Here is a 54,579-nt window from a genome sequence, read left to right as displayed (position 1 = left end):
GCCGACGCTTTCGCGGACGGCCATGACCTCGGCCTTCGTCGCTTCCCAGGCGTTGGAACGTTTGAAGCTGGGCGTCTCATAGCGCGGCTCGCCGGGCAGCGCGAAGTAGTTGACGACCTCGAGCCCGTACTGCTGGCCCCAGACCGCGCCCATCTGATCGAAGATGTCGTACATCGGCGTGGTGCGGAAGGGACGGGCCGCGGGGCGTTCCTCGTTCGGGTAGGAGACCGAGAAGCGCATCTGGTAGTTCTCGATCACCTTCGGGACGGTGTAACCAGGCGTCGTCCACTTGCCGAAACGCGCCACGTCGAAGCCACGCGGGTCGCAGTCGGTCTCGCCGTGGATCATCCATTCGGCAAGGCTCTTGCCCATGCCGCCGCCCTGGGAGAAGCCCGCCATGACGGCACAGGCGGACCAGTAGTTCCTGAGGCCGGGGACGGGGCCAATAAGCGGGTTGCCGTCGGGGGCGAAGGTGAAGGGCCCGTGGATCACGCTTTTCACGCCCGAACATTCGAGGACGGGGAAGCGGCGATAGGCGAAGTTGACGCTGTCTTCGATCTTGTCGAGATTGTCGGGCAGAAGCTCGTGTCCGAAAGTCCAGGGAGTGCCGTCGAGCGACCAGCCCTCGCAAGGCTTCTCGTAGAAGCCAATGCAGAGCCCACGGCCTTCTTGGCGCAGATAGCTTTCGCCGCCGGGGTCCATGACGTGGGGGAATTCGCGGCCAGAGTCCCGGATCGCCACGATCTCAGGGATGTCGTCGGTGACGAGGTATTGGTGCGCCATCGGCAGGAGCGGCAGATAGACGCCAGCCATCGCACCCACTTCGCGCGCCCAGAGACCGCCGGCATTCACGATATGCTCTGCGTGCACCGTGCCCTTCTCCGTCACCACGTCCCAGGTTCCGTCGGCGCGATGATTGGTTTCCAGCACGCGGTTGTGCTCGACGATCTCGGCGCCGCCCATCTTGGCGGCGCGGGCATAGGCGTGAGTCGTGCCGGAGGGGTCGAGATGGCCGTCGAGCGGATCGTAGAGCGCACCAATGATGCCATCTGTGTTGACGAGTCCGTCGGTGAATTTCGCGATCTCGGCGGGGCCGAGGATCTCGGTATGGAGGCCCATGTAGCGGTGCTTGGCGCGCTCCGCCTTCAGCATGTCAAAGCGTTCGAGCGTATCGGCGAGCGTGATGCCGCCGACATGATGCAGCCCGCAGGACATGCCGGTGATCTTCTCGAGCTCCTTGTAGAGCCCGATCGTATAGCCTTGCAGCGCCGCCATGTTGGTGTCGCCGTTCAGCGTGTGAAACCCGCCCGCCGCGTGCCAGGTCGAACCGGAGGTGAGCGTCGAACGCTCGATCAGCATCACGTCGCTCCAGCCGTATTTCGTCAGGTGATAGAGTACCGAGCATCCGACGACGCCGCCGCCGATGACCACGACCTGTGCCTGGGTCTTCATGTCCGCCTCCCCGAGGATTTGCGCCCAATCAACGGGGGAAGGCGGTGCGCGGCATGTCGATCAGCGACAATTCATGTCGCTTGGCGCGAATGCGTCCAACGGAATAGGCGTAGCTGGGGGAGCGCGGCGCTCGCGGCTCGCCACTTGGGCGACACGGAAGCCGAGGTTACTTCTCGGGAATCAGCCCGCGCGGACTGAAGCGCAGGACCAACAGCAACACGACCCCCATGGTCAGGAGCCGCATATGCGCGGCGCTGTCCTGGAGGTGACTTTTCAGAGCACCGTCAGCCATACCGGAAGTGATCAGGTCCATGAGCTGATTGCCCCACGGCTCCACCTTGATCCAGAGGAACCAGATCAGGAATCCGCCCAGCACGGCGCCCCAGTTGTTGCCCGAGCCGCCTACGATCACCATCACCCAGATGAGGAAGGTGAAGCGCAGGGGATTGTAGGTGCCGGGCGTGAGCTGGCTGTCGAGCGTGACGATCATCGCCCCGGCAAGCCCGCAGACGGCCGAGCCGAGAATGAAGATCTGAAGATGCCGGCGCGTCACGTCCTTGCCCATCGCCTCGGCCGCCGTCTCGTTGTCGCGGATCGCGCGCATCATCCGGCCCCAGGGCGAGTTGAGCGCCTTCTGCGACGCCCAGAGCAGCACAAGCAGGATGGCCAGGAACAGGAGCGCGTAGAGAAGCTTCACGACGACAGTCGAGGCTGTCACGGGATCGGAGCCGAAGCTCGCCGCCCATTCGACGAAGCCGGAACTGCGCTGCAGGTCGACCTCGTAGGGCACCGGGCGGGGGATCGAGATCACGTTCTTCACGCCGCGCGCCAGCCAATCCTCGTTCTTCATGATCGCGATGATGATCTCGCCGATGCCCAAGGTCGCGATGGCGAGGTAGTCTGAGCGCAGGCCAAGGGCGGTCTTGCCGATGATCCAGGCGGCACCTGCGGCCAGAACCCCGCCCACAGGCCAGGCGAGCAGCACCGGCAGGCCGAGGCCGCCGAGGTTCGAGTAGGTCGCCGGCCGGAACGCCTCGACGACCTCGACGGCGGGGTCGAACACTGCGCGGTAGAGGAAGAAGCCGCCGATGAGCACCACAAGAAGTGCGAGGATGCGCGCCCGGCCCCCGAGCCTGTGGTTCAGCATGATGGCGAGCGCAATCACCGCAGCGCCGAGAACGAGCGCGAGGAGGAGCCGGAAACCACCATTCGCGGTCCAGACCTCAGTCACGGGCGGCGTCGCGACAAGGACCGGGGCGAGGCCGCCGAGCGCGACAAAGCCCACGACGCCGACATTGAAAAGCCCGGCATAGCCCCATTGCATGTTCACGCCCAAAGCGAGGATTGCCGAGATCAGCCCCATGTTCAGGATGCCGAGCGCGGTGTTCCAGCTGGCCGTCATGCCTTCGCCGATGATGAGGGCCGCGACGAAGGCAAAAAGGAGAATATTGCGCATGTTCATACCGCTTTCCCCTTGAAGAGGCCCGTGGGCTTGAAGAGGAGGACGACGATCAGGATCGCGAAGGAGACCGCGAACTTGTAGTCGGTGGACAGAAGCTGCGCGAGCCCGTCGGGCGCGAGGCTTTCGGGCAGGACATAGGTCGCCACCTTCTTCCAGGCATAGGTGAAACCGACCTCTGAGAACGCGATCAGGAAGCCGCCGGCGATCGCGCCGAGCGGGCTGCCGAGGCCACCGACGATCGCCGAGGCGAAGATCGGCAGGAGAAGCTGGAAGTAGTTGAAGGCCTTGAACGACTTGTCCAGACCGTAAAGCGTGCCCGCGATGGTCGCGAGCCCGGCTGCAATGATCCAGGTGACGGCCACGACCCGTTCGGGATTGATGCCCGACAGAAGCGCCAGATCCTCGTTGTCGGAATAGGCGCGCATCGACTTGCCGGTGCGCGTCCGGTTCAGGAACCAGAAGAGCGCGGCCACCACGATCACGGCGGTGACGATGGTCAGCGCCTGCGTGGACTTGAACGCGAGCCCCTCGGCAAGCCCGGTCGAGCGCTTGAACTCGCCCGCATTGATCAGGAACCGGCCGCCATCGGCGAACCGGATTTCGTCGACTCCGATGACGAAGCGGGTGATTCCGTTCATGACGAACATCACCCCCATCGAGACGATGACGAGGATCACCGGGGCAGCCTTCTGCCGGCGGTAGAATTGGTAGACGGCCCTGTCGGTCGCGAGCACCAAAGCCGCCGTGGCCGCGATCCCGAAGGGAAGGGCAAGAAGCGCGGTCGGCAGAACGCCGAAGCTGATCCCCATGCCCTGAAACAACCAGGTGAAGAGGATCACCATCGCGGTGCCGAACGCCATCGTGTCGCCATGAGCGAAGTTCGAGAACCTGAGGATGCCGTAGATCAGCGTGACACCGAGAGCCCCTAGCGCGAGTTGAGCGCCATAGGACGTGGCGGGGATGATCACGAAGTTCAGAAGTGCCACGATTGCGTTGAGAAGGTCCATCCCTCAGCCTCCCAGGAACGAGCGCCGGACTTCCGGGTCGGCCAGAAGCGCCTCTCCGGTGTCCGTGTAGCGGTTGGCGCCCTGAACGAGGACGTAACCCATATCGGCGATCGCCAGCGCCTGACGGGCATTCTGCTCGACCATGAGGATCGAGATGCCGGTCCGCGCGACCTCGATGATGCGGTCGAATAGCTCGTCCATGACGATGGGCGAGACCCCCGCCGTGGGTTCGTCCAGCATCAGGAGCTTCGGCTTGGTCATGAGCGCGCGGCCGACCGCGACCTGTTGGCGCTGTCCGCCCGACAGCTCGCCCGCTGCCTGACGACGCTTTTCCTTCAGGATCGGAAAGAGGTCGAAGACCTGCTCCATCGTGCGCCTGAAGTCGTCGCGCCGGATGAAGGCGCCCATCTCGAGATTTTCCTCGACGCTCATCGAGGGAAAGACGTTGTTGACCTGCGGCACGAAGCCCATGCCTTTCGCCACCCGATCCTGCGGCGAGAGGTCCGTGATGTCCTCGCCGTCGAGTCTCACCTTGCCCTTGCGCAGATTCAGCATGCCGAAGACCGCCTTCATCGCGGTCGACTTGCCCGCGCCGTTCGGGCCGACGATGACCGCGATCTGGCCCTTCTCGACGGTCAGCGTGCAGTCGAGCAGGATATCGGCTGCGCCGTAGCCGCCAGTCATGTTCTCTGCGGCGAGGAATGGGCCGCCGGGGGCGGGGCGGGAAACTCCGCGCGTCTTCGGAAGTTCCAGTTCGCCGCCGCCGGCCTTCGTGATCGAGCGGTCCTTGTTGCCGCGGTCGTCCTTGTAGGGGTTAGGTGACCTGGTCATGCCCCGGCCTCCGCCTTGATCTTGTTTTTGAGACCGCGCCCCAGATAGGCCTCGATAACCGCCTCGTTCTCCATGATGTGTTCGGCCGGCCCCTCGGCCAGAACCTTGCCCTCGGCCATCACGATGACGGGGTCGCAGAGCTTGCCGATGAAATCCATGTCGTGTTCGATCACGCAGAACGTGTAGCCGCGTTCCTTGTTAAGCCGGATGATCGCGTCGCCGATCGTGTTCAGGAGCGTTCGGTTCACGCCCGCGCCGACTTCGTCGAGAAAGACGACCTTGGCGTCGACCATCATCGTGCGGCCAAGCTCCAGAAGCTTTTTCTGCCCGCCAGAGAGGTTTCCGGCGCGTTCGTCGGCAAGATGTGAAATCGTCAGAAAGTCAAGAACTTCGTCGGCTTTCCTCGCAAGCTCCAGCTCCTCGTTGCGGATTCTGCCGCGATGGAACCACGCATTCCAAAGAGTTTCGCCCGACTGGCGCGCCGGCACCATCATAAGGTTTTCGCGCACAGTCATCGACGAGAATTCATGCGCGATCTGGAAGGTGCGCAATAGACCCTTATGAAAGAGGTCATGCGGCGGCAGGCCGGTGATGTCCTCGCCGTCCATCAGGACGCGACCGGAGGTCGGCTGATAGACGCCCGCGATGACGTTGAAGAGGGTCGACTTACCCGCGCCGTTAGGCCCGATCAACCCGGTGATCGACCCCGTGGCGATTTTCATGGATGCGCCGTCGACGGCCCGGAACCCGCCGAAATGCTTGTGCAGATCCTCGACCGTGATCATGCATCCCCCCAAAGCTTCGATTTCGACACGAAGAGAAGAGTATCGTAGAAGCGTTTGTATTTATACGAAAAGGCAGCCCGGATTGCCGGGCTGCCCCTCACATTTTCGCGGATCAGTGGAACTTGACCGTTTCGTACTTGCCGTCCACGAACTCGATCTCGCGGTAGTTGCCGGCCGATTCACCCGGTCCGATCAGTTCCACCGCCGAGGCGCCGACATAGTCGATGTCCTCGCCGGCCGCGAGCAGTTCGAGACCCTTGGCAAGTTCGCCCGGATAGATCTCGGTGCCCGGTGCGTTGGCGACATCCATGACCTTGCCCGCGAGATCGCCAGAGGCGGAGGAGCCGGCCGCCTGCATTGCCAGCATGATCAGCGCAGCTGCGTCATAGCTTTCGGGCGCGAAGGCTCCGGTGCCGTCGAAGCCCGCCGCCGTGGCCAGTTCCTGGAACTTCGCCGCGCCAGGGCTGTCGGTGCCCGGAAGCGCGCCGTAAGAGCCGTTGATCTCGGCGCCAAAGTTTTCATTCAGCTTCTCGCCGACCATCCCGTCGGGGAAGTAGAAGGTCGAGAACGCCCCGGTGTCGAGCGCGTTCCGGACGATCCCCGAACCGCCCTGGTCGATATAGCCCGCGACAACGAGAACGTCGCCGCCGGCCGAGGCGAGCGAGCCGACTTCGGCCGAGTAGTCCGCCTTGCCGTCTTCATGTGCGGCGGAGATGGTCACCGTGCCCCCCGCTTCCTCGAAGTTCCGCTGGATCGATTCTGCAAGGCCCTTGCCGTAGTCGTTGTTGGTGTAGGTCAGCGCGATCGAAGTGATGCCGCGCTCTTTCAGGATGTCGCGGACGATTTCGCCCTGACGCGCATCCGACGGGGCGGTGCGGAAGAAGAGCCCGTTGTCTTCGGCGGTCGAGAGCGCCGGCGACGTCGCCGAAGGCGAGACCATCACGATGCCGTTGGGCACAGCGACGTTGGCGAGGATCGCGCCGGTAACGCCCGAACAGTCCGCGCCCATGATGGCGTTGACCTGGTCGGTGGTCACGAGGCGTTCGGCCGCTGCGGTCGCGGCGGCGGCGTCGACACAAGTGGAATCGCCGCGCACGGAGGTCACGGTCGATCCGTCCAGCAGCTTGCCGGAGTCGGTGACTTCCTGCATCGCCAGTTCGGCGCCCTGGCCCATCGCGGGGGTGATCGATTCAAGTGGGCCAGTGAAGCCGAGAATTACGCCGATCTTGATGTCTTCGGCACCGGCAGCGCCGGCCATGAGTGCGACGGCCGCAGTGGCGGTTAGTAGTCTTTTCATAATGCTACTCCCTGATTGGAACGTTGTCCTGAGCGCAAACTAGAGCGGCTCTGATGAAAAGGAAAGCGCTGGCTTCATAGGCGAATTGTCCCTATGTGCCGGTACTGTGACTGGACCCCGCGCCGGGCGGCCCTATGCTGAATGCATTGTTTTGAAGGGCGGAACCATGCGGATTCCCGGCGCATTTCTCATACTGCTTTGCTATCTCGCCGGCCCCGGCGCATCCGAGACTCTCCAGACCAGTGCGGGCACGGTCCGAATCGACCCGGTTGCCAGCGGCCTTACAGAGCCGTGGTCTCTGGCCTTTCTGCCCGATGGCGGATACCTCGTGACCGAAAGGGCCGGCCGGCTCTGGCGGTTCGGAAAGGCCGGTGGGGTCGAAGAGGTGTCGGGCCTGCCCGAGGTGCGGACGGGCGGGCAGGCGGGGCTTTTCGACGTTCTCGTGCCGCGCGACTTTGCCGAGACCGGGGAGGTTCTCTTGAGTTTCGCGCGCACGCAGCGGTTGGGAACCGGGACAGCTCTCGCCTCGGGGCGGCTCGACGGCGCGCGCCTCAGCGACGTCAAGGTGATCTGGGAAATGCCCGGGGGATCGTCCGGGGGTCGTCATTTCGGCGGACGCCTGGCCGAAGCGCCAGACGGGTCGATCTTTCTCACGCTCGGCGAGCGTGGAGCCTTCGATCCTGCTCAGGACCTCGATCTCCTGCATGGCAAGATCGTGCGGCTGACGCGGGACGGGACCGCCGCGCCCGGCAACCCCTTTCCCGACCGCGCGGGCGGCGAGATCTGGAGCTACGGCCATCGCAATCCGCAAGGCCTGGCGTTCGACGCGGAGGGTCAACTCTGGGCGTCCGAACACGGCGCGCGGGGCGGCGACGAGGTGAACCTGATCCGCGCAGGCGCGAATTACGGCTGGCCGATCATCGCCTATGGCCGCCACTACAACGGGAGTAAGATCGGTGTCGGCACCGAGGCGCCCGACATGGAGCAGCCCGTCCACTACTGGGACCCGTCGATCGCGCCCTCGGGCCACATGGTCTATTCGGGCAAACTGTGGCCTGACTGGACGGGCGATCATTTCGTGGGCAGCCTGAAATTCGACTACATCGCGCGGCTCGACCCCGAGGACGGCTGGGCCGAGGAGGAGGTGCGCTCGGGCGAAACGGGCCGCGTCCGCGACGTCCGCGAGGCGCCGGACGGCTCCATCTGGTTCCTGTCAGTGGATCGCGGCGCGCTTTTCCGTATCCGGCCGGAGTAGCGCCGCCTTGGCGGCTCAGATCGAAAGGCGCGGCGCCTGGATCGCGGCGGCGCCGTGGCTACCGCGCTCACGGTAGGGCGTTGTCTTGTAGTGCGCCCGGTAGCATTTGGAGAAATGCGACGGGCTCGCGAAGCCGCAGGCGAGCGCCACGTTGATTACGCTCATATCGGTCTGCATGAGGAGATTGCGCGCCTTCTGGAGCCTGAGCTCCATGTAGTAGCGCTTGGGGCTGCGGTTCAGATACCGGCGAAACAGCCGTTCGAGCTGGCGCGTTGACATGCCGACATCGGCGGCGAGGTCGGCCGGGCTGATCGGATCCTCGATGTTCTGCTCCATCATCTGGATGACCTGGGACAGTTTCGGATGGCGCACACCGATCCGGGTCGGAATCGACAGCCGCTGCGTATCCTGGTCGGTGCGGATGGAGGAATAGATGAGCTGGTCGGCCACGGTATTGGCGATGTCCTCGCCGTGGTCCTGGGCGATGATCTTCAGCATCATGTCGATCGAGGCCGTGCCGCCTGCGGTCGACATGCGGTTTCCGTCGACCACGAAGACGGATTTCGTGAGCTTCACGTCCTCGAATTCCTCGAGGAAGCTGTCCTGGTTCTCCCAGTGGATGGTCGCGCGCTTGCCGTCGAGAAGGCCGGCCTTGGCGACGGTGTAGGCCCCGGTGCAGAGCCCGCCGATCGCGACTCCGCGCCGCGCCTCGCGCCTGAGCCAGTTGAGGATCGGCCGCGTGGTTGCGGCCTGAACGTCGATACCGCCACAAACGAACACTGTATCCTCGCGCTCGATCTCGGCGAGACCGATGTCCAGCCTGAACGACGCGCCGTTCGAACAGGTCACTTCCGCCCCGTTCTCGCCCGCAAGTACCCAGCTATAGGCGGGGCGTCCGATCACCCGGTTCGCGATGCGCAAGGGTTCGATCGCGCCTGCGAAGGACAGCATGGTGAACTTGTCGAGAAGAAGAAAGACGAAGCGCCGCTGACGATGCGCACCGCCGGCTTCCTTTGTGCGAGTGCCAGGTGCGATGACCATTTCGCGACCCAATCCTGTCGTTTAGCGTCCAGATTAGCGAGAGAAGCACTTTTTTGCGAGCAGCCGCAAGCGAGATTTCAGGGCAATTCGGTTTGCAACACGCCGCTGTCGTGGCCTATAAGCCGCCTGTTGTCGCGAAGGCCTTCAGGAGAGAACAGATGACAATGGGCTGGACCAAATCAGACTGGCGCGCGAAGCCCCGGGTGCAAATGCCCGACTATCCCGACCCGGCTGTCCTGCGGTCGGTAGAAGCGCAGCTAGCGAAAATGCCGCCTCTCGTGTTCGCGGGCGAGGCGCGCAAGCTCAAGCGTGCGCTCGGCGAAGTGGCCGAAGGGCGCGCGTTCCTTCTACAGGGGGGCGACTGCGCCGAAAGCTTCTCGGAGTTCTCCGCCGACAACATTCGCGACACGTTCAAGGTGCTGTTGCAGATGGCGATCGTGCTGACCTGGGGCGCGAAACTGCCGGTCGTCAAGATCGGCCGCGTGGCCGGGCAGTTCGCCAAGCCGCGCTCGGCCCCGACCGAGGCGGTGGGCGGAGTGGAGCTTCCGTCCTATCGCGGCGACATCATCAACGGGTTCGACTTCACATCCGAGTCCCGGGTGCCTGATCCGACGCGGATGCTGCAGGCCTACACGCAGGCCGCAGCCTCGCTGAACCTGCTCCGTGCGTTCTCGACCGGCGGCTTCGCCGACATGCATCGGGTGCAGAGCTGGATCGCCGGCTTCACGGGCGAGGCGGACGCCAAGCGTTACCGCGAGATCGCCGGCCGCATCCAGGACGCCATGGAGTTCATGACAGCGGCCGGGGTCACGTCGGACAAGGTTCATGCAATGGCGGCGGTGGACTTCTACACCAGCCACGAGGCGCTGCTCCTCGAATACGAAGAGGCGCTCTGCCGCATCGATTCGACGAGCGGATTGCCGGTTGCGGGGTCGGGCCACATGATCTGGATCGGCGACCGGACGCGGCAGCCAAACGGCGCGCATGTGGATTTCGCGCGCGGCGTTCAGAACCCGATCGGGCTGAAATGCGGACCTTCCTTGACCACCGACGACCTGAAGGTGCTTCTCGAACGGCTCAACCCGGAGAACGAGGCCGGCCGGGTGACGCTGATCGCGCGGTTCGGGGCGGGCAAGGTCGGCGACCATCTGCCACGCCTGATCCGCGCGGTAGAGGAAGAGGGCGCCAAGGTGGTCTGGTCCTGCGACCCGATGCACGGCAACACGATCAAGTCGGCCTCCGGCTACAAGACCCGGCCATTCGACAGCGTCCTGCGCGAGGTGAAGGAGTTCTTCGCGGTCCACAAGGCGGAAGGCACGATCCCGGGCGGCGTCCATTTCGAGATGACGGGCCAGGATGTGACCGAATGCACCGGGGGCGTGCGCGCGGTGACGGACGAGGATCTGTCGGACCGCTACCACACGGCGTGCGATCCGCGACTCAACGCGTCGCAGTCGCTGGAACTGGCCTTCCTTGTCGCCGAAGAACTTCTGGACCGGCGCGCCATGCAAAAGGCGGCAGGCATGTAGCCTGCCGCCGTCACTCATTACCTGCACTAACGGAAACGACGCGAGGACGGGGGAGAGGCACTTGCGGCCTAGCTGTCAGACTTGACCAGTCTGAGATGTCCGCGGCTGCGGATCGCGGGCGGCTGCGCAAGCGCGAACTCGGCCGGAGATTCGGCGAAACCATTCGGCATCGGGGTACGCGGCGCGCGCGCCGGGCCAGGCACAACCGCAGAGATCGGCCTAACCGTGGCAGACACGACGTCGAAGCGGCGCGGCGTACGGCCGATCGGCCCTTCGGCCGTCAGGCAACCGAGTGCTCGGGTCATGTCGCCGAGGTCGCTGCGCAGCGGCAGGATAAGAAGCCGCGCCTCGAGCGCGGGCCGGCCGAGGCCGGGTTCCGCCCTGAGCGATAGCTCCGCCGTATTGGGACCCGAAAACACCGCCTCGAGCGCCGCCGAAGCCTCGGCGCGCGCCTCGGGGGTGAAGAACGCAGTCACGGGCATGCCACGCACTTCCATGCCCATCAGGTCGGTCAGGTGCATCCCGGCCAAGCGGAACCGCGCCACCTGCGGTGCGATCCGTTCCAGTACGAAGGCGTATTCCAGCGCTCGTTCGATCCCGCGCGGATCGACTTCGGACCGGAAAGGGGCCGCGCGCCCATCACGAAGTGCCTCCCAATAGGCCCTGACGTCGGAAATGCACTGAAATCTCATGGTCTTGTGGTTTCCCGTCAGCGGGACCACCTTGCCCCGGTTCTCGATGAATACGTTCATGTCACACTCACTGCCGCGCCCGCATTCTTCGGTCCGCTCGCGTTGTCGCGGCAGTCAGGTTTTGTTAACCCTAGGACCGGAATGCTTACCCAAGTGTTAATATACGCGGTCTCGCGCCGGACGGGGGGACAAAAGTCTTAAATGGTAAACGCTGCACTGGTCTCGATGACGGGATTCGCGGCCCGTCGCGGGCAGGGGGCGGGCTATGCCTGGGCGTGGGAGATTCGCTCGGTCAACGGCAAGGGACTTGACCTGCGCCTCAGGCTGCCCGACTGGATCGAGGGACTTGAGCCCGCTGCGCGCACCGCCGTCGCCAAGGTCGCGGCGCGGGGCAACGTCACCCTGAGCCTGAAGCTTCAGCGCGAAGAAGGGGCCGACGCACTACGCGTGAACCCCGCGGGGCTCGATGCCGCGCTTTCGGCGTTGCTGCTGGTAAAGGCACGGGCACATGCGCAGGGGCTGGCTGTAACCGATCCGGGAATGGCCGACATCCTCGGCCTGCGCGGCGTCACGGATCTGGGCGGCGAGACGGAGGATTCGAAGCCGCTTCTCGACGCGATTCTGGCGGATCTCGACCCGCTCCTGGCCGACTTCGCCGGAATGCGGGTGGCGGAGGGCAGCGCGCTCGCCAGCGTCATCGCGGGTCAGATCGACCGCATCGCCGCGCTGACCGAGGAGGCGCGCGCCGCCGCCGACGCCCGCCGGCCAGAGATGGAGGCGACGCTGAACGCCAACCTGACCCGTGTCCTCGCCGGGACGGCGGATGCGGACCCCCAGCGGGTCGCGCAGGAACTCGCGCTCATCATCGTCAAGGCGGACGTGAGCGAAGAGATCGACCGGCTTGCCGCCCATGTCGGCGCGGCGCGGGCGCTTCTGGCCGAGCCCGGCGCGGTCGGGCGCAAGTTTGACTTCCTCATGCAGGAATTCATGCGCGAGGCGAACACGCTCTGCTCCAAGTCCGGCAACGCGGCGCTGACCCGCATCGGGCTTGACCTCAAGACCGTGATCGACCAGATGCGCGAGCAGGTTCAGAACGTGGAATGACGATGAAGCGCAAGGGGTTGCTGATCATTCTGTCCTCGCCTTCGGGGGCGGGCAAGTCGACGCTGGCGCAGCGACTGATGGCCTGGGACAAGACAATGCGCTTTTCGATCTCGGCCACCACCCGTCCGCCACGGCCGGGTGAGGAGGAAGGGCGCGAGTACTACTTCCGGAGCCGTGAGGAATTCGAGGCGATGGTCACGAACGGCGAGATGCTCGAACATGCCGAGGTCTTCGGCAATCTGTACGGCAGTCCGCGCGGACCGGTCGAGGCCGCGATGGCCGAGGGCCGCGACACGATATTCGACATCGACTGGCAGGGCGGTCAGCAAATCAAGCAAGCGATGAGACAGGACGTCGTGTCGATCTTCATCCTGCCGCCGTCGATCGCCGAATTGGAGCGGCGGCTGAGGTCTCGCGGCCAGGACAGCGACGCGGTTATCGACGGCCGGATGGCCAAATCGGAAGCGGAGATCAGCCACTGGGCGGAATATGATTATGTCCTGATCAACGACGACATCGACCGCGCCGAGGCGGATCTGAAGACAATCCTCGCCGCCGAGCGGATGCGGCGCGACCGCCAGCCGGGCCTGTCGGATTTCGTGCGCGGCCTCAACAGGGAGTTTCAGTCGCGATGATTTACGAACTCGATGGAGTCGCGCCGCAGATCGGCGCGGAGTGCTGGGTGGCGCCGGACGCCAACCTGATCGGCAAGGTGGTGCTGGAGGACGGCGCGAGTGTCTGGTTCGGCTGCACGCTCAGGGGCGACAACGAAGAGATCCGCGTCGGGCGCGGCGCGAACCTGCAGGAGAACGTCGTCTGCCACACCGACCCGGGGTTTCCGTTGACGATCGGGCCCGACTGCACCGTCGGCCACAAGGCCATGCTGCATGGCTGCACGATCGGCGAGGGCGCGCTGATCGGCATGGGCGCGACGGTTCTGAACGGCGCGAAGATTGGCAGGGGCTGTCTGATCGGGGCAGGGGCGCTCATTACAGAGGGCAAGGAGATTCCGGACAGCAGCCTTGTGGTCGGTTCGCCCGGCAAGGTGGTGCGCATGCTGGACGAAGAGGCGCGGGCTGCACTACTTGAAACGGCCGCGCGCTACCGGAAGAACGCAGCGCGCTACACCAAAGGTCTTCGCGCGATCTGAGGCCCGGCAATCAGTCCGGCGTCTGCTCGTCGAGCACAATGAGCGAAAACACGACCCCCTCGCAGTGGCTCGTCACCTCGCGGCGCACGGCGTCGGGATCGGGCAGCGGCGGCGTGACCGCGTGGAGCGCGCCGCGATAGCCCATTTCGGACAGCCGGTCGGCAAGATCGAGAATGTCGAATCCCTGCCCGAGAAGCGGCGCAAGGACGATGTCGGGCATCACCTGCGCCAGAAGCTGGACGTCGAGGGCTGGAAACTGCGCAATGACAAAGGACGCGCCGGTCGTTTCGCGCACCCGCTCAAGAAGTGCGGGCGCGATGCCGAGCGACAGGATGCGCAGGGTGTTCGGCGCCCGGTCATCGCCGGCGCCCTCGGGCTCGGTCTCGTCGGCGTGGGGTTGCGACATTGGTCGGTTCGCTAATGTGAATTGTCAATGCGTCCTCTCGTGCCGGGCCTGCCGACCGATACAACAACGCATGCAGATCGTTTTCCGCCGTGCAATGTAACCTTCAGGGCCGCGTCGCAAAGGGAGAGGAGCGACAGATTTACATTCGCGAGCGACTGAAGCAGGGTCGCGCGCGATCGGAACGGGCGCGAAGTGCATCCGTGACGGCGGGAGATGCGATGTGACGCGGATGGCGGATGTTCTCGCGGCGGTACCGATGGCGTTGATCTTCGTCGGCCGCGACCAGCGAGTCATTGCAGCCAATGCCGGCGCACGGGCGCTGTTCGGCGACGCGCTCGAAGGTCGGTACTGCAACGCGATCCTGCGCCATCCCGATTTCCTGGAAACGCTCGAATCGAGCATCCGCGACGGTCAGGTCGGGTCCGTCCGGATCAGCCTGTCCGGGGCGGCTTCCGAGACGCATCTGGCCGTCACCGTGACGCCGATGATAGACGAGGGCGGCGCGATGGTGGCTTTCGACGATCAGACCGCGTTCAAACGGGCGGGGGCGATGCGGCGCGACTTCGTGGCCAATGTCAGCCACGAGCTGCGCACGCCACTGACCGCGCTCATCGGGTTCATCGAGACGCTGAGAGGGGCCGCACGGGACGACCGGGCGGCGCGCGAGCGGTTCCTCACGATCATGGAGCGCGAGAGCGGGCGGATGATCCGGCTCGTGAACGATCTTCTTTCGCTAAGTCGGGTCGAGGCCGAAGAACGTCGCCGACCGGCGACCGAGGTCGATGTCCTCGGCCTCTTGCGCGGGGCCATGAACACCCATCGCGACGCCGCCGAGGCGGCGGGCGTGGCGTTGCGGCTGGACGCGGGCCCCGATCCGATGCGCCTGAAGGCCGACCCCGACCAGATCACGCAGGTCTTTCACAACCTCATCGAGAACGGCCTGAAATACGGCGGCGCGGGCGGGGAGCTGGTGCTGCGCGTCACGCGGCTTGAACGCGAGCCCGTTCTTCGCGGACCGGCGGTGCAGATCGAGGTCATCGACAAAGGCGAGGGAATCGATCCCCTCCACCTGCCGCGACTGACCGAGCGATTCTACAGGGTCGATACGCATCGGTCGCGCGAGAAAGGTGGGACGGGTTTGGGCCTGGCGATCGTAAAGCACATAGTGAACCGCCATCGCGGCCGGTTCCGTATCGAAAGCGAACTGGGAAAAGGCAGCAACTTCATCGTCATTCTGCCGGACTCCTGACTCGAGGTCATGCGGGCGCGGCGCGTGTGTCATAAATTCGTTACGCAACTGTCACAAAAGAATTGCTGCGCAGGCCTAGTGGATCGACCGGGGTCGCCACTGGGGTGACCGCTACCAAGAAGTGCAGGAGAGTATCATGAAATCCGCGAAGTTCACCGTCTCGGCCCTTGCGCTGGCCGCTGCTGCGACCGCTGCCGATGCCCGCGACGAAATCCGCATCGTAGGCTCGTCCACGGTGTTCCCCTACACGCAGGCCGTTGCGGAGCAGTTTGCCAACAATACCGGCTCGCCCTCTCCGATCGTCGAATCGACCGGCACCGGCGGCGGCATGAAAATTTTCTGCGGCGGCGTGGGCGAGGCCCATCCCGACATCACCGGCGCGTCGCGCGCCATGAAACTCTCCGAATACGAGCTTTGCCAGGCAAACGGCGTGACCGACATCTCCGAGGCGCTGATCGGCTTTGACGGCCTGTCGATCGCCGTCTCGCGCGCCAACGAAAACGATTGGGATCTGAGCCTCCAGGACATCTATCTGGCGCTCGCCGCTCGGGTGCCGGTCGACGGCGAATGGGCCGACAACCCTTACAAGACCTGGGACGAGATCAACCCGGACCTGCCGGCGGTCGAGATCCTCGCCTACGGCCCGCCGCCGACGTCGGGCACCCGTGACGCCTTCGTCGAACTGGCCATGCATGCCGGTTGCGAAGAGCTCGACTACGTCAAGAGCGGTGGCTTCGACGGCGACTGGGTCGAGGAAAACTGCTCGCGCATGCGCCAGGACGGCCAGTTCGTCGAGGCCGGCGAGAACGACAACCTGATCGTCCAGCGGCTCGAAGCCGACCCGAACGCGATGGGCATCTTCGGATACTCGTTCCTCTTCGAGAACCTCGACAAGCTGAAGCCGGTCATGATCGATGGCGTCGAACCGAACAGCGACACGATCGCCGACAAGTCCTACCCGGTGTCGCGCCCGCTCTACTTCTACGTCAAGAACGCGCATCGCGGCGTGATCCCAAATCTCGACGAGTTCATCGAAGAGTACATGTCGGACGAAGCGCTTAAAGCCGACGGCTACCTCTCGGAGCGCGGTCTCGTCGCGCTGTCCGACGAACGCCGGATCGAGCTTCAGGACTCGGTGCTGAACGCTGACGCGATGGCCGTGCCGACGAACTGATTGGCCAAGGCTAACAAAACCTGCCCGAGCCCGTAACAGGCTCGGGCGCAACAGAAAATGAGTGCTGCCATGACGACCCTGGCCTTCGCGACGCTGCTTGCCGCAAGCCTCATCGGCTATGCGCTCAACCGACAGGCCGCGAGCTCGATCCGCAGTGGCGGTGCGCGGCTCCATTCGCTTTCAGGCTATCACGGGCTCTACTCGCTTCTGAGCATCGGCGTGCCCGTTCTCGTCCTGATCCTCGTCTGGCTTGCGCTTCAGGGGCCGGCGATCGACCGGCTGACGATGGCGTCGCTGCCCGCCGGCACGCTCGACGGTCTCGACGGCGGAGCCACCCAGCTTATCCTCGCTGAGATCAGGTCGATCGCGCAGGGCCGCGTCTTCGGAACGCCCGAGGAGTGGAAGTTGGCGGCCGCCGAAGCGCACGCGGGCAGGCATCTCATCGCGGGCTGGCTCTTGCTCGGCTGCGTCGCCGCACTTGCGCTCGGCCTGATGGTGTTCGCCCGCCTCCGCGTTTCGGCGAGCTTCCGCGCCCGCCAGGGCGTGGAGCGCATCATCTCGGGGCTGATGATCTTCTGCTCCGTCGTCGCAATATTCACGACGGTCGGAATCGTCGCCGCACTTCTGTTCGAGACCGCGCGGTTCTTGGACAAGGTGTCGATCTGGGAATTCCTCTTCGGCCTCAACTGGGAGCCGCAGATCCCGATCCGCGAAGGCCAGGTGGCCGCGGAGGGGGCTTTCGGCTGGGTGCCGGTGATGCTCGGCACGCTGGTGATCACGGCCGTGGCTCTGTTTCTCGCGGTGCCGGTCGGTCTCTTGTCGGCGATCTACCTCAATGAATTCGCGCCCCAGCGCCTGCGGGCGGTGGCCAAGCCCATGCTCGAGATCCTCGCGGGCGTGCCAACGGTCGTGTACGGGTTCTTCGCGATCCTCGTCGTGGCGCCCGCGATGCGCAGCTTCGGCGCCTCGCTAGGCATTCCGGTGGCGCCCAACACCGCGCTCGCGGCCGGCAGCGTGATGGGCGTCATGCTCATTCCGTTCATCTCGTCCTTCGCCGACGACGCGCTGTCGGCGGTACCGCGCGCGCTTCGCGACGGGGCGCTCGCGCTCGGCGCGACGCGGGCTGAGACAATGCTGAACGTCCTCTTCCCGGCGGCGATTCCGGGGATCGTGGGCGGTATCTTGCTCGCGGTGAGCCGGGCGATCGGCGAGACGATGATCGTTGTGATGGCCGCGGGGCTCATCGCGAAGCTCACCATTAACCCCCTGGAAAGCGTTACCACCGTGACGGTCCAGATCGTGACGCTTCTGATCGGCGACACGTCGTTCGACAATCCCAAGACACTCGCGGCATTCGCGCTTGGGATGATGCTGTTCCTCGTCACCCTCATCATCAACATCTTCGCGCTGCGCATCGTGCGCAAATACCGCGAAGCCTACGACTAGGCCGGCCCATGACCGAGACCACTCCAGAAAACTTCGAGCGCCCGCCTCACAATACGACGGAGGCGATACGCGCGGGCCTCGGGCGCCGACACCGCAAGCAGGCGGTACTTCAGGGCCTTGGCCTCGGCGCGATTCTCTTCGCCTTCCTGATGCTCTTCATCCTGATCGCGTCACTCGTATCGACCGGCTACCAGGCGTTCATGCAAACGCATGTGACGCTGGACGTCTTCATCGACCCTGAGGAGGTCAAGGCCGAACGCCTGCCGCGCGGCGGCTTCGACGACGTCATCGAGGCGTCGCTCTTGCAGTTGCTGCCGGGGGTCGATCCCGACAACCGTGCCGCAACGAAGAAAGTCGCCGGCATCCTGTCCAACGGGGCACAGTTCGAGCTGAGGGACATGGTGGTCGCAGACCCTGACCTGATCGGGCAAACCGTGAAAGTCACGGTGCCGGTCTCGGACCCCTACGATCAGCTCAACAAGGGGTTGATCGACCGCGAGACCCCCGAGGTGAACCGCCGGCTCAAGGACGACGAGATCGCCTATTTCGACATGCTGAAGGACCAGGGTGTCGTGTCGAAGCCGCTCAATACCGGGCTCATCACGAACGCCGACAGCCGGTTTCCCGAGCTTGCCGGCCTGAAGGGCGCGCTGATCGGCTCGTTCTGGGCGCTCCTCGTCTGTTTCCTCATCTCGTTCCCGCTCGGCATCGGGGCAGCGATCTATCTCGAGGAGTTCGCGCCGAAGAACCGTTTCAGCGACTTCGTGGAGGTCAATATCAACAACCTGGCGGCGGTCCCGTCGGTGGTGTTCGGCCTCTTGGCTCTCGCGGTCTTCATCGGCTGGTTCGGCCTTCCCCGCTCCGCGCCGATCGTCGGCGGCATGACTCTCGCGCTCATGACGATGCCCACGATCATCATCGCCACGCGCGCCGCGCTGAAAGCCGTGCCGCCCTCGATCCGGGAAGCGGCGCTCGGTATCGGCGCGTCCAAGCAGCAGGTCGTGTTCGGCCATGTGCTGCCGCTCGCCATGCCGGGCATCCTGACGGGCACGATCATCGGGCTTGCTCAAGCGCTCGGCGAAACGGCGCCGCTACTGCTGATCGGGATGAACGCTTTCATCACTTCGGCACCGGCTTCGCCGTTCGACAGCGCGACAGCGCTACCTACTCAGATCTTCATCTGGGCCGACAGCCCCGAGCGGGGCTTCGTCAGCCGGACCTCAGCAGCGATCCTTGTCCTTTTGGGCTTCCTCATCACGATGAACGCAATCGCGATATACTTGCGCAACAGGTTCGAGCGGAAATGGTAGTCCCTGAAAGGAAATCGGAAATGGACGATGCAAGCACGATCGAAAGGGACGTGACCGTGAAGGACGTCAAGATCACCGCCAGGGACGTTCAGGTCTATTACGGCGACAACCATGCAATCAAGGATGTGACCGTCGACATCCTGGACAAGACCGTCACGGCATTCATCGGCCCCTCGGGCTGCGGCAAGTCCACGTTCCTGCGTTGCCTCAACCGTATGAACGATACGATCCCGATCTGCCGTGTCGAGGGCAATATCACCCTCGACGGCGAGGACATCTACGACAAGCGCGTCGATCCGGTGCAACTGCGCGCCAAGGTGGGAATGGTGTTTCAGAAGCCCAATCCTTTCCCGAAATCGATCTACGACAACGTGGCCTACGGACCGCGTATCCACGGCCTGACCCGCAACCGGGCGGAGCTGGACGCGATTGTCGAGAAGTCGCTTCGCCGCGCCGCGCTCTGGGACGAGGTGAAGGACCGGCTGGACGCACCTGGCACGGGGCTCTCGGGCGGCCAGCAGCAGCGGCTCTGCATCGCGCGAGCGGTCGCGACCTCTCCGGAAGTGCTGCTGATGGACGAGCCATGCTCGGCGCTCGACCCGATCGCGACGGCGCAGGTCGAGGAACTGATCGACGAACTCAGGGCGCGCTTCGCTGTGGTGATCGTGACGCACTCGATGCAGCAGGCCGCACGCGTCAGCCAGCGCACCGCGTTCTTCCATCTCGGCAGCCTCGTCGAATATGGCGAGACGGGCCAGATCTTCACCAATCCGCGCGACCCGCGCACGGAAAGCTACATCACCGGCCGGATCGGCTGAGAGGGATCGCCATGAGCCACGAACATATCCTCAGTGCCTTCGACCGCGACCTGGAAGGCGTCCAGGCGCTATTGATGAAGATGGGCGGCATGGTCGAGACGTCCATCACAGAGGCCGCGCAGGCCCTTCAGGAGCGTGACGACGACCTGGCCGAGAAGGTTCGCGCCGGCGACCGCGCGATCGACGAACTGGAGGTCCGGATCAACGAGGACTGCGCCCGGCTGATCGCCCTGCGCGCGCCGGCCGCACGGGATCTCAGGATCGTGCTCAGCGTGATGAAGATCGCGGCCAGCCTCGAGCGGTCGGGCGATTTCGCCAAGAACATGGCCAAGCGTGCGCGCGTCCTTGGACAGATGAGCGCGGTGCCTGGCGCGGGCGGATCGCTGCGCCGCATGAGCAAGACAGTGACCGAGATGCTGAGCCACGCGCTTGACGCCTTCATCCAGCGCGACGCCGATCTGGCCGAGGACGTGCGCAACCGCGACCGCGAGGTCGACCAGATGTACAACGCGCTGTTCCGCGAGTTCCTCACCCACATGATGGAGGACCCGCGCAACATCACGGCGTGCATGCATCTGCACTTTATCGCCAAGAACATCGAGCGGATGGGGGACCATGCAACCGCGATTGCTGAGCAGGTGATTTACCTCGTCACGGGCGAACTGCCTGAGGAAAGCCGCCCGAAGGCCGAGAGCGTGACCACGATCGGAGTGGAGGGAAGCTGATATGCAGGCGCCCACCGTGCTCGTCGTGGAAGACGAACCCGCGCAGCGCGAAGTCTTGACCTACAACCTCGAAGCCGAGGGCTTCCGCGTGAACCAGGCCGACAATGGCGAGGAGGCACTTCTTTTGGTCGCCGAGGATGTTCCCGACCTCATTGTGCTCGACTGGATGCTGCCCAATGTCTCGGGTATCGAGGTTTGCCGGCGGCTGAAGTCGCGCGCCGAGACGCGCGGCGTGCCGATCATCATGCTGTCGGCACGTTCCGAAGAAGTCGACCTCGTCCGCGGGCTCGAGACCGGGGCGGACGATTACATGGTCAAGCCCTATTCAATAGTTGAGCTGATGGCGCGGGTGCGCACGCAGCTTCGCCGCTCGCGGCCATCGTCGCTGGGCGAGATGCTGGAGTTCGAAGACATCACACTCGATCCAGAAACCCACCGGGCGCGGCGCGACGGCCAGTTGCTGAAGCTTGGCCCGACGGAATTCCGTCTACTCACCACCTTCATGGAAAAGCCCGGCCGGGTCTGGAGCCGCGAACAGCTTCTCGACCGGGTCTGGGGACGCGACATCTATGTCGACACGCGGACGGTGGACGTCCATGTCGGACGTCTGAGGAAGGCGCTCTGCGCCGAAGGGGGCGACGATCCGATCCGCACCGTGCGCGGCGCGGGCTATGCGCTCGGCTGACGGGCAGGGCGGGCGGCTCAGTCCTCGCTGTCGTCACCGTACCGCGCATCGTCGTCGTATTCATCCTCACCTTCGGGCAGAAACTTGCCCGACAGTCGGATCGAATGGTCATCGTGACGCGGATCCATGACGACGTCCGAGGGCAGCTCGCCCCTCAGCCATTCTCGGATTTCCTCGCGCGCTTCGCCCGGCTCCTGCCCGGTCAGTTCGGCGATGTAAGCGATGAAGACACGCTGGTCGCCGTCGATTTCCTCGAGCTCGGCCTCGTCGGCATCCGGCCAGCGGTCGGTGATCGCGTCGAAGAACGCAGACCAGTTCTCCTCAACGTGATGCCATTTCATCGTCCGAACTCCGTCTTCGGGTTCCAAACAGTCTGCACCCGAAACTTCAGCCGGAAAAGAGCTTCGGCAGGAAAAACGCGGCAAATGCCGCGCCAGCAAGCTGGGCGAGGAGGTAGGACGGGACGAGGCTCGGCAGGATACCTGCAAAGGTGTCGGTCAGCCCGCGAGCGATGGTGACTGCGGGATTGGCGAAGCTCGTCGAAGCGGTGAACCAGCGGGCCCCGATGATGTAGACAGCAACGAAGACAGGCGCGTGTGCAGGTGAAAGGCGCAGTCTCCGATGATCGCGAACGGCATCCCGAAGGTCGCGACCACCTCTGCCAGCGATGGGCGCGGACCCGTGCGGCCGCTCTGCGAGAGCTGCAGGATGTCGAGGTCGGCACGCCCTGCGCGATCCAGGCGCCCGCAATCCCACTCGCGACCTGCACCGCGAAACAGGCCAGTGCCGCGCCGGGGGCGACATGGCGCAGCAGCGCGAAGGCAAACGTCACGGCAGGGTTGAAGTGCACTCCCGAGATAGGGCCACATACCGTGACAAGAACGTAGAACGCGCAGCCCGTCGCGAGCGCATTTGCCGGAAAGACGAGGCCCGCGTTCACGCCCGATTGCGCGTCGGCCATGATCCCTGACCCGACGGCTGTGATCAGCAGGAAGGCGGCACCGAGAGCTTGGCCGCAAGCCGGCCAAACGTTCAAACGGTCCCGATGGAGCGCCCCCTGACTGACGGGCGGGCCAGATCGGGCGGACCCTGGACGCCGCAGTCGCACAGTCGGGGGTCATCGTGACCGGAACCCGTCCGTCAGAACCAGCTTTGCACCGTGCGCGCGCCGCCGGAGACATCGTCTCCGATGCCCGCGACCGTATTGCAGCCCGCAAGTCCAACCAGCAAAGCGATCAGCATCAGTTTCTTCATGCTCTCAGTCCTCAAACCACCAGACTTCCGGCTGAAAGCCCGGCCAGTCCCCATATAGCGGAATGCGCTCGGGGTAGTGAAGATGGTTCGAATGGGCAATGCGCGAGACCCGACTAAACCACACGGGGATCACGTAGCGCCCCGCCGTCAGAATCCGGTCGAGCGCGCGAGTCGCTGCGATGAACTCCTCCTGACTTTCGGCGCCCACCATGTCGGCGACCATAGCCTCGGCGGCGGGCGAGTTCATGCCCATCCAGTTCCGGGTACCGGGCTCGGTCACGCCTTTGGCCCCCCAGTAGAGAATCTGCTCGTTGCCGGGGCTCAAGGACAGCGCGCGCGTATACCACGCCATGTCGAATTCGTAGGCGTTCGTGCGCTCCTTGTACTGGGCGCTGTCGACCATGGTGATCTGGGGCTCGACGCCGAGGTTCTTCAGCGCCTCGACATAGATGTCGACAACCGAATGCGTGCCCGTCGCACCCGAAGCCAGCACGATTTCGAAGCTGAGCGGCTTGCCGTCGGCGTTCTTCATCACACCGTCCTGCACGGTCCAGCCGGCCTCCTCCAGAAGCGCGATCGCTTTTCTCAGATTTCCCCGGTCGATCGCGCGATCGGCGTTGCCCTCGGGCAGCCCGTAGCCTTCGACCGTGCCGGGCGGCAGATCGGCGGCGAAGGGGGCGAGGAGTTCGGCGACGCGCCCCTCGGCGGGGCCGTGATCCATCGCGAGGACGGAGTTCGAGAAATAGGAGGTGATGCGCGGCTCGGTCCCGCCGTTCAGGGTCTGGTTGATGAACTCGAAATTGAAGGCGAGGATCATCGCCTCGCGCACCCTCCAGTCAGCGAAAACCGGGTTGCGGGTGTTCATCACGAGCCCGGTGATGCCCGAGGGCCTCTGGTTCGGAATCTCGGATTTAACGACCTCGCCCGACCGGATCGCGGCGAAGTTATACTGAGCCAGCCACTTCGCCGCGTTCGTTTCGCGGTGGCTCATCGTCTCGCCAGCGGTGAAGGCCTGGAAGACCACGTCGCCGTCGCCGAAGTAGTCGTAGCGGATCTCGTCGAAATTATGCTGTCCGCGGTTGAATGACAGGTCGCGGCCCCAGTAGTCGGGATTGCGGCGGAAGGTGATGAAGCGGCCGGGTTCGAAGCTCTCGACGACGTAAGGGCCGGAGCCCACTGGCACGTCGAGCGAGCTTTGGGCAAAGTCCTTGCCCTCCCACTGCGCTTTCTTGAGGATCGGCCGCATGCCCATCAGAAGCGCGAGTTCCCGGTCCTCGGTGGCGAAGGTGAACCTGACCGAGCGTTCGCCCGTCTGCTCCATCTTGGCGACCTTCGACCAGGTGTTGCGATAGCGCGGGTGGCCCTGGGTGCCGAGGGTCTCGTAGCTCCACATCACGTCCTCGATCGAGACTGGCGATCCGTCGGAGAACCGCGCTTGGGGGCGGAGGGTGAATTCGACCCAACTCCGGGACGCGTCGGTCTCGACCGATTCGGCCAGAAGGCCGTAGAGCGTGAAGGGTTCGTCGATCGTTCGTCCCATCAGCGTCTCGACCGTGTGGAGCCCGAGACCCCATGGCGCGGTGCCCTTCAGGATGTAGGGATTGAGCGAATCGAAGCCGCCCGGCTCACCGAACACGATTCGGCCGCCCTTGGGCGCCTCGGGATTGACGTAGGAAAGAGACACAAAATCGGGTGGGAGCGCGGGGCGGCCATACATAGCTATGCCGTGCTGCGGCTCGGCGGCCGCATTCTGGGCCAACGTGCCAAGGCAAAACGCGGCTATGGCCGTCCTGATCCGAGCGAAAATTTCCGGTCCCATTTCGGCAACAATCCCCTCTGCCCTTGTCTCATTTGGCGCGACGCTAGCTTTGCTTTCCTGCCTTTTCAAACTTTTAGCTTGGACAGCGGCGAAGGACCGCGTATAAAGAAAGCACTGCTCGATAGGTTTCTTGCCTGTATGAAACCTGCCTCAATAACTTAACGCCCGCCTTGTGCGGGCGTTTTTTTTGGCCATGTTGCGATCCTTCTCTTTCGATGCGTCGGGCCAGCGATGCGCGCGTCGGAATCTTGGTGGATGTGCTAGCCGCGCCCCCAGATTCTCACGGCAACTCCGGCATTCCGAGCCGTCGCCGCATGAGGCGGTAGATGGCGTCCCTTTCTCGGTCCTTCTTGCGCGCCCGCCCTTCAAGCGCCTTAAGAACTCGCCTCGGATCACACAGCCAATATGGCGTGCCCCCGGCAGATCGAACCTCGGCGTGATCCATGAGGGACTCGTAAGGGTCAGCTTTCTCAATCACGATGTCTAGCATTCCCAGATGCGTCACAAAGAGCCAGTCCAGGTTTTCCGAAGTCGGCGGAACGGGCCGCCACGCCCGGCAAGCCTCAAGCGTGCCTCGCTCCCCTCCCCAACCGTCCAGATAGGCCGCAACCGCGCGCAGATACTCAAGACACGCGGCAACCCGCCTCAGGTTCTCCGATTCGAGGTGGGGAACGACATCCAGATCGTTCGCCACGATACCGGCGCCATGCAGCGCGAGCACTTGCGAACCGCACAGCACCCAGCGGACCTTGAACTTCGCCAGCGCCTTTATCAGCGGCGCGGGCTGCAGGGCAGGACGGTCCGTCGGATCAAGCCGTTCTGAGGAATGCATGGGGCCCTTTCGCGACCGACGACACCCAATTGTAACCGTGACCAGTCGTTCCTGCAGCAGCCGTTCCCGCGACCCGATCCGTGCGCGAATCCGCCGATCTGGCTTGGCACGCGACCGGGGTCCCGACGATCGCGAGAAACTGTGTGATTTGACCCTGAACGCGGGTGCATTCTGCGCGCGCAGCATTTACCTATCTGTCAAACATCGTCATTAGAGGGGTTTCGCGATGCTTTCCGGTAAGACAGCGATCATCACTGGATCGAATTCCGGCATCGGGCTCGGCGTTGCGCGCGAGCTCGCGCGGGCCGGAGCCGACGTGGTCCTGAATTCGTTCACGGACCGAAACGAGGACCACGAACTTGCCAAAGGCATGTCCAAGGAATTTGGCGTGAGCGCGCGCTACATCAAGGCCGACATGTCGAAGGGAGACGAATGCAGGGCGCTGGTCGAACGGGCGGGCGGCTGCGACATCCTCGTGAACAATGCGGGCATCCAGCATGTCGCGGCGATCGAAGAGTTTCCGGTCGAGAGGTGGGACGCTATCATCGCGATCAACATGACCTCGGCGTTTCACACGACCGCAGTCGCGCTGCCGGGTATGCGCGAGAAAGGCTGGGGGCGGATCATCAATGTCGCCTCGGCGCACGGGCTTACCGCATCGCCGTACAAGTCGGCCTATGTTACGGCCAAGCATGGGGTGGTGGGCCTCACCAAGACCGTTGCGCTCGAAGCGGCTGGGAAGGGGATCACGGTCAATGCGATCTGCCCGGGCTATGTCCTGACGCCGCTGGTCGAGGCGCAGATCCCCGATCAGATGAAGGCCCATAACATGGACCGGGAGACGGTGATCCGGGAAGTGATGCTGGAGCGCCAGCCCTCGCGCCAGTTCGCGACAGTTGAGGAGCTTGGTGGCACGGCCGTTTTCCTTTGCTCGGACGCGGCGGCGCAGATCACGGGGACGACGATTTCCGTGGACGGCGGCTGGACGGCACTATGACCGGATCGGCCCGCTTTCGCGGGCCGATCCGCCGGGGGGCGCCGCCCCCCGACCCCCCCCGAGGTATTTGAGAACAGGTGATGAGGACAGGTCGGCGTTGGCCACCACACGGATCAATCTAGCACTGCAAGGGGGCGGGGCACATGGCGCCTTCACCTGGGGTGTGCTCGACCGACTTCTTGAGGAGGACTGGATCGAGATCGCCGGCATCTCGGGCACCTCGGCAGGGGCGCTCAACGGCGCCGCGTTGAAGGCGGGGCTGATGATGGGTGGTCGCGCGGCGGCGCGAACCAATCTCGACTGGCTCTGGGCGCAGGTCGGCGCCGTGGGCGACATGCGGATTGCCGGCTGGTTCCGCGCCTTTCTCCCCGCGGTCGGGCTCTGGGAGGCGGTGACCGAACGCTACGCGCCGTTTTCGCCCGGGGAAACCCTCACGCGGCTCTTCAGCCCTTACGACTACGGCCCGTTCTACCGCAATCCGCTGGAGCGCGTGGTCGAAAATTTCCGCTACGATCTCGTCTGCGGGGGCGCTGGACCGAGGTTTTTCGTCGCGGCAACCAGCGTGCGCACCGGCAAGATCCGTGTCTTCACGGGGCCCGAGATCTCGACACAGTCGATCCTCGCCTCGGCCTGTCTCCCGACGATCTTTCAGGCGGTGGAGCTTGCCGACCCGAATACTGGTGAGATCGAGCACTACTGGGACGGCGGCTACACCGGCAACCCCGCACTCTTCCCGCTGTTCGACCCGGCGCTGCCGGATGACGTCGTCGTGGTCAGCATCAACCCGCTCAGGCGCGAGGAACTGCCGATATCGGCGCAGGATATTCTCGATCGGATCAACGAGATCAGCTTCAACTCGTCGCTATTGCGCGAACTCAGGGCGATAAACTTCGTCAAGGAGCTGATCGCGGCGGGTAAGATCGCGGAGGGTGCGATGAAGGATGTGCGGCTGCACCTCATCGCCGACGACGCGCTGATGAACCGGCTGAACGCGCGCAGCAAGACGGCCCCGACTCCGGAGCTCTTATGGGAGCTGAAGGCGGCAGGGCGTGAAGCGGCGGAGGCGTTTCTGGCGCGCGACGGGGCGCGGATCGGGGTCGAGGGGACCGTCGATCTCGGCGCCATGATTTCCTGACCGCGCCGATGCGGCCGGCAACGTCAACGTCGCGAGCGCAACGCCCCGGAGCGCGGGGCCGGCGACCTTGCTGTCCGAGCCCGCGCCCCCGCCGGGCTCAGGGAAGCGTGATCTCTCCGGTTACGGTATTGGTCTGGGCGCCGGTCGCGGCGTCTGTCACCACGTCATAGCGCCCGCCGCCGCTGCCTCCGGCATACTTGCCGTTGCCGCCGGTCAGGCTCCATTCGCCGCCGGTCGCGCCGCCTTCGCCGAGCGTGTCGGCGTTCCAGGCAATGATCGCGATATCGCCGTCGGCGTCGGTATATACGCAGTGGCCCGCGCCGCTGATGTTCGGCGCCATGATCTCCATGGACCCGAAGCAGGGGCCCGTTGCGCCGTTCAGCGGATTGCTTTCATCTTCGGGCGCGATGTTCGAATAGCTGCTCTCGATTTCGACCAGAACGTGCCCCTCGGCAATCTCGTGCATCGTCGAGGTCGCCTGGGCGGTTCCGACGCCGTTGTTCGAATAGGTCTGCTCGGCCAGTGCCGCAGTTGCAGCGGCGAACGACAAAGCCGTGCTCAGACACAAGATCGACTTCATGATATGCCCCCCTTTGATTGACGCCCGGTCAAGCGCGCCGACAAGGATAGCATCGATCGGCCGATATCAGAAATGACCTGCGGCGACGTCCGGTTGGGCCGCTGCGCCGCCGCCGGTCTTGTCCTTGCCGTTCGGGTAGACGAGTCCCGCTGAGATCACGAGTTTCGCCGCATCCTCGACGCTCATGTCGAGGAAGGTCACATCCCGCTTGGGCAGGTAGAGCAGGAAGCCCGACGTCGGGTTCGGAGTCGTCGGCAGGAAGACGGTCAGCACCTCGTCATCTGGGAGCTTCGACAGAACCTCGCCCTTGGCCGAGGTCGAGACAAAGCCGATCGCCCAAATGCCTTTGCGTGGGTATTCGATGAGACAGGCCTTGTCGAACTTGGACTCGGTCTGGGAGAAGACCGTTTCGGCAACCTGTTTCACGCCGCTGTAGATCGAGCGCACGACCGGCATGCGGTCGACGATGCTCTCGCCCCAGGCGATGAGCGAGCGGCCCATGATCCCCTTGGCGATCCAGCCGACGAACACTGTGAAGACCAGGAACAGGACGACGCCGACGCCACGCACGTTGATCGCCGTGTCCTCGCCGAACAGGTTCTTCAGAAGTCGCTCGGGTTGGTAGTTGTTGGGAACGAAGGGCAATACCCAACCGTCGATCCAGCCGGTGACCGTCCAGATCAGCCAAAGCGTGAAGGCAACCGGCGCGACGACGACAAGGCCCGTCAGGAAGTTGGCGCGAAAACGCGCCAGCAGGCCCCGCCGCCTCGGCGGATGAAGCACAGTATGTTCGTGGCCGTCGTGCTCTGGGCTCATTCCGTTCGGTTCCCGCTTCCCGGGTGGGAATGTAGGGGTTTGCGGGGCCGCTCACAATGGGCGGTTTTCAGGCGCGAGAGGCGATAGCCGCGGCAATCGCCGCACCGAGGCGGGCATTGTTGCGGACGAGCGCGATATTCGCGTCGAGCGAGCGGCCGTCGGTCAGGTCGAAGATGCGCTGCAGGAGGAAGGGCGTGACCTCTTTTGCGGCGATGTGCCGGCGGGACGCTTCGCCAAGCGCGGCGTCGATCGCGGGGGTAATCTCGTCGCGCGGGATCTCATCGCCCGCGGGGATTGGGTTGGCGACAAGCTGGCCGCCCTCAAGGCCGAGCCGGGCCCGCATCAGATGCGCCGCCGCGATCTCGTCGGCGCTGTCCATCCGGAGCGGCGCGGCGAGGCCGGACCTGCGCGACCAGAAGGCGGGGAAGTCGTCCTGACCGTAGGCGATGACCGGCACGCCAAGCGTTTCGAGCACCTCAAGCGTCTTTTCGACATCTAGGATCGCCTTGGCGCCGGCGGCGACAACAGTGACCGGTGTGCGGGCGAGTTCGTTGAGGTCGGCGGAAACGTCGAAGCTCGTCTCCGCGCCGCGGTGCACGCCGCCGATCCCGCCCGTGGCGAAGACGGCGATCCCGGCGAGACGCGCGGCGATCATGGTCGCGGCGACCGTGGTCGCCCCGGTTCGCCCCGTGGCGAGGCAGACGGCGAGATCGGCGCGCGACAGTTTCATCGCGTCGCGAGTCTGTGCGAGCGCGGCGAGCCTGTCGTCACTCAGCCCAACGTGTACCATCCCCATCATGACGGCGATGGTGGCGGGCACCGCGCCGGCGTCGCGCACCGTCGCCTCGACCAGCCGCGCCGTTTCCAGATTCTGCGGATACGGCATGCCATGTGTGATGATCGTGGATTCCAGCGCAACGATTGGCCGGCCTTCGGCCCGCGCATCGGCAACCTCGGGCGCATAGGCGAGGGGAAGGTCTGTCATGAGCCAATGTCTCCCGAAACATGGTGCGCCGCGGCTTCGAGCGCTGACTGTAGCGCGTCGGCGCGCGACTCGCCGCGCGTTTCGGCGGCGATGTGGGCGGCCATGAACGCATCGCCCGCACCGGTCACGCGGGTCACGAGAACCGGCGGCGGTTCGGCGGTGAGAACCCCGTCGACAGACCCGTCGGCCGTCGATCGGCCGCCATCTGTGACGAGCATCCGTGCAGTCCCCCGGGCGAGAAGACCCTCGGCTGCCGCCCTCGCGTCGCCGAACGTGCGCTGGCAGATCAGCTCCGCTTCCTCCCGATTTACGTAGATCGTCGCGTTTGCGACGGGCAGGAGCGGCAGCAGCCGCTCCGCCTTTCCGGGGCTCGCGGGGGCGATCCTGAGATCGGCCGCCGCAAAGAGGCCGGAGCCGGCGATTTCGGCCAGAAGCGCCTGCGTGAGATTGCCGTCGAGTGCAACGGGACCATTCCACGGCCGCGCGGAACTTCCGAGCGAGCCATCGGAAAGCGGGCGCAGTATCTTCGCGCCCGCCGCTTCGAGCGAGTGCGCGTCGGCGATGGCGGCGACGAGACCGTTGGCACCTTCGACAGCCATGTAGCGATCGGTTGGTAGATCGTCTGACCGGTAGATGTGATCGGTAATCAGCCCAAGGCTGCCGCAGGCGGAAACGAGAGCCTCTCCCTCCGCGTCGCGGCCGATCGCGGCCAGCAGGCCGGGACGCATTCCGAAGCGGGCGAGCGTCACGGCGATGTTCATCGCCACGCCGCCCGGCAGACGCGTGATCCGGCCGGGCACGTCGGACCCCATCGTCAGGTGCGCCGGCGAGCGGCCGACAATGTCCCACAGGACGGCACCAATGCAGAGGATGTCGGGGCGGGCAGTCATCCCCTTCCTTTGCAGCCAAACGCGACTTACTGCAAGCGCGGCTCGAACAGGAGCCTGATATAGCTGCGCAAGAGCATGATCTGGCCGCAGATCATGTGCGGCTGGGACAGCGCCTTGCCCATCACCAGCCCTCCTTCCACAACGGTGTTGACGAAGTCCGACAGCGCATCCAGATCGACATCTTCGCGCGGCTGGTAGATGGCGGCGATTTCGTCGAAGATCGGCCGGAAACGGGTCCTCCATCCCAGCACCGCCCGGCGGTTCATTTCGCGAACCTCGGCGTCGAACAACCGGTCCTGATAGGCGGCCGAGGCGATGATGCAGCCGGGATGGCCGTTCGGCATGTCCTCGAGCATTTCGGCCAATAGCTTCAGTCCGATCAGCGCGGCGTGCAGCGGGTCTTCATTCAACTCTCTCGCGCGCGCCCAGAGGTCGTCGAATAGCTTGTTCTCGGTTTCGATGTAGCGTTCGATCAGCGCGCGGGCGAGCGCGTTTTTGTCCGGGAAATGATAGAAGAACCCGCCCTTGGTTATCTCGGCCGCGGCCACGATTTCGTCGATTGAGGTCGCATCGAAGCCCTTGGCAAGTACCGCCGCTTCGGCAATGTCCATGATGCGGGTGCGCGTCTCGGTGCCCTTGGTCATGGTTGTACCCTCCCACGGCAGTGTACCACTGGTACAGTATTGACAAGAAGCGGGTCGGGCGCTCACATCTGCTCTGCGTCCAACTCTCTGTTATTTATGCGAATAATTTGCTCGTCCACCTCTGGACCACGGGTCAACTAGCTTCGAATCCGGCCACGGGCCAAGTTGCTGCGGGTCCAGAACTGACGGCGAGATGCAATGATGACACGTCTTGGATATTCGCGATCCGCACCGGGCGGCTTCCGACCGAGAGAGCGATCCGCCGGTGGCCTCTGGACGGTGAAAGCTGTGAACTCTGGTCACAGCAGCTCCGCGATCGTCACGGTAGGTCGGCGGCTGCGGTTGTGGCACATAGCCGGCCTGCGGCAGCGGGAAGAGTCATGCCAAGTATTTCGGCAAGTTTCGCAGGCCGCATTCGTCGGAAAACCCGGCTGAACGCCAGGACCAGTATTCAAGCTGACCAGTGACGATTCAGGCCAATACCGGCCAAACACGCGGAATCGGCATGGCCGCCCGCAACTTTGACAGAGGAATTGAGATGACACGACTTGAACAACTGACGACCTCCGCCCGCCCTTACCTTACCGATGGTGGGCTCGAGACGACGATGGTGTTTCACGAGAGCCTGGAGCTGCCGGAATTCGCCGCTTTCACGCTGCTCGACAGCGAGGAGGGTCGTGACGCCCTGACACGGTACTACGAGACCTATCTGAAACTTGCGCGTGAGGCGCGGACGGGCTTCGTGCTCGATCTGCCAACCTGGCGCGCGAACAGTGAATGGGGCAGGGTGATGGGGCTCGGCGAGAAGGACATTCGCCGGATCAATCGGGATGCGGTCGCCTTCTGCACCCGGATCCGCGACGAATGGGAGACCGCAGAGCTGCCGATCGTCATCAACGGCGTTGTCGGCCCGTCTGGTGACGGATACGTCGTGGGCGACGCACTGTCCCCGGAGAAGTCCGAGTCGCGCCACCGCGTTCAGGCCGAGGCCTATGCCGAAGGCGGCGTCGACATCGTGACCGCAGTGACCATGACCCATTCGGGCGAAGCGATCGGCATCGCGCGCGCCGCGATCAAGGCGCGGCTGCCGTTTTCCATCGGCTTCACCGTCGAGACCGACGGCAAGCTGCCCTCGGGCGAGACCATCGGCGAGGCGATCCGCGCAACGGAAGACGCAACGGACGGCGCAGCCGTGTCGTTCATGATCAACTGCGCCCATCCGACGCATTTCATGGACGAACTCGCGGGTGAGTGGACGGGCCGGATCGGCGCAATCCGCGCCAATGCCTCCCGCAAGAGCCACGAAGAACTGGACGCCGCCGAAGAACTCGACGACGGCGACCCCGAGGAGTTCGGCCAGCTCTACAGCGCTTTCGCGCCGAAGCTGCCCAACCTGAGGGTCATCGGCGGCTGCTGCGGCACTGACCACCGCCACGTGGGCTGCGCTTCGGCGCATTTCCACGGGACGGTCGCGGCCTGATGCAGGGGGTGGCGGCGCTGACCTCCACCCGCTGACATCACCCACTAACCATTTGGGCGGCGCATTCGCCGCCCGGACGACGGCGGCGCCGGGGCGCCCGCCGAACAGATGAACGCGCCCCATTGGACGAGAATCCAAAGGAGAGAACCATGCTCAAGTCCGCATTCTACGGAACTGCTCTCGCCACGCTGATGGCGCTTCCGGCCTTCGCTGACCCGGCGCTCGAAGCCTTCGACGTCGCCGAGGATCATACCCGCTTCATCTTTGCGGCCCAGCCGGTCTTCGATGACGGATTGCCCGCTTTCGGCAACGCCTTCGTCACGCAGGGCTACATCTACCCGGCCGGCACGCTCGACGGCGGTGTCGAGGGCGTCAACCCGGACGGAAGCCCGGTCTGGCCCGACAAGGTGATCGGCACCTGGACCTGCGATGGCTATTTCGTCGGCGACGGCATGCACACCACGACCGGCCCCGTGGTGATCACCCGTCAGATATTCCAGTTCGAGGACGGCGACCTTCTCATCTCGCAGGGACCCGAACTCGTCGATGAGGGCGTTCCTGTTCTGCGCGCGATCACCGGAGGCACCGGGGATTATGCCGGGATCGAGGAACCGCTGCGCCAAGTCATGCTGGGCATGAGCGAAGGCATGGGCGTGCGCCTGCAGTTCACCATCGACGACGAGGTCAGGAAGGCGGGTGTATACACCGGCCCGGTGTTCGAAGATCGAGGCTGAACTGGAGACCCACTCAGGTGAAGGGGGGGCGGCCGGTGAGCCGCCCTCTTTTTTCCTCCGGCAAGGTGGTAGGATGACTGCGAAGGACAAACCGACATGACCGCGACCGACATCACGATCCGTCCCGCGAAGCGCGGCGACGCCGCCCTGATCGCCGAGCTTGTGAATCTCGCGGGCGAGGGGCTGCCGTTTTACGTCTGGCACTCGATGACCCCTCCGGGCGGCGATCCGTGGACGACCGGCCGCGCCCGGGCCGCACGCGACGAAGGCGCCTTCAGCTGGCGGAATGCCTGGATCGCCGAGGAAAAGGATCAGGGCGCCGGCGGCCTGGTCGGCTATGTCCAGCCCGACGTGCCTGAGCCGATCGCACCGGATCTGCCCCGTATGTTCGTTCCGCTTCAGGAGTTGGAGAACTCCGCGCCAGGAACCTTCTATGTCAACGTGCTCGCCACACGACCCGAGTTTCAGGGCCGTGGCATCGGCAGCAGGCTACTGGCCTTCGCCGAACACCAGGCGGGGCCGCAGGGCATGAGCCTCATTGTATCGGACGCCAATGCGGGCGCGCGTCGGCTCTACGAGCGCGCGGGCTACCGCGTGGCCGCCCGGCGGTCAATGGCCAAGGACGGTTGGGAGAATCCGGGCACGGAATGGTTCTTGATGGTAAAGGACGCCGACCGGCTGCGCGGCGCATAGCGCCCCGGTCTTCGGCTGCTATAGTGCCCGTCGTGACCTGCCGCGACACGCAACGGAGCCAAACATGCATGACTTTGCCGGGTTTTCCGAAGAAACCTTCCGCTTCCTCGACGAGTTGAAGGACAACAACAGGCGCAGCTGGTTCGAGGCCAATCGCGACCGCTACGAGGCGCACTGGAAGGCGCCGGCGCTCGCGTTCATCGAAGCGATCGCGCCTGGCATGGCGGCGTTGGAGCCGGCGATGAAGGCCGAGCCCAAGATCAACGGCTCGCTCCGCCGCATCAACCGCGACGTTCGCTTCTCGGCCGACAAGTCGCCCTACGAGCCCTGGCTGCATATGATCTTTTCGCCAGGTGAACATCTCAACAAGAGCGCTGGGGTGCATGTCGTGCTTACCCCCGACGGCGTCGGCTATGGCGCGGGCCGCTGGGCCTTCGACGGGCCGGTGCTTGAACGCTATCGAAAACGGCTTAATAACTCGAAGGACCGCTCCGCGTTAATTGCCGCACTGGAAGAGGCCGCGCGGGTTGGATGCCATCTCGATGAGCCGCACCTGAAGCGGCTGCCGAAGGGTTACGACTCCGCGCCCGACTGGGACTATCTCCTGCGTTACAAGGGCATCGTCGCGCGGACGATGGAGGGGCGCATCATGCCCGACTGGATCGGCACCGAAAAAGCGGTCGACGAGGTGCTCGACCGGACCCGTGCGCTCATGCCGCTAGTCGGCTGGCTTCACGCGCTCTGAGATTCGGGGAACCCCCCGCGGCTCCTTCACAGCCCAAGTATCCTCCGCCGGAGGCGCGCTGCGGGGCTTGCGCGCGCGGCAAATCCATTCTATACGCGCGCCACTTCACAGGCGAGGCTTGGGCCTTCGGGGGAGACATCCCCGTTCGGTCCGCCGGTTGGGAGAAATCCCTGAATAGCTTCGCCGAGGCGCAAACCGGAAAGGAAATGGACATGGCGCTCCCTGAATTCTCCATGCGTCAGCTATTGGAAGCTGGCGTTCACTACGGCCACCAGACCCAGCGCTGGAATCCGCGGATGGGCGAGTACATCTACGGCGACCGCAACGGCATCCACATCATCGACCTGACGCAGACGGTGCCGATGCTCGACGCCGCGCTGAATGTGATCCGCGAGACCGTGGCCAAGAACGGCCGCATCCTTTTCGTCGGCACCAAGCGTCAGGCGCAGAAGCCGATCGCGGACGCCGCCGAAAAGTGCGCGCAATACTACATGAACCACCGCTGGCTCGGCGGCACGCTGACGAACTGGAAGACCGTTTCGCAGTCGATCAGCCGGCTGAAGAACATCGACGAGGTCCTGGGCTCGGGCGCAGAGGGCCTGACCAAGAAGGAACGGCTCGGCATGGAGCGCGAGCAGGCCAAGCTTCAGGCCTCGCTCGGGGGTATCCGGGAAATGGGCGGCGTGCCCGATCTGCTGTTCGTCATCGACGTGAACAAGGAAGACCTCGCCATCGCCGAAGCCAAGAAGCTCGGCATTCCGGTCGTCGCGGTCGTCGACACCAACTGCTCGCCCGACGGTGTGGACTACATCATTCCGGGCAACGACGACGCTGCGCGCGCGATCGCGCTGTACTGCGATCTCGTGAGCCGCGCTGCGCTTGAGGGCATGTCGGCTCAGATGGGTGCCGCCGGCATCGACATCGGCGCGCTCGACGAGTCGCCCGAGGAGGAGGCGGCCACCGACGAGGCTCCAGCGGAAGAGGCCGCCGACGAGGCCCCAGCTGCCGAGGAAGCCCCGGCTGCCGAAAAAGCGGAAAGCGCCTGACCGGTTCAGCGGGTAACGGGTACTTGCCCGGCCCCGCTGTCTCAGGACACTCATCTGGCGGGGCTAATCCCCGCCCGACCCAGTTGGACATTTTCGAAGGAGAGCCAGACATGGCGATCACCGCACAAATGGTGAAAGAGCTGCGCGAGTCGACCGGCGCAGGGATGATGGACGCCAAGAAGGCGCTGACCGAAACGAACGGCGATATGGAGGCGGCGCAGGACTGGCTGCGCACGAAGGGCCTCGCCAAGGCAGCGAAGAAATCGGGCCGCGTCGCAGCCGAGGGCCTCGTCGGCGTTGCCGTCAAGGGCGGAAAAGGCGTGGCCGTCGAGGTCAACTCGGAAACCGACTTCGTCGCGAAGAACGCGGAGTTCCAGTCGATGGTGGCGTCGATAACCGAAGCCGCGCTCGGCGTGTCGGATATCGAGGCGTTGAAATCGACAACGGTCGACGGCAAGACCGTGGACGAGGCGCTGACCGCCGCGATCGCCAAGATTGGCGAGAACATGACGCTGCGCCGCATGGTGGCGGTCGAGGGCGACTCGGTCGTTTCCTACGTGCACAATGCTGCTGCCCCCGGACTGGGCAAGATCGGCGTGCTCGTGGGCCTCAAGGGCGCTGACAACGGCATCGGCAAGCAGATCGCGATGCATGTCGCCGCCACTTCGCCGGCCTCGCTCAGCGAAAAGGACCTCGACCCTGCGCTCGTCGAGCGTGAGAAGTCCGTGCTGACCGAGCAGGCGCGCGAGTCGGGCAAGCCCGAGGCGGTCATCGAGAAGATGATCGTCGGGCGCATGGCGAAGTTCTTCGAAGAGATCACGCTTCTCGGCCAGAAATTCGTGATCAACCCCGATGTCACCGTGGCGCAGGCCGCCAAGGACGCGGGCGTCGAGATCACCGGTTTCGCCCGTATGGCCGTGGGCGAGGGGATCGAGAAAGAGAAGGAAGATTTCGCCGCCGAGGTCGCGAAGACACGCGGCGCCTGACCGGTTTGGAAGTTACCGTGCGAGGGGGCCGGCTAGACCGGCCCCCTTTTTCGTTCGGGCTTCGGTCAGAAAGGGGCGGCGCGCTCTGCAACGATGCGCGCCGCCCCTGAAGCTGCGCGTCGTCCCCTGAGGGACAAGTCTTACCGCGCCATGTTGCGGGCTCGCCGAAGGCAATGTTTCGGCACGCCCGCCGTCCGGTTTTCCCGGAGCCCCCCATTCCCCCGCAATTCGTCGGGCTGGTCCGGGGCGCCGTTCCTGGCCAATGCCACCACTCATGGAACGCCTCATGTAAGATCGATTCGCCTCTGGCGCGATTGATCGAAATCAGGAGGGAGCCATATAAGCCGCCGGCCGGACCGGCGGTGTGAGAGTGCGGACAAAAGATAAGGGCGGCACGATCTCGTGGACCGTACCGCCCTATGTCGCGCCAGCACCTGTTGGGGATGAGGACAGGGCGCGTCTCTGGTGCTAGACCTGCCAGGCGGACTATTCACCCAACAGGCCCAGCGTCCGGTTTCCCGGGCCCCCCATTCCCCCGCAAATTACGGGCTAGTCCGGGGCGCTGTTCCTGGCCAATGCCACCACTCACGGAACCAGTGCATATTGCAGCTTTACGCAAGGGAAGGGAAGTATGGGAATCCTTACCCGGTTGAATCGTAACGATTTAAGGCTGAAATTGCGAACAAAGTTGCCGAATTACACTCTGATAAGGGACACATTGTTTACCTAGCGTAAACGAATCGTCGCGAATCGGACTTTAACCAGGAACCACGAAGATCTGGTTCTGGAAGGATGCCTTCAGCACTGCCTGCGCTGTCGTCTCCACATCCAGCGCCTCGCGCGCGAGCCGGAGATGCTTCTCGACCGTTGCCGGCGTCAGCCCCATGATGGTGGCAATGTCCTGCATCGTCTTGCCGTCGCCGACCCATTCGAGCGCCTCTCGCTGACGCGGTGTCAGCGACCGGCGTGCCGACGCGAAGGGCATTGACGTTATCTTGAGATGGGTGACGTTGTTGATCACCGTGATCTCGCGTCCCTTGTCGTCCCACATCGAGTCGACTTCGTGCTGCCGCATGTCCTTTTGCGCGCACAGCCCGATCGCGCCCTTCGCGCGCACGGACACGTCGCGAAAGCTGATCGAATAGCCTGCACGGATGTTGTAGCGGTGATTCATCTCGATTATCCGCCGCTCGGTCGCGGTCACGGTGCCGGTGGCCAGCACATCTTCGATCAGCCGCCAGGAACAGGCGCCTTCATTGACGGCCGCCCACTTGACCATAGGCGCATGATTGTAGATGCCGCTTTTCACGAATTCGTCGAGATATTTCTCTTCGTGATTGGATAGAACGAGCAGGTCGTCGGCACTGCCGAACGAATTCGGCGTCCGGAACCGCGTGAAGCCGTAGAGAAGGCGGTCAAATCCGTAGGACGCCATCTTTTTCAAGTGCAGCGACCAGAGCTCTTCGATGCTCATGGCCTCGATCACAAGCTCGAGATGGCTGATGAGGTTTTCGCCGGCCTGTCTGGATGCGCTCATGCGAACACTCCCACGCCAAGACGCAGGATGCCGGGCGCACACCGCCGTTGCCTGTAGGCCCTTGCCGGCCAAGCGGCAAGGGCTATGCCCTTTCGTGACAGCGATATCATAGCACCATCCCCAACTCACTTGTGCCATGACGGGCCTCCTCTGTCGAGAGGTCTTCCCGTTGCTGACATCCTGATAAGCAAGGGCCGAGGCCGGAGGCAAGAGGGGACAGTGTCGCACCGTCGTGCCAGCGCCGCGATAGGCGCGAACGCAGCGGCACCATAGGATGAGGTCTCATCCGAACCTGCCGACGGCGTCACGAGCTGCGATCTTCAGTGCCGCTTTCGACGACGCCGTGAGGGGGCAGGGGGGTCAGGCAGCCTTCCACTTGATTGAGCAGCCCATCGACGGCACCTGCTCGGCCGGTCCCAGCCCCGTTTCGGCGACAAGCTTCATCGCCTCGAATAGCTCGCGCCGCACATCCGGACCTGCGGCCTGCCGGCCCGAGGCGTCGAGACGTCCGCGATATTGAAGCTCGCCCTTGGCGTTGAAGCCGAAGAAGTCCGGCGTGCAGATGGCGTCGTAGGCTCGCGCGACCTCCTGGCTCTCATCGTGGAGATATGGGAAGGAGAAGCCGTGCCGCTCCGCGAAGACCTTCATGTTGTCGAAGCTGTCCTCGGAGTAACGGACCGCGTCGTTGGCGCAGATCGCGGCAACGCCGACGCCCATATCCTGCAGCGCCTTCGCCTCGTGAACGATCCGGTCGACGACGGATTTCACATAGGGGCAGTGATTGCAGATGAACATGATCAGCGTGCCGTTCGGGCCCGCGACATCGGCGAGCGCCCAGTCGCGGCCGTCGGTTCCGGGCAGCGTGAAATCGACGGCCTTCCAGCCGAAGTCACAGACGGGCGGGGATACGGCCATGGTCTTCCTCCTCAGACGGCAACGGTTTCGACGGCGGCGCGGATCGCGCGGATGTTCCGCCCGTAGATCTCGGGCCTTTCGACCGACCCGCCGGAAAATACGCTGGAGCCTGCAACAAGCACGTCTGCTCCGGCCGCCGTGACGAGCGGTGCTGTCTCTGGCGTGATGCCGCCATCGATCTCGATATGGATCGGTCGGCCGCCTATCATCGCGCGCAAGGAACGGACCTTATCTATCTGGGAATGAAGAAATTTCTGGCCACCAAAACCAGGATTCACGGTCATCACGCAGATCAGGTCGACGAGATCAAGGAGCGGCGCCGCAGCCTCCGCAGGCGTCCCGGGATTGAGCGCAAGACCGGCTTTTTTCCCCGTCGCGCGAATGGCTTGCAGCGTGCGGTGCATGTGCGGTCCAGCTTCGGCATGCGCGGTAATGATATCGGCACCGGCCTCTGCAAAGGCCTCGATATAAGTGTCGACCGGCGAAATCATGAGATGTACGTCCATGACCGTCTTGATGTGCCGCCGGATCGCCTTGCAGAGCTGTGGGCCAAATGTCAGGTTCGGCACGAAGTGGCCATCCATCACATCCACATGGACCCAATCGGCGCCTTGCGCTTCTATGGCCTGGATCTCGCGCCCGAAATCGGCGAAATCGGCCGACAGGATGGACGGGGCGATCTTGATGGCAGATTGCGTGGGCATTGACTGGCTCCGGTTGGCTATCGGCATCCGTGTAACGGCTTGACGGGGGGCAGGTCTACAGGCGTTGTTGCGTCAGAATGCGCATATGCGAGTTTTAGCGGTATGTCCGCGTCTCTTCACTTTACATAATTCTGCTTATCGGACTATTGCATCCGTCCGGAACGGCTCGATCCGCTCCCCCCGCTGCCAGATCGCATTCAGACAGAGATCGTCGTCGAGATGAACGATATCGGCCACGCATCCTTCCGCGAGGTGTCCCGCGCGATCCGACAGCCCAAGCACGCGCGCCGGGATCGACGTTGCCATGGAAAGGCTGCGCACGAGCGGCCAGCCGATACTCCTGAGAACGCGCAGAGCGCCCGCCATGTCCAGGTCGGCTCCGGCCAGTGTGCCGTCGGCAAGCGTGAGCCTTCCATCGCTCCGTCGGATCTCGCGGCCGTTCAGGGTGAACGACGCGATGTTTGAGCCCGCCGTCGCCATAGCGTCCGTGACAAGGAAGATCTCGCCCGGCCCCGCCTTGGCCCGGAGCGCCACGGTCAGTGCGTCCGGATGCACATGAATCCCGTCAGCGATCAGTCCCGCGCTGATGCGCCCTCCGGCCAGGACCGCGCCGACAAGGCCCGGTTCGCGGTGATCGAGCCCGCTCATCGCGTTGAAGAGATGCGTGGCGACGCGTGCGCCCGCCTCGAACGCTGCGCGGCAGGCCGCGAATCCGGCATCCGTATGCCCGAGCGAGACAATCACGCCAGCGGCTGATAGCGCCGCGATCTGCGCGCCCGTGACGCTTTCCGGCGCGAGCGTGACAAGAAGCCGCGGAAGCCGGCGTGCGGCCTCGGTCAGAAAGGCCAGATCGTCCTCCGTCATGGCCCGGATCAGCGCGGGATCGTGCGCCCCCTTTCGCGCAAGGCTGAGATGCGGCCCTTCAAGGTGCAATCCGGCGACGCCGGGCACGTTGCGAGCAATGGCGCGTTCGACCGCTTCGACAGCGGCGCGGGTCTTGTCAGGCGTGTCGGTGATCAGCGTCGGCAGGATCGTCGTCGCACCAAGCCGCGCATGGGCGCGCGCGATGCGCTCGACGGTCTCTTCGCTCGGGTCGTCGCCGAGCATGACACCGCCGCCGCCATTGAGTTGCAGATCGACGAAACCCGGCGCGAGGATGCCGCCGTCGAGCGTGATCGGTTCCGCCTCGGCCTTAGCGTCTGCGGGCAGCCGCGCAAGTATGCGGCCCCCGCCGATCAGGAGTGAGCCCGGACAGATACTCGTTCCGTCAAATATATGGGCACCTTGCAGGAGGCAGCTCATCAAACAGTCTCGGTCACTTTTCGCAGATGCCGGGGCGTGTCCGGGTCGATCCCTCGCGCGCGCGCCACGCCTTCAACCATCGCATAGAACGTCACGATGAGCGCGATCGAATCGGTCAAATGATGATCCGTGCGCACCGGCTCCAGCCGGTGCGCTACGCTTGCCCGGTCGGAGGTGACCCAAACATCGGCGCCCTTCCCCGCGATGGCGTCAGCGACCTCGACGACCGCGTCCTCGGCAGCATCGGCGGCGGCGAAAGCAAGGACCGGGAAACCGTGGCGCACGATCGAGACCGGACCGTGCAGAACTTCGGCGGAAGAATAGTTCTCGGCGTGGATCTGGCAGGTCTCCTTGAATTTCAGCGCCGCCTCGCCGGACATCGCGAAGCCGGGCCCGCGGCCGAGCGTGTAGAGCGACTCCGCGCTTGCCAGAAGTGTCCCAAGAGCGCTCCAGTCGGTCTGGGCAGCATTGTCGAGATAGCCAGGCAAACTGTTGATCGCGTTCTGGAGATCCGTGTCGCCGCACCACTCCGCGATCAGCGCGAGACCCGCGACTGCAGAGGTCACGAAGGTTTTGGTGGCGGCCACCGAAAGCTCCGGCCCCGCCTGGATGTCGAGCACGTGGTCGGCGGCCTGCGCGACCTCCGATCCCGCGTCGTTTGTGACCGCGACGCTTAGCGCCCCGCTGGCCCGCGCCACGCGCGCCAGTTCCACGATGTCGGGGCTGCGGCCGGATTGCGAGACCGACAGGCAGAGGCTTCCGCCAAGCCTGAGCGGCGCGCGATAGATCGAGGCCACAGAGGGACCGATCGAGGCGACCGGCAGCCCAAGCGTCAATTCAGCGGCGTATTTGAGGTAGCTGCAGGCGTGGTCCGACGATCCGCGCGCCACAGTGGCCATGAAGGCAGGATCGAGATCGCGCGCCGCGCGGGCGGCGTCGCGGATCGCCGCCCCGCCCCGGTCAAGAAGCCTCTGCACCGCCTCGGGAATCTCGCGCACCTCGGCGCGCATGAGGCTTTCGACATCAGTCATCTCAATTCTCCGTCATACGCAGTTCGGCGACGAAATCGTAGGCGTCGCCCCGGTAAAGCGACCGCGTGAACTCCACTACTCGGCCCTCCGGCAGATAGGAGGTCCGCTCTATCCTGAGCCCCGCGGCCATGGGCGTCACGCCCAGAAGCGCCGAATCCGCCTCGCCAAGATTGATCGCCGAGATCTTCTGCACCGCGCGCACCGGACGTCGCCCTGCCTCGCCCAGAACTTCATAAAGCGAACGGCTGACAGCAAGCGGGTTGGGCAAGATATCCGTCGGCAGCGAGGCGCGCTCGATCGCCATCGGCCGCCCGTCGGCGCGCCTGAGCCGCGCGAGCCGAGCCACCTCGTCGCCCGCGCCGAGGCCGAGCGCGAGAACCTCCTCGGGCGACGGCAGGAAGATGCCACGCTCGAGCCAGTCCATCTCGGACTTGAAGCCGCGCCGCGCCATGTCCTCCGAAAAGGATGTGAGCCGCGACAGCGACTGTTCGACCCGCGCGTGCCGGGATGCAACGAACGAGCCAGAGCCCTGACGCTGGACGATCAGCCCGCGCTCGACAAGTTCTGCGATTGCCTTGCGCACGGTCACGCGCGACAGATCGGTGATCGCGGCGATCTCGCGTTCCGGCGGCAGCGGCGTTTCGGGGGCGAGGCGGCCATCCGCGATCCCCGCCTCGATGCGCTTTCGCAGCTGCACGTAGAGCGGTCCGCCGTCGGGATCCAGCCAGCGGTCGGGCGTGAGATAATCCGCGATCCTCATATCGCGCCCTCCCCCGCCGCCATTCGTGCGGCAAGCACCAGCGCGCCGTCGAGCGCCGTGCCGCGCGGTTCAACCACGTCTTGTGACAGCGCCTCCGGCAGATAGGCCGCATAGACCGGGCCGAGACCACCCGTGAGGCAGAGGGTTGCGCCCGCTTCATGGCCGAGCGCCCGAAGCGCCCGTCGGACATAGTCCGCGCCCTCGCCCATCAGGCGCCGCGCGGCGGGATCGCCACTCTCCGCCGCAGCGAGAACGCGGGGTGCAAGCGCGCCGAACTCGGCCGGACTGGCGGAGAGCGCGAAGGCCACCACGCCGGCACCCTGGCCGAGTTCGCCGGCGATCTCCTGCGTCAAGGCGCTTGGCTCGGCCAAGCCGTCCAACACATGAAGCGTCTCACCGAGAATTCTTCGGCCGAGCCAGGCGCCCGATGCCTCGTCGCCAAGCAGGAAGCCCCAGCCGCCAATCGTGCGTATTTGACCACCGAACTGGCGTCCGACGAACGAGCCCGTCCCAATCGCGGCGACTGCACCATCCTCGGGGCCGAGCGCGCCCGCGATGGTCGTGGGCTGATCATCGGTCACGCACACCCGCTCGAACGGCAAGGCGGCGGCCACCCGCGTGGCGATTCCGTCGTCCATCACACCGGCAAGACCAAGGTGGATGCGGATTGCTACCCGGTCGGGTTCGGCGACCTCTGCCATGCCGATCAGGCGGTCGAGAAGCGTCCGCAGACGATCGATCGCGCCATTGAAATCCGAAACGTTGGTGGGCCCGCCCTTGAGATCGATACGCCGGCCCGACATGGCGAGCGCCGCGCGACAGGACGTGCCGCCGCCATCGACGCCGATAAGAATGGGCTCTGCGTGTGACATAAGATACCTATATAATACCTATTGCGGGAAGGGAAGCCCGATTTGATGCTGCACTGCTACCAATTTTGAATATTCGCTCCAATTATTGCACCGCATAAACTTCTTCTGGACAAAAGGTATTAGATAGGTATTCTTGTTGCGATCAGGGGGATTCGATGCCGCAATCCGTGACGGAGCAACTGCATACTTTGGCCAACGGGCTCGACGCGCTGCCCGCCGAAGAGGCCCTGCGCCGGATGCTCGACGTTCAGACAGAAGCTTTGGCCAGCGTGAAGAGCGCCCTGCCCACACTCGCGCAGGCGAGCGAGATCATGGTCGACGCGATCCGAGGCGGGGGCCGGCTCGTCTATGCCGGGGCCGGGTCCTCGGCGCTGATGGCAAATGCCGACGGGCTGGAACTGCCAGCAACGTTCGGCATCGACCCCGTGCGCATTCTTCTTCTGATGGCGGGCGGACTGCCCACGGATGCACGCATGCCCGGCGCGACCGAGGATGATGCGGCGGCGGGCGCCCGGGATGCCGCCCGGATTGAAGCGGGCGATGCCGTGATCGCGGTCACCGCTTCGGGCCAGACGCCCTACCCCGTCGCGGTGGCGCGGGCGGCGCGGGCCAAGGGCGCCTCGGTCATTGCTGTCGCCAACAACTCCGGCGCTCCGATCTTCGAGATTGCCGATGTCGCCATCTGCCTGCCGACGCCGCCCGAGATCGTCGCGGGATCCACCCGCATGGGGGCTGGCACGGCGCAGAAGGCGGCGCTCAACATGATGTCGACGCTGATGGGAATCCGTCTCGGCCAAGTCCATGACGGTATGATGGTCGGGCTGGTGGCGGACAATGCCAAGCTGCGCGACCGCGCGCGCGGCATGGTGGAGACCATCGCAGGCGTCGATGCCGCCCGCGCCGCCGATGCACTCGCCGCTGCGGGTGGCGCGGTCAAGGGCGCCGTGCTCATCGCCACGGGCGCGATGCCGGAGGAGGCCGAGGAAGCGCTGTCGGCCACGGGCGGCAATCTGCGCGCCGCGCTCGAACGAATCGGGACGACCGGCCGGGAGGGCCGGAAAGGCAAGACCAACCAAGGGAGTGAGTGATGACGACGACACGACTGACCGGCCTTCTGATGGCCACGACGGTTCTCGGATCGGCCCTCGCGGCGAATGCACAGGACGTGACGCTGACGATCGAAAGCTGGCGCAATGACGACCTGACGATCTGGCAGGATTCGATCATCCCGGCCTTCGAGGCGGCCAATCCCGGCATCAAGGTCGAATTCACGCCATCGGCGCCGGCCGAATACAACGCCGCGCTGAATTCCAAGCTCGATGCCGGTTCGGCGGGCGATCTCATCACCTGCCGCCCCTTCGACGCCTCGCTCGCGCTGTATGATGGCGGCAAGCTTGCTGACCTCTCCGACCTCTCCGCCATGGCGAATTTCTCCGACGTCGCGAAATCGGCGTGGCAGACGGATGATGGCAGCGCAACCTTCTGCGTGCCGATGGCTTCGGTCATCCACGGCTTCATCTACAACAAGGACGCCTTCGCCGAACTGGGGCTCGAGGTTCCGGCGACGGAAGAGGAGTTCTTTGCCGTGCTCGACAAGATCAGGGAGGACGGCACCTACATCCCGATGGCGATGGGCACCAACGACCAGTGGGAGGCCGCCACGATGGGCTACCAGAACATCGGCCCGAACTACTGGAAGGGCGAGGAGGGGCGGCTCGCGCTGATCAAGGGCGAGCAGAAACTGACCGACGAGCCTTGGGTAGCACCCTACGCCCAGCTCGCGCGCTGGGGCGAGTATCTCGGAGACGGCTACGAGGCGCAGACCTATCCCGACAGCCAGAACCTGTTCACCCTCGGCCGCGCCGCCATCTACCCGGCAGGGTCGTGGGAGATCACGGGCTTCAACGCGCAGGCCGATTTCGAGATGGGGGCCTTCCCGCCCCCGGTCGCGGCCGCGGGTGACGAGTGCTACATCTCGGACCACACCGATATCGCGATCGGGCTGAACGCCGCGAGCCCGAATGCCGAGGCCGCAAGGACCTTCCTCGAATGGGTGGGCTCGGCCGAATTCGCCTCGCTCTACGCCAATGCCCTGCCCGGCTTCTTCTCGCTGAACTCGGCGGCAGTCGAGATGGCGGACCCGCTTGCCCAGGAGTTCGTTTCCTGGCGCGGCAAGTGCCAATCGACGATCCGCTCGACCTACCAGATCCTGTCGCGCGGCACGCCAAACCTCGAGAACGAGACCTGGAACGCCTCGGCCAACGTCATTCGCGGGGCCGAGACGCCGGGCGATGCGGCGACCAGGCTGCAGGAAGGCCTCGCTTCCTGGTACGAACCGCAACAATAGGGTTTCGCGCGCTGACGCCGGCGACCCGCCGGGGGGCTTTCCGCCCCCCGGACCCCCCCGAGAGTAGATCTGAACAGAAGAAGGCATGAGGAGGCTTTCATGGCATCGAAGCCCCGTCTGCATATCGCCGTGTTCCTCGCGCCTGCGGTGCTCGTCTACACTGCGGTGATGATCTGGCCACTTTTCAACACCTTGCGGCTCGCACTTTACACATCGGGAGAGGAAGGCCGGGTCTTTGCGGGCCTGATGAACTTCCGGACGCTCTTCGGCGACCCGCGCTGGTCGGAAAGCTTCTGGAACGCGCTCGGCAACAACACCTGGTTCTTCGTCGTGCATATGCTGGTTCAGAACCCGATCGGCATCGCGCTGGCGGCGATCCTCTCGCATCCGCGCCTGCGCTTCGCCGCGCTCTACCGATCGGCGATCTTCATCCCGACGATCCTCAGCTTCGTGATCGTGGGCTTCGCCTGGAAACTGATCCTCTCCCCGATCTGGGGAATCGCGCCCTCGATGCTGGACGCGGTGGGGCTGAAGGCGCTGTTCGCGCCCTGGCTCGGCCGCGAGGAATATGCCCTGACGACGCTCGCGCTCGTCTCGGTCTGGCAGTTCGTGGGCATCCCGATGATGCTGATCTACGCAGCGCTCCTGTCGATCCCAGAGGAAATCCTCGAGGCCGGCGAGATAGAAGGCATCACCGGCATGTCCGCCTTCTGGAAGATCAAGCTGCCCCTGATCCTGCCCTCGATCGGGATCATATCGATCCTGACTTTCGTCGGCAATTTCAACGCGTTCGACCTAATATATGCGGCGCAAGGCGCGCTGGCGGGCCCGGATTTCTCGACCGACATCCTTGGCACTTTTCTCTACCGGACGTTCTTTGGCTTTCAGCTCCAGCTTGGTGACCCGCATATGGGATCGGCCATCGCCACCGCGATGTTCGCGATCATCCTGACCGGGGTCTGCATCTACCTGTTCCTGATCCAGACGCGCATGCGGCGCTACCAGTTCTGAGGGGGAGACCATGAGCAAGGCCCGCACCAACCCGCTGAACAGCTTCGCCGCCCATGCGGCGCTGATCGCCTACACGATCATCGCGCTCTTCCCGGTCGTGGTGATCCTTATCAACTCGTTCAAGACAAGAAAGGCGATCTTCCGCGAGCCCCTGGCGCTGCCCTCGCCCGAGAGCTTTTCGCTGATCGGCTACCAGACGGTGATGAAGCAGGGGGATTTCTTCCTCTACTTCCAGAATTCCTTCGTCGTCACCGTCGCCTCGCTTTTCTTCATCCTCCTTTTCGGGGCGATGGCGGCCTTCGCACTTTCGGAGTACCGGTTCCCGGGCAATACGCTGATGGGGCTTTATCTCGCGCTCGGGATCATGATCCCGATCCGCATCGGCACGGTCGCGATCCTCGAGCTGATGGTGCAGACCGGGCTCGTCAATACGCTGATGGCGCTCATTCTTGTCTATACCGCGCAGGGCCTGCCGCTCGCGGTTTTCATTCTCAGCGAGTTCATGCGCCAGGTTTCGGACGACCTGAAGAATGCCGGCCGGATCGACGGGATGAGCGAATACGCGATCTTCTTCAAGCTCGTCCTGCCGCTCGTGCGCCCGGCAATGGCGACGGTCGCGGTTTTCAACATGATCCCGATCTGGAACGACCTGTGGTTCCCGCTGATCCTCGCGCCGGGGGAGAGCACCAAGACGCTGACGCTTGGCAGCCAGGTCTTCATCGGCCAGTTCGTGACCGACTGGAACGCGGTTCTCTCGGCCCTGTCGCTCGCGATCCTGCCGGTGCTCGTCCTCTACGTCATCTTCTCGCGGCAACTGATCCGCGGCATCACGTCGGGAGCCGTCAAATGAGGGTGCTCGTCGCCGGTCTCGGCAATATGGGGCGAAGCCATGCAATGGCGCACCACAAGCATCCCGGGGCGGAAATCGTGGGCCTCGTGAACCGGTCCGACGTTTCCCTGCCCTCTGAGTTGAAATCCTATCCAGTTTTCAGAACTTTCGCGGAGGGACTTGACACGAAGCCCGAAGTCGCTGTCATCGCCACCTATTCCGACAGTCACGCCGATTACGCCTGTGCCGCGATGGAGCGGGGTTGCCATGTCTTCGTCGAAAAGCCGCTGGCCACGACCGTCGCCGACGCGCGCCGGGTGGTCGAGACGGCGCGGCGGCTGGGCCGCAAGCTTGTCGTCGGCTACATCCTGCGTCACCATCCCGCGTGGCAGCGGCTCATCGCCGAGGCGCGCGCGCTCGGCGGACCTTACGTCTTCCGGCTGAACCTCAACCAGCAATCGACCGGCGCCACGTGGGAGGTGCACAAGGCGCTCATGCAGACCACGCCCCCGATCGTCGATTGCGGCGTGCACTATGTCGACGTGATGTGCCAGATCACCGATGCGAAACCCGTCCGCGTCCACGGGATGGGCCTGCGCCTGTCCGATGAGATCGCCGAAAACATGTACAATTACGGTCAGTTCCAGGTCGTTTTTGAAGATGGATCGGTGGGCTGGTACGAGGCCGGCTGGGGCCCGATGATGTCAGAGGTCGCGTATTTCGTGAAGGACGTGATCTCGCCCAACGGCGCGGTGTCGATCCTCTCCGGCATGCATCCGGAGTCGGACAGCGTCGAGGGCCATACCAAGGTCGGAAGCCTGCGCATTCACCGCACCGGCGGCACGGACGAAGACGTCGACTTCCCCGGCGAGCCCGGCCATCAGGAACTTTGCGACGCTGAGCAGGGCTACCTGCTTCGGACGATTACCGAAGACATCGACCTCACCCGTCACATGGCCGATGCGGTGTCGTCGCTCGCCATCTGCATTGCTGCCGACGAGAGCATCCGCAGCGGCCGCGCCATCGACCTTTAGGATCTGAACATGACCGCCCTATCTCTTGAAAACATAACAAAATCCTTCGGCCCTGTTCGTGTATTGAAGGACATCAACCTCGACGTCACAGAAGGTGAGTTCATCGTCTTCGTCGGTCCCTCCGGCTGCGGCAAGTCCACACTGCTCCGCGTGATCGCGGGGCTAGAGGATGCGACGACGGGCACGATCCGCATCGGCGGCAGGGACGTGACGACGACTCCGCCCGCCAAGCGCGGCATCGCGATGGTCTTCCAGTCCTACGCGCTCTACCCCCATCTCGACGTCCAGGGGAACATGGCGCTGGGGCTCAGGCAGGCCGGCGAGGCAAAGCCGGTGATCGCCGAGCGCATCGAGATGGCGGCGAAGATGCTGTCGCTCGAGGACTACCTCAAACGCCGCCCCGCCGAGCTCAGCGGCGGCCAGCGCCAGCGCGTCGCGATCGGCCGCGCCATCGTCAGAAAGCCCGAGCTTTTCCTGTTCGACGAGCCGCTCTCGAACCTCGACGCCGCCCTTCGCATGGCGACGCGGGTCGAGATCGCCCGACTTCACCGCGAACTCGGCGCCAGCATGGTCTACGTCACGCACGACCAGACCGAGGCGATGACGCTCGCCGACCGCATCGTCGTCCTGCGCGACGGACGGATCGAGCAGGTGGGCACGCCAATGGAACTCTACAACGATCCCGACAACCAGTTCGTCGCGGGTTTCCTCGGCGCGCCCTCGATGAATTTCCTTCCCGCGGGCCCTCTCGGCGCCAGGGGCGCCACTCTCGGCATCCGCCCCGAACATCTGCGCGTTGCGCCGGATGGCGCGCTGAAGGGCGATGTCAGCCACGTAGAACGCCTTGGCGGCGATACCAATCTTCTCGTCGCGACAGAAACCGGCGACACGATCACCGTTCGCCTCTTTGGCCAGCACGAGCATCGTGTCGGACAGGCCATCGGGCTCGACTACGCGGACGCCCACGCCTTCGCTTTCGACGCCGAGGGGCGTCGTCTGAGGGACTGACCCCACCCCATCCTCGTCTTGACCCTCGTTCCCCGTGGGTCGCCATCGGTCCGAACCATCGACGAACCCTCCGGCAGCACCTGGGACGGCAGGCCGTCTTCGGCTGCTATGTCAGGCTCGTCACCCACAGGATCGTCGCGTCCTCGGCGCTGAGCGAAATGACGTTGTGGCCCATCGTCGCGTCGTAATAGGTGCTGTCGCCACGCCTCAGATCGACCGGCTCGTAGAACTCGGTGTAAAGCCGCACGACGCCAGTCAGTACGTAGAGGAATTCCTCGCCGTCATGGCGCACCCAGCCGTCGAACTCCGCCATATCGCGGGCGCGGACGCGCGTCGAATAGGGCAGCATCTGCTTGGCGCGCAGCGCTCCGGCCAACAGCCGGTGCTCGTAGGTTGCGGTCGCGACCGCCTGGCCCTCGCTCGCCTTGGTCACCGCCATGCGGCCCGAGATCTGCGCCCTGGACGGCGGCGTAAATAGCTGCGGCACGGTGATCGCCAGCCCCTCGGCGAGCTTCTTCAGCGCCTCGTAGGTGGGCGACATCTGGCCGTTCTCGATCTTCGATAGCGTCGACCGGGCGAGCCCCGCCTGCCCCGCCGCCTGTTCGAGCGTCCAGCCCCGCGCCTTCCTGAGCTCACGCACCCGTTCGCCGAGGTTGAGCGGCTCGGCCTCGTGGACCGAGGCGCCGTCCTCGCGCGCGATGCGAATGATGCCGATGGGGTCGATGTCGCTCATCTGTTCCTTCCGCGAGGCATGCCTGTGCAATAGCGCCTTTCAAAGCCGGGTTGCAACGCCCCTGCGCGAGGCGTAGCGAGGGGTCATGCTGTCCGTGACCGAGCCTGCGCCCGTCGAGCCCTGCCCCGCGCCGTTCAACCTCGCGGCGCATGTGCTTGCGGCGGCGGTCGAACGGCCCGACCACGTGGCGCTTCAAATCCTGCGCCCCGCCGGCGCCGAACGCTGGAGTTACGGGCGGCTCGAAGCCGCGGTTCGCGGCGTGGCGACAGGGCTTTTGTCGCGGGGTCTCGTTCCGGGCGACCGGGTGATGCTTCGGCTCGGCAACGGTGTGGTCTTTCCGCTGGCTTTTCTCGGCGCAGTCGCGGCCGGGCTCGTCCCCGTACCGACCGCCGCCGGATTGACTGCGGGCGAGGTCAACCGGCTTTGCACCGTCGTCCAGCCCCGGCTCATTGTCGCGGACGAGGGTGTCGCGCTTCCCGACACGCCGCCCTGCCCGGTGCTCTCCGCCGCCGACCTGAGCGCGTTCGAAGCGCTGCAACCTGCCGACTGGGCGATGGGCGATCCCGACCGTCTCGGTTATGTCGTCTTTACCTCCGGCACGTCCGGCCGGCCGCGCGCGGTCGCCCATGCCCATCGCGCGGTCTGGGCGCGACGGATGATGGGCCCCGGCTGGACGGGCATCGCGGGAACGGACCGGCTCCTGCATGCAGGCGCCCTGAACTGGACCTATACGCTCGGCACGGGCCTTTTCGATCCCTGGGCCGCCGGAGCCACGGCGCTGGTGGCCACTGACGGTGTCGCGCCCGAGCAGCTCCCACTCCTGGCGCGGCGCTTCGATGCGACGATTTTCGCTGCCGTCCCAGGCATTTACCGCAGAATCCTCAAACATGGCAGGAAGATTGCCCTGCCGCGCCTGCGTCATGGGCTGTCGGCGGGTGAAAAGCTGCCGCCCGCGACCCGCGAAGCCTGGCGCGCCGCGACGGGCACCGACCTGCACGAGGCGATGGGCATGTCGGAATGCTCGACCTTCCTCTCCTCCTCGCCCGGCCGGCCCGCCCCTGAGGGCGCGACCGGCTATCCGCAGCCGGGCCGCCGGGTGGCCGTTCTCGGACCGGACGGCGCGCCCGTTCAGCGCGGCACGCCCGGCATCCTTGCCGTGCACCGCAGCGATCCCGGCCTCTTCCTCGGCCGGCTGGACGGTGACGCGATCCTCGCGCCCGAGGGTGAATGGTTCCAGACCGGCGACATGGTCGTCATGGCCGAGGGTGGTGCGATCGCCAGCCTCGGCCGCGCCGACGACATGATCAATGCCGGCGGCTTCCGCGTCTCGCCCGCCGAGATCGAGGCCGCGCTGAACGCTCATCCGGAAGTCGGCGCGAGCGCCGCCGTGGAACTGCCGGTCCGCGCCGATGCGAGCGTCATCGCCGCCTTCTACACCGGGGGTGCCAACGAGGCGGCGCTTCAGGCCCACGCCGCGGCCTGTCTCGCGCGCTACAAGCAGCCGCGAATGTACATCCGCCGCGACGAGTTGCCGGTGACCGCTAATGGCAAGCTCAACCGTCGCGCATTACGTGAAGAATGGAAGGAAACCCAATGATCAGGCTCGACATCATCTCGGACGTCGCTTGCCCCTGGTGCTATGTCGGGAAGGCCTATCTCGACCGCGCGCTCGAAGCGCGGCCCGACCATCCGTTCCTGATCGAGTGGCATCCCTTTCAGCTCAATCCCGAGATGCCGAAAGACGGCATGGATCGGCGCGCCTACATGGAGGCGAAGTTCGGCGGCCGCGAGGGCGCGGTGCGCGCCTACGCGCCGCTCGTCGAACATGCAAAGGCCGCGGGCATCGATTTGAACCTCGACCGGATCACGTGCCAGCCCAACACGCTCGACGCGCACCGGATGATTCACTGGGCCGGGCTCGAAGGGCGGCAGACCGCGATGGTTGCAGCCCTCTTCCGCGCGCTCTGGCGCGACGGGCGCGACCTCGGCGATGCCGACACATTGGCGGATATCGCAGGCGAAGTTGGTCTCGACCGCGAAATGATCCGTCGGCTTCTCGACAGCGACGGCGACGCCGACGACATCCGCACCCGGGATGCCCACGCGCGCGAAAAGGGCGTGTCCGGCGTTCCGACCTTCGTGATCGCCAACCAGCATGTCGTACAAGGCGCCCAACCGACCGAGACCTGGGTCCGGATCATCGACGACGTCGCGGCGCAACTCGCCACCGCCGAGGACCGCCCCGCAGGATGACCACGCTCACCGATCTGCCGCAGGAACGCCGCCTGCCCGTGGCCGAATTCGTCGCGCTTCTCGCGATGATGTTCGCGATGACGGCATTCTCGATTGACGCGATGCTCCCCGCCATGCCCGAGATCGCGGCCGAACTCACTTCCGACGCGCCAAACCGCGCGCAGCTCATCATCACGAGCTTCGTGCTCGGCATGGGCGTCGGCACCTTCGTCACCGGCCCCCTTTCGGATGCCTACGGGCGGCGTATCGTGATCGTATCGGGCGCAATCCTCTATTCGTTCGGTGCGATGCTGGCTTGGGCCGCGCCGACGCTCGAACTGGTGCTCGCCGCGCGCTTTCTTCAGGGCTTGGGCGTGGCGGGGCCGCGCATCGCGGGCATGGCGCTCGTCCGCGATCTTTACACCGGTCGCGCGATGGCGCGGCTGATCTCCTTCGTGATGATGATCTTCACGCTCGTCCCGGCGGTCGCGCCTCTTATCGGTTCGTTCATCATCGCGGGCTTTGGTTGGCGGGCGATCTTCGTGGCCTTCGTGCTGTTTGCCGCGGTCGCTATGTCATGGTTCGTAATGCGCCAGGCCGAAACGCTCGCCCCGGAGGCGCGTCTCCCGCTCAATCCGCGAAGCCTTCTTTCCGCGGCGCGCGAGGTCTTGACCCACCGTGTCGTGATGCTCGTGACATTCGCTCAGGCGCTTTCTTTCGCGAGTCTCTTCGCGACGCTCTCTTCGACACAGCAGGTCTTTGACCAGAGCTTCGGCAAGGCGGACAGCTTTCCGATCTGGTTTGCCGTTATCGCGCTTTTCGCCGGGACCGCGAGCATTCTGAATGCACGCCTCGTCGTCAGGATCGGCATGCGGGGCATGGTGACGGCAACCTTCACGGCGCAGGTTGTGAATTCGGCAGTCATGGTATTTTTATTCTGGACTGGCTGGATGCCGGACGCACTGGCCTTTCCAGCCTATCTGTTCTGGACAATCACCGTCTTCGGGATGGCTGGGCTGACGCTAGGCAACCTTAATGCGCTCGCGCTCGAACCGATGGGCCATATCGCTGGGACCGCCGCGTCGATCGTGGCGGCGATTGCGACGGTCCTGTCGGTGCCAATCGCGGTGCCGTTCGGGCTCGCCTTCGACGGGACACCCGTGCCGCTGATGACCGGAGTACTGATCTTTTGCCTGATCGCGCTTCCGCT

At 64.7% G+C, this 54,579-nt stretch carries 56 protein-coding genes (2 of these 56 cut by a window edge); 29 read left to right on the top strand and 27 right to left on the bottom strand.

From position 1 onward, the window contains the following. The 6 genes from DEA8626_RS06835 to DEA8626_RS06810 form a co-directional block, all read right to left on the bottom strand. A protein-coding gene (locus tag DEA8626_RS06835) for a GcvT family protein (protein ID WP_108852260.1) crosses the window boundary here: on the bottom strand, positions 1–1,452 show its 5' portion. The gene continues 975 nt to the left of window position 1, outside the view; the window shows 1,452 of its 2,427 coding nt (coding positions 1–1,452); it begins with the start codon at positions 1,450–1,452; the stop codon falls past the left edge of the window. Between the two features lie 166 nt (positions 1,453–1,618). Further along, entirely contained in the window at positions 1,619–2,908 is a 1,290-nt protein-coding gene (locus DEA8626_RS06830) for a branched-chain amino acid ABC transporter permease (protein WP_438502432.1), read from the bottom strand. A gap of 2 nt (positions 2,909–2,910) precedes the next feature. Further along, positions 2,911–3,921 carry a branched-chain amino acid ABC transporter permease gene (locus tag DEA8626_RS06825; protein WP_108852258.1) on the bottom strand — a complete coding sequence of 337 codons (1,011 nt, stop codon included), beginning with the start codon at positions 3,919–3,921 and terminating at the stop codon, positions 2,911–2,913. Between the two features lie 3 nt (positions 3,922–3,924). After that, entirely contained in the window at positions 3,925–4,752 is an 828-nt protein-coding gene (locus DEA8626_RS06820; protein ID WP_108852257.1) for an ABC transporter ATP-binding protein, read from the bottom strand. Then, positions 4,749–5,537, bottom strand: coding sequence for an ABC transporter ATP-binding protein (locus tag DEA8626_RS06815; RefSeq protein WP_108852256.1), 789 nt, complete (start codon positions 5,535–5,537; stop codon positions 4,749–4,751). The genes DEA8626_RS06820 and DEA8626_RS06815 overlap by 4 nt, the downstream gene beginning before the upstream one ends. Before the next feature lie 112 nt (positions 5,538–5,649). Further along, a complete protein-coding gene (locus tag DEA8626_RS06810; protein WP_108852255.1) occupies positions 5,650–6,834 on the bottom strand; it encodes an ABC transporter substrate-binding protein in 1,185 nt (394 codons plus the stop codon). 166 nt (positions 6,835–7,000) lie between these two features. On the opposite strand from DEA8626_RS06810, the gene DEA8626_RS06805 reads away from it, so the two are divergent. Next, positions 7,001–8,089 carry a PQQ-dependent sugar dehydrogenase gene (locus DEA8626_RS06805; protein ID WP_108852254.1) on the top strand — a complete coding sequence of 363 codons (1,089 nt, stop codon included), beginning with the start codon at positions 7,001–7,003 and terminating at the stop codon, positions 8,087–8,089. A 15-nt stretch (positions 8,090–8,104) separates the two neighbouring features. On the opposite strand, the gene DEA8626_RS06800 is transcribed toward DEA8626_RS06805, so the two are convergent. After that, on the bottom strand, positions 8,105–9,130 hold the full coding sequence (locus DEA8626_RS06800) for a GlxA family transcriptional regulator (RefSeq protein ID WP_108852253.1): 1,026 nt from the start codon (positions 9,128–9,130) through the stop codon (positions 8,105–8,107). Between the two features lie 158 nt (positions 9,131–9,288). On the opposite strand from DEA8626_RS06800, the gene DEA8626_RS06795 reads away from it, so the two are divergent. Continuing rightward, positions 9,289–10,659 carry a class II 3-deoxy-7-phosphoheptulonate synthase gene (locus DEA8626_RS06795; protein WP_108852252.1) on the top strand — a complete coding sequence of 457 codons (1,371 nt, stop codon included), beginning with the start codon at positions 9,289–9,291 and terminating at the stop codon, positions 10,657–10,659. A gap of 68 nt (positions 10,660–10,727) precedes the next feature. On the opposite strand, the gene DEA8626_RS06790 is transcribed toward DEA8626_RS06795, so the two are convergent. Further along, the gene (locus tag DEA8626_RS06790) at positions 10,728–11,411 is read right to left on the bottom strand and encodes a PAS domain-containing protein (RefSeq protein WP_108852251.1); all 684 of its coding nucleotides are present in this window, start codon (positions 11,409–11,411) and stop codon (positions 10,728–10,730) included. Between the two features lie 141 nt (positions 11,412–11,552). On the opposite strand from DEA8626_RS06790, the gene DEA8626_RS06785 reads away from it, so the two are divergent. From DEA8626_RS06785 to DEA8626_RS06775, 3 genes are read left to right on the top strand one after another with little or no spacing between them, the layout of a single operon-like run. Continuing rightward, on the top strand, positions 11,553–12,455 hold the full coding sequence (locus tag DEA8626_RS06785) for a YicC/YloC family endoribonuclease (protein WP_245890784.1): 903 nt from the start codon (positions 11,553–11,555) through the stop codon (positions 12,453–12,455). Between the two features lie 2 nt (positions 12,456–12,457). After that, the gene (gmk, locus tag DEA8626_RS06780; protein ID WP_108852250.1) at positions 12,458–13,090 is read left to right on the top strand and encodes a guanylate kinase; all 633 of its coding nucleotides are present in this window, start codon (positions 12,458–12,460) and stop codon (positions 13,088–13,090) included. After that, positions 13,087–13,605, top strand: a complete 519-nt coding sequence (locus tag DEA8626_RS06775) for a gamma carbonic anhydrase family protein (protein ID WP_108852249.1) — start codon at positions 13,087–13,089, stop codon at positions 13,603–13,605. Before gmk ends, DEA8626_RS06775 begins: the two co-directional genes overlap by 4 nt. A gap of 10 nt (positions 13,606–13,615) precedes the next feature. Here the strand turns inward: DEA8626_RS06775 and DEA8626_RS06770 are convergent, their stop codons facing one another. Continuing rightward, entirely contained in the window at positions 13,616–14,011 is a 396-nt protein-coding gene (locus DEA8626_RS06770) for a hypothetical protein (RefSeq protein ID WP_108852248.1), read from the bottom strand. A 229-nt stretch (positions 14,012–14,240) separates the two neighbouring features. Here DEA8626_RS06770 and DEA8626_RS06765 point away from each other — a divergent pair, with 229 nt between their 5' ends. The 7 genes from DEA8626_RS06765 to phoB all read left to right on the top strand — a co-directional run bounded on the left by DEA8626_RS06765 (position 14,241) and on the right by phoB (position 21,418). Next, entirely contained in the window at positions 14,241–15,260 is a 1,020-nt protein-coding gene (locus tag DEA8626_RS06765; RefSeq protein WP_108852247.1) for an ATP-binding protein, read from the top strand. Positions 15,261–15,396: 136 nt separating this feature from the next. Beyond that, the gene (locus DEA8626_RS06760) at positions 15,397–16,434 is read left to right on the top strand and encodes a substrate-binding domain-containing protein (protein WP_108852246.1); all 1,038 of its coding nucleotides are present in this window, start codon (positions 15,397–15,399) and stop codon (positions 16,432–16,434) included. A gap of 69 nt (positions 16,435–16,503) precedes the next feature. After that, positions 16,504–17,880 (top strand): phosphate ABC transporter permease subunit PstC, encoded by a 1,377-nt coding sequence (gene pstC / locus DEA8626_RS06755; RefSeq protein WP_108852245.1) that lies wholly within the window; start codon positions 16,504–16,506, stop codon positions 17,878–17,880. Positions 17,881–17,888: 8 nt separating this feature from the next. Next, positions 17,889–19,190, top strand: a complete 1,302-nt coding sequence (gene pstA / locus DEA8626_RS06750) for a phosphate ABC transporter permease PstA (protein WP_108852244.1) — start codon at positions 17,889–17,891, stop codon at positions 19,188–19,190. A 20-nt stretch (positions 19,191–19,210) separates the two neighbouring features. Further along, entirely contained in the window at positions 19,211–20,008 is a 798-nt protein-coding gene (gene pstB, locus DEA8626_RS06745; protein WP_108852243.1) for a phosphate ABC transporter ATP-binding protein PstB, read from the top strand. A gap of 11 nt (positions 20,009–20,019) precedes the next feature. Then, the gene (gene phoU / locus DEA8626_RS06740) at positions 20,020–20,733 is read left to right on the top strand and encodes a phosphate signaling complex protein PhoU (RefSeq protein WP_108852242.1); all 714 of its coding nucleotides are present in this window, start codon (positions 20,020–20,022) and stop codon (positions 20,731–20,733) included. 1 nt (position 20,734) lies between these two features. Next, positions 20,735–21,418, top strand: a complete 684-nt coding sequence (phoB, locus tag DEA8626_RS06735; protein ID WP_108852241.1) for a phosphate regulon transcriptional regulator PhoB — start codon at positions 20,735–20,737, stop codon at positions 21,416–21,418. 17 nt (positions 21,419–21,435) lie between these two features. On the opposite strand, the gene DEA8626_RS06730 is transcribed toward phoB, so the two are convergent. From DEA8626_RS06730 to DEA8626_RS06710, 5 genes are all read right to left on the bottom strand, one after another. After that, positions 21,436–21,759: a hypothetical protein gene (locus DEA8626_RS06730; RefSeq protein WP_108852240.1), complete on the bottom strand. Its 324-nt coding sequence runs from the start codon at positions 21,757–21,759 to the stop codon at positions 21,436–21,438. Beyond that, positions 21,756–22,379, bottom strand: coding sequence for an aquaporin (locus tag DEA8626_RS06725; RefSeq protein WP_306418094.1), 624 nt, complete (start codon positions 22,377–22,379; stop codon positions 21,756–21,758). The genes DEA8626_RS06730 and DEA8626_RS06725 overlap by 4 nt, the downstream gene beginning before the upstream one ends. 179 nt (positions 22,380–22,558) lie before the next feature. Beyond that, positions 22,559–22,672 carry an entericidin EcnA/B family protein gene (locus DEA8626_RS06720; protein WP_108852239.1) on the bottom strand — a complete coding sequence of 38 codons (114 nt, stop codon included), beginning with the start codon at positions 22,670–22,672 and terminating at the stop codon, positions 22,559–22,561. Positions 22,673–22,676: 4 nt separating this feature from the next. Then, positions 22,677–24,491, bottom strand: coding sequence for an extracellular solute-binding protein (locus tag DEA8626_RS06715; RefSeq protein ID WP_108852238.1), 1,815 nt, complete (start codon positions 24,489–24,491; stop codon positions 22,677–22,679). Positions 24,492–24,771: 280 nt separating this feature from the next. Further along, the gene (locus DEA8626_RS06710) at positions 24,772–25,509 is read right to left on the bottom strand and encodes a hypothetical protein (RefSeq protein WP_146188840.1); all 738 of its coding nucleotides are present in this window, start codon (positions 25,507–25,509) and stop codon (positions 24,772–24,774) included. 40 nt (positions 25,510–25,549) lie between these two features. Between DEA8626_RS06710 and DEA8626_RS06705 the strand changes: the two genes are divergently transcribed. Both DEA8626_RS06705 and DEA8626_RS06700 read left to right on the top strand, forming a co-directional pair. Then, positions 25,550–26,320, top strand: coding sequence for a 3-hydroxybutyrate dehydrogenase (locus tag DEA8626_RS06705; protein ID WP_108852236.1), 771 nt, complete (start codon positions 25,550–25,552; stop codon positions 26,318–26,320). Between the two features lie 97 nt (positions 26,321–26,417). Then, entirely contained in the window at positions 26,418–27,455 is a 1,038-nt protein-coding gene (locus DEA8626_RS06700) for a patatin-like phospholipase family protein (protein WP_108852235.1), read from the top strand. Positions 27,456–27,552: 97 nt separating this feature from the next. Here DEA8626_RS06700 and DEA8626_RS06695 read toward each other — a convergent pair whose 3' ends face one another. The 5 genes from DEA8626_RS06695 to DEA8626_RS06675 form a co-directional block, all read right to left on the bottom strand. Next, positions 27,553–28,035 (bottom strand): hypothetical protein, encoded by a 483-nt coding sequence (locus DEA8626_RS06695; RefSeq protein WP_146188839.1) that lies wholly within the window; start codon positions 28,033–28,035, stop codon positions 27,553–27,555. A gap of 66 nt (positions 28,036–28,101) precedes the next feature. Then, a complete protein-coding gene (locus tag DEA8626_RS06690; protein WP_108852233.1) occupies positions 28,102–28,851 on the bottom strand; it encodes a DUF502 domain-containing protein in 750 nt (249 codons plus the stop codon). A 67-nt stretch (positions 28,852–28,918) separates the two neighbouring features. Next, positions 28,919–29,836 (bottom strand): pseudouridine-5'-phosphate glycosidase, encoded by a 918-nt coding sequence (locus tag DEA8626_RS06685; protein WP_108852232.1) that lies wholly within the window; start codon positions 29,834–29,836, stop codon positions 28,919–28,921. Further along, positions 29,833–30,726: a PfkB family carbohydrate kinase gene (locus DEA8626_RS06680; protein ID WP_108852231.1), complete on the bottom strand. Its 894-nt coding sequence runs from the start codon at positions 30,724–30,726 to the stop codon at positions 29,833–29,835. The genes DEA8626_RS06685 and DEA8626_RS06680 overlap by 4 nt, the downstream gene beginning before the upstream one ends. A gap of 26 nt (positions 30,727–30,752) precedes the next feature. Beyond that, positions 30,753–31,370, bottom strand: coding sequence for a TetR/AcrR family transcriptional regulator (locus DEA8626_RS06675; RefSeq protein WP_108852230.1), 618 nt, complete (start codon positions 31,368–31,370; stop codon positions 30,753–30,755). Positions 31,371–31,908: 538 nt separating this feature from the next. Between DEA8626_RS06675 and DEA8626_RS06670 the strand changes: the two genes are divergently transcribed. The 6 genes from DEA8626_RS06670 (at position 31,909) to tsf (ending at position 37,054) form a co-directional block, all read left to right on the top strand. After that, on the top strand, positions 31,909–32,850 hold the full coding sequence (locus DEA8626_RS06670) for a homocysteine S-methyltransferase family protein (protein WP_108853353.1): 942 nt from the start codon (positions 31,909–31,911) through the stop codon (positions 32,848–32,850). A 149-nt stretch (positions 32,851–32,999) separates the two neighbouring features. Then, positions 33,000–33,584, top strand: a complete 585-nt coding sequence (locus DEA8626_RS06665) for a hypothetical protein (protein ID WP_108852229.1) — start codon at positions 33,000–33,002, stop codon at positions 33,582–33,584. A 96-nt stretch (positions 33,585–33,680) separates the two neighbouring features. Continuing rightward, positions 33,681–34,277 (top strand): GNAT family N-acetyltransferase, encoded by a 597-nt coding sequence (locus DEA8626_RS06660; RefSeq protein WP_108852228.1) that lies wholly within the window; start codon positions 33,681–33,683, stop codon positions 34,275–34,277. Positions 34,278–34,341: 64 nt separating this feature from the next. Next, positions 34,342–35,022, top strand: coding sequence for a DUF2461 domain-containing protein (locus DEA8626_RS06655; RefSeq protein ID WP_108852227.1), 681 nt, complete (start codon positions 34,342–34,344; stop codon positions 35,020–35,022). A 206-nt stretch (positions 35,023–35,228) separates the two neighbouring features. Beyond that, positions 35,229–36,068 (top strand): 30S ribosomal protein S2, encoded by an 840-nt coding sequence (gene rpsB, locus DEA8626_RS06650; protein WP_108852226.1) that lies wholly within the window; start codon positions 35,229–35,231, stop codon positions 36,066–36,068. A 110-nt stretch (positions 36,069–36,178) separates the two neighbouring features. Beyond that, positions 36,179–37,054, top strand: coding sequence for a translation elongation factor Ts (gene tsf / locus DEA8626_RS06645; protein WP_108852225.1), 876 nt, complete (start codon positions 36,179–36,181; stop codon positions 37,052–37,054). 757 nt (positions 37,055–37,811) lie between these two features. Here tsf and DEA8626_RS06640 read toward each other — a convergent pair. From DEA8626_RS06640 to DEA8626_RS06610, 7 genes are all read right to left on the bottom strand, one after another. Further along, complete coding sequence (locus DEA8626_RS06640) at positions 37,812–38,591, bottom strand: helix-turn-helix transcriptional regulator (RefSeq protein WP_108852224.1); 780 nt, start codon at positions 38,589–38,591, stop codon at positions 37,812–37,814. 360 nt (positions 38,592–38,951) lie between these two features. Further along, positions 38,952–39,506, bottom strand: coding sequence for a thioredoxin family protein (locus tag DEA8626_RS06635; protein WP_108852223.1), 555 nt, complete (start codon positions 39,504–39,506; stop codon positions 38,952–38,954). Between the two features lie 11 nt (positions 39,507–39,517). Further along, entirely contained in the window at positions 39,518–40,210 is a 693-nt protein-coding gene (gene rpe, locus DEA8626_RS06630) for a ribulose-phosphate 3-epimerase (RefSeq protein ID WP_108852222.1), read from the bottom strand. A gap of 135 nt (positions 40,211–40,345) precedes the next feature. After that, positions 40,346–41,512, bottom strand: coding sequence for an N-acetylglucosamine-6-phosphate deacetylase (nagA, locus tag DEA8626_RS06625; protein ID WP_108852221.1), 1,167 nt, complete (start codon positions 41,510–41,512; stop codon positions 40,346–40,348). Then, positions 41,512–42,543, bottom strand: a complete 1,032-nt coding sequence (locus DEA8626_RS06620; RefSeq protein ID WP_108852220.1) for an SIS domain-containing protein — start codon at positions 42,541–42,543, stop codon at positions 41,512–41,514. Before DEA8626_RS06620 ends, nagA begins: the two co-directional genes overlap by 1 nt. A 1-nt stretch (position 42,544) precedes the next feature. Further along, positions 42,545–43,303: a GntR family transcriptional regulator gene (locus DEA8626_RS06615; protein WP_108852219.1), complete on the bottom strand. Its 759-nt coding sequence runs from the start codon at positions 43,301–43,303 to the stop codon at positions 42,545–42,547. Beyond that, on the bottom strand, positions 43,300–44,175 hold the full coding sequence (locus tag DEA8626_RS06610; protein WP_108852218.1) for a glucosamine kinase nucleotide-binding domain-containing protein: 876 nt from the start codon (positions 44,173–44,175) through the stop codon (positions 43,300–43,302). Before DEA8626_RS06610 ends, DEA8626_RS06615 begins: the two co-directional genes overlap by 4 nt. 155 nt (positions 44,176–44,330) lie before the next feature. Here DEA8626_RS06610 and DEA8626_RS06605 point away from each other — a divergent pair, with 155 nt between their 5' ends. From DEA8626_RS06605 to DEA8626_RS06580, 6 genes are all read left to right on the top strand, one after another. Beyond that, positions 44,331–45,263, top strand: coding sequence for an N-acetylmuramic acid 6-phosphate etherase (locus DEA8626_RS06605; RefSeq protein ID WP_108852217.1), 933 nt, complete (start codon positions 44,331–44,333; stop codon positions 45,261–45,263). Then, a complete protein-coding gene (locus tag DEA8626_RS06600; RefSeq protein ID WP_108852216.1) occupies positions 45,263–46,522 on the top strand; it encodes an ABC transporter substrate-binding protein in 1,260 nt (419 codons plus the stop codon). Before DEA8626_RS06605 ends, DEA8626_RS06600 begins: the two co-directional genes overlap by 1 nt. Before the next feature lie 99 nt (positions 46,523–46,621). Then, on the top strand, positions 46,622–47,533 hold the full coding sequence (locus DEA8626_RS06595; protein WP_108852215.1) for a carbohydrate ABC transporter permease: 912 nt from the start codon (positions 46,622–46,624) through the stop codon (positions 47,531–47,533). 10 nt (positions 47,534–47,543) lie between these two features. Next, positions 47,544–48,383 carry a carbohydrate ABC transporter permease gene (locus tag DEA8626_RS06590; protein ID WP_108852214.1) on the top strand — a complete coding sequence of 280 codons (840 nt, stop codon included), beginning with the start codon at positions 47,544–47,546 and terminating at the stop codon, positions 48,381–48,383. After that, positions 48,380–49,396 (top strand): Gfo/Idh/MocA family protein, encoded by a 1,017-nt coding sequence (locus tag DEA8626_RS06585; protein ID WP_108852213.1) that lies wholly within the window; start codon positions 48,380–48,382, stop codon positions 49,394–49,396. Before DEA8626_RS06590 ends, DEA8626_RS06585 begins: the two co-directional genes overlap by 4 nt. 9 nt (positions 49,397–49,405) lie before the next feature. Then, positions 49,406–50,404, top strand: coding sequence for an ABC transporter ATP-binding protein (locus DEA8626_RS06580; RefSeq protein WP_108852212.1), 999 nt, complete (start codon positions 49,406–49,408; stop codon positions 50,402–50,404). A gap of 106 nt (positions 50,405–50,510) precedes the next feature. Here DEA8626_RS06580 and DEA8626_RS06575 read toward each other — a convergent pair whose 3' ends face one another. After that, a complete protein-coding gene (locus tag DEA8626_RS06575; protein WP_108852211.1) occupies positions 50,511–51,137 on the bottom strand; it encodes a helix-turn-helix domain-containing protein in 627 nt (208 codons plus the stop codon). Positions 51,138–51,222: 85 nt separating this feature from the next. Between DEA8626_RS06575 and DEA8626_RS06570 the strand changes: the two genes are divergently transcribed. The 3 genes in view from DEA8626_RS06570 to DEA8626_RS06560 are tightly spaced (each overlapping or abutting the next) and all read left to right on the top strand, a layout consistent with a single transcriptional unit that may run on beyond the window. Further along, on the top strand, positions 51,223–52,734 hold the full coding sequence (locus DEA8626_RS06570; protein WP_108852210.1) for a class I adenylate-forming enzyme family protein: 1,512 nt from the start codon (positions 51,223–51,225) through the stop codon (positions 52,732–52,734). Further along, positions 52,731–53,390: a DsbA family oxidoreductase gene (locus DEA8626_RS06565; protein ID WP_108852209.1), complete on the top strand. Its 660-nt coding sequence runs from the start codon at positions 52,731–52,733 to the stop codon at positions 53,388–53,390. The genes DEA8626_RS06570 and DEA8626_RS06565 overlap by 4 nt, the downstream gene beginning before the upstream one ends. After that, on the top strand, positions 53,387–54,579 hold the 5' portion of the coding sequence (locus tag DEA8626_RS06560; RefSeq protein ID WP_108852208.1) for a multidrug effflux MFS transporter. The gene runs 37 nt beyond the window's last position; only the first 1,193 of its 1,230 coding nucleotides appear in the window; the start codon lies at positions 53,387–53,389; its stop codon lies beyond the right edge, outside the window. The genes DEA8626_RS06565 and DEA8626_RS06560 overlap by 4 nt, the downstream gene beginning before the upstream one ends.

The sequence above is a fragment of the Defluviimonas aquaemixtae genome, assembly GCF_900302475.1.
Taxonomy (GTDB): Bacteria; Pseudomonadota; Alphaproteobacteria; order Rhodobacterales; family Rhodobacteraceae; genus Albidovulum; species Albidovulum aquaemixtae.
This window is presented reverse-complemented; position numbering and strand designations above follow the sequence as displayed.

What these genes read in the sequence shown, in the direction of transcription:
- DEA8626_RS06830 (WP_438502432.1), bottom strand. Translation starts at nt 2,908, where the DNA reads ATGCGCAATATTCTCCTTTTTGCCTTCGTCGCGGCCCTCATCATCGGC.
- DEA8626_RS06825 (WP_108852258.1), bottom strand. Translation starts at nt 3,921, where the DNA reads ATGGACCTTCTCAACGCAATCGTGGCACTTCTGAACTTCGTGATCATC.
- DEA8626_RS06820 (WP_108852257.1), bottom strand. Translation starts at nt 4,752, where the DNA reads ATGACCAGGTCACCTAACCCCTACAAGGACGACCGCGGCAACAAGGAC.
- DEA8626_RS06815 (WP_108852256.1), bottom strand. Translation starts at nt 5,537, where the DNA reads ATGATCACGGTCGAGGATCTGCACAAGCATTTCGGCGGGTTCCGGGCC.
- DEA8626_RS06810 (WP_108852255.1), bottom strand. Translation starts at nt 6,834, where the DNA reads ATGAAAAGACTACTAACCGCCACTGCGGCCGTCGCACTCATGGCCGGC.
- DEA8626_RS06805 (WP_108852254.1), top strand. Translation starts at nt 7,001, where the DNA reads ATGCGGATTCCCGGCGCATTTCTCATACTGCTTTGCTATCTCGCCGGC.
- DEA8626_RS06800 (WP_108852253.1), bottom strand. Translation starts at nt 9,130, where the DNA reads ATGGTCATCGCACCTGGCACTCGCACAAAGGAAGCCGGCGGTGCGCAT.
- DEA8626_RS06795 (WP_108852252.1), top strand. Translation starts at nt 9,289, where the DNA reads ATGACAATGGGCTGGACCAAATCAGACTGGCGCGCGAAGCCCCGGGTG.
- DEA8626_RS06790 (WP_108852251.1), bottom strand. Translation starts at nt 11,411, where the DNA reads ATGAACGTATTCATCGAGAACCGGGGCAAGGTGGTCCCGCTGACGGGA.
- DEA8626_RS06785 (WP_245890784.1), top strand. Translation starts at nt 11,553, where the DNA reads ATGGTAAACGCTGCACTGGTCTCGATGACGGGATTCGCGGCCCGTCGC.
- gmk (WP_108852250.1), top strand. Translation starts at nt 12,458, where the DNA reads ATGAAGCGCAAGGGGTTGCTGATCATTCTGTCCTCGCCTTCGGGGGCG.
- DEA8626_RS06775 (WP_108852249.1), top strand. Translation starts at nt 13,087, where the DNA reads ATGATTTACGAACTCGATGGAGTCGCGCCGCAGATCGGCGCGGAGTGC.
- DEA8626_RS06770 (WP_108852248.1), bottom strand. Translation starts at nt 14,011, where the DNA reads ATGTCGCAACCCCACGCCGACGAGACCGAGCCCGAGGGCGCCGGCGAT.
- DEA8626_RS06765 (WP_108852247.1), top strand. Translation starts at nt 14,241, where the DNA reads ATGGCGGATGTTCTCGCGGCGGTACCGATGGCGTTGATCTTCGTCGGC.
- DEA8626_RS06760 (WP_108852246.1), top strand. Translation starts at nt 15,397, where the DNA reads ATGAAATCCGCGAAGTTCACCGTCTCGGCCCTTGCGCTGGCCGCTGCT.
- pstC (WP_108852245.1), top strand. Translation starts at nt 16,504, where the DNA reads ATGACGACCCTGGCCTTCGCGACGCTGCTTGCCGCAAGCCTCATCGGC.
- pstA (WP_108852244.1), top strand. Translation starts at nt 17,889, where the DNA reads ATGACCGAGACCACTCCAGAAAACTTCGAGCGCCCGCCTCACAATACG.
- pstB (WP_108852243.1), top strand. Translation starts at nt 19,211, where the DNA reads ATGGACGATGCAAGCACGATCGAAAGGGACGTGACCGTGAAGGACGTC.
- phoU (WP_108852242.1), top strand. Translation starts at nt 20,020, where the DNA reads ATGAGCCACGAACATATCCTCAGTGCCTTCGACCGCGACCTGGAAGGC.
- phoB (WP_108852241.1), top strand. Translation starts at nt 20,735, where the DNA reads ATGCAGGCGCCCACCGTGCTCGTCGTGGAAGACGAACCCGCGCAGCGC.
- DEA8626_RS06730 (WP_108852240.1), bottom strand. Translation starts at nt 21,759, where the DNA reads ATGAAATGGCATCACGTTGAGGAGAACTGGTCTGCGTTCTTCGACGCG.
- DEA8626_RS06725 (WP_306418094.1), bottom strand. Translation starts at nt 22,379, where the DNA reads ATGGCCGACGCGCAATCGGGCGTGAACGCGGGCCTCGTCTTTCCGGCA.
- DEA8626_RS06720 (WP_108852239.1), bottom strand. Translation starts at nt 22,672, where the DNA reads ATGAAGAAACTGATGCTGATCGCTTTGCTGGTTGGACTTGCGGGCTGC.
- DEA8626_RS06715 (WP_108852238.1), bottom strand. Translation starts at nt 24,491, where the DNA reads ATGGGACCGGAAATTTTCGCTCGGATCAGGACGGCCATAGCCGCGTTT.
- DEA8626_RS06710 (WP_146188840.1), bottom strand. Translation starts at nt 25,509, where the DNA reads ATGCTGCGCGCGCAGAATGCACCCGCGTTCAGGGTCAAATCACACAGT.
- DEA8626_RS06705 (WP_108852236.1), top strand. Translation starts at nt 25,550, where the DNA reads ATGCTTTCCGGTAAGACAGCGATCATCACTGGATCGAATTCCGGCATC.
- DEA8626_RS06695 (WP_146188839.1), bottom strand. Translation starts at nt 28,035, where the DNA reads ATGAAGTCGATCTTGTGTCTGAGCACGGCTTTGTCGTTCGCCGCTGCA.
- DEA8626_RS06690 (WP_108852233.1), bottom strand. Translation starts at nt 28,851, where the DNA reads ATGAGCCCAGAGCACGACGGCCACGAACATACTGTGCTTCATCCGCCG.
- DEA8626_RS06685 (WP_108852232.1), bottom strand. Translation starts at nt 29,836, where the DNA reads ATGACAGACCTTCCCCTCGCCTATGCGCCCGAGGTTGCCGATGCGCGG.
- DEA8626_RS06680 (WP_108852231.1), bottom strand. Translation starts at nt 30,726, where the DNA reads ATGACTGCCCGCCCCGACATCCTCTGCATTGGTGCCGTCCTGTGGGAC.
- DEA8626_RS06675 (WP_108852230.1), bottom strand. Translation starts at nt 31,370, where the DNA reads ATGACCAAGGGCACCGAGACGCGCACCCGCATCATGGACATTGCCGAA.
- DEA8626_RS06670 (WP_108853353.1), top strand. Translation starts at nt 31,909, where the DNA reads ATGACACGACTTGAACAACTGACGACCTCCGCCCGCCCTTACCTTACC.
- DEA8626_RS06665 (WP_108852229.1), top strand. Translation starts at nt 33,000, where the DNA reads ATGCTCAAGTCCGCATTCTACGGAACTGCTCTCGCCACGCTGATGGCG.
- DEA8626_RS06660 (WP_108852228.1), top strand. Translation starts at nt 33,681, where the DNA reads ATGACCGCGACCGACATCACGATCCGTCCCGCGAAGCGCGGCGACGCC.
- DEA8626_RS06655 (WP_108852227.1), top strand. Translation starts at nt 34,342, where the DNA reads ATGCATGACTTTGCCGGGTTTTCCGAAGAAACCTTCCGCTTCCTCGAC.
- rpsB (WP_108852226.1), top strand. Translation starts at nt 35,229, where the DNA reads ATGGACATGGCGCTCCCTGAATTCTCCATGCGTCAGCTATTGGAAGCT.
- tsf (WP_108852225.1), top strand. Translation starts at nt 36,179, where the DNA reads ATGGCGATCACCGCACAAATGGTGAAAGAGCTGCGCGAGTCGACCGGC.
- DEA8626_RS06640 (WP_108852224.1), bottom strand. Translation starts at nt 38,591, where the DNA reads ATGAGCGCATCCAGACAGGCCGGCGAAAACCTCATCAGCCATCTCGAG.
- DEA8626_RS06635 (WP_108852223.1), bottom strand. Translation starts at nt 39,506, where the DNA reads ATGGCCGTATCCCCGCCCGTCTGTGACTTCGGCTGGAAGGCCGTCGAT.
- rpe (WP_108852222.1), bottom strand. Translation starts at nt 40,210, where the DNA reads ATGCCCACGCAATCTGCCATCAAGATCGCCCCGTCCATCCTGTCGGCC.
- nagA (WP_108852221.1), bottom strand. Translation starts at nt 41,512, where the DNA reads ATGAGCTGCCTCCTGCAAGGTGCCCATATATTTGACGGAACGAGTATC.
- DEA8626_RS06620 (WP_108852220.1), bottom strand. Translation starts at nt 42,543, where the DNA reads ATGACTGATGTCGAAAGCCTCATGCGCGCCGAGGTGCGCGAGATTCCC.
- DEA8626_RS06615 (WP_108852219.1), bottom strand. Translation starts at nt 43,303, where the DNA reads ATGAGGATCGCGGATTATCTCACGCCCGACCGCTGGCTGGATCCCGAC.
- DEA8626_RS06610 (WP_108852218.1), bottom strand. Translation starts at nt 44,175, where the DNA reads ATGTCACACGCAGAGCCCATTCTTATCGGCGTCGATGGCGGCGGCACG.
- DEA8626_RS06605 (WP_108852217.1), top strand. Translation starts at nt 44,331, where the DNA reads ATGCCGCAATCCGTGACGGAGCAACTGCATACTTTGGCCAACGGGCTC.
- DEA8626_RS06600 (WP_108852216.1), top strand. Translation starts at nt 45,263, where the DNA reads ATGACGACGACACGACTGACCGGCCTTCTGATGGCCACGACGGTTCTC.
- DEA8626_RS06595 (WP_108852215.1), top strand. Translation starts at nt 46,622, where the DNA reads ATGGCATCGAAGCCCCGTCTGCATATCGCCGTGTTCCTCGCGCCTGCG.
- DEA8626_RS06590 (WP_108852214.1), top strand. Translation starts at nt 47,544, where the DNA reads ATGAGCAAGGCCCGCACCAACCCGCTGAACAGCTTCGCCGCCCATGCG.
- DEA8626_RS06585 (WP_108852213.1), top strand. Translation starts at nt 48,380, where the DNA reads ATGAGGGTGCTCGTCGCCGGTCTCGGCAATATGGGGCGAAGCCATGCA.
- DEA8626_RS06580 (WP_108852212.1), top strand. Translation starts at nt 49,406, where the DNA reads ATGACCGCCCTATCTCTTGAAAACATAACAAAATCCTTCGGCCCTGTT.
- DEA8626_RS06575 (WP_108852211.1), bottom strand. Translation starts at nt 51,137, where the DNA reads ATGAGCGACATCGACCCCATCGGCATCATTCGCATCGCGCGCGAGGAC.
- DEA8626_RS06570 (WP_108852210.1), top strand. Translation starts at nt 51,223, where the DNA reads ATGCTGTCCGTGACCGAGCCTGCGCCCGTCGAGCCCTGCCCCGCGCCG.
- DEA8626_RS06565 (WP_108852209.1), top strand. Translation starts at nt 52,731, where the DNA reads ATGATCAGGCTCGACATCATCTCGGACGTCGCTTGCCCCTGGTGCTAT.